A 50,069-nucleotide genomic window follows, 5' to 3' on the forward strand; every position below is an offset into this window, starting at 1 on the left:
TCGCGCCCGCGTGCGGCTCCGTCGCCGTGATCACCTTCTGGATGCAGTTCCACAACTCCGGCACCTCCGCCCTGCACGACCTCGCCCTGTTCTGCGGCTCCTTCACCGACGGCTCGGGCGCCGAGCTCGACTACGACGAGGCCCCGGTCACCGTGGTCGGCCGGCCCGAGCGGGTCGCCCCGGGAGCGGGATTCGTGGCCGTCGCGCACTACACGATCGCGCCGCTGAGGGCGCCCCGGACGCTCCGCCACTCCATCGTGCTGCGGGGCCGCACGAGCGACGACCGGCCGTTCACCGACGTCGCCGCGCTCGAGGTCCACGTCGATCCGAGGCGCACCCCGGAGGTCAGGTTCCGTCCCCCGATGGCGGGATCCGACACCTTGCGGTGGAGGTGAGCGACGATGCGATCGCATGAAGACTTCTCACCACCGGGCCGGATCGGCCAGGGTAGAGGGATCGCGTCGTACGGAGGACGCGCCAGAGGAAAGGACTCCGCCGTGAGGGGAATCGCAGAAGGCAGCCGACCGATCGTCGATCGCGGGGTGTCCCGCCGGGACACGGCGGCGGCCGCGTGGCTGGCGCAGAGCGGCGTCGACGTCCGCGCGAACGGCGCGTTCCGCATCGTGGCCGACACCCTCTGCAGCGACGGCGTCGACGTGCTCCGGATCTGGCACTCGCCGGCCCGCCTGCACCGCACCTCCGCCGCCGGCCCGGGCGTCCGCCTGATCATCCCGCTCGAGGGCGCGCTCGTGATCCAGCCGGACGATCCGGCGGCGCTCGAGGTCCGCGTCGCGCCGGGTGACATCGCCTTCCTCCACTGCGACTCCCCGTTCACGATCGTGACCGACACCCCGAGCGCCCGCACCGAGATCGCCCTCGACCGCCCGCTGCTGGGCCTGGTCGACTCGGCCGACCGTGGCGCCGTCGTCACCGAGGCCGACGCGGCCAGCCGCGGAATCCTGCTCTCGACCGTCAACGCGACCTTCGGCTCCACCCTCGACGCCGACTCCCCCGCCTTCCCCCTGGTGCGGGCCGCCGTCGAGCAGCTGGCGGGCGCTGTGCTGGCGACCTCGCTGCCGCGCGAGAGCAGCGAGGACGTCTACACGCGCGCCCTCGCCCTGATCGCCGCGATGTCCACCGACCCCCGCCTCTCGGTCCAGGAGATCTGCGAGCGCCTCGGCGTCCCGAAGCGGACGCTGCAGCGCACCTTCGCGCGGAACGGCACCACCGTGTTCGACGAGATCCGCCGCGCACGCCTCACGACCGCGCGCGCCCTCCTCGGCGGGAGCGACTCCCCGCCCTCGCCCGAGCACGTGCTGAGCAGCTACGTCCGCTCGCAGCGCCTGCGCCGCGACCTGCTCCATCTCGAGACGGTGCCCGCCTCGAAGCTGGGCTGACCCCGGGGCCGCAGCGCTCGCAGGGTCGGTGGGCACGGTCGGCGACGGAGGTCACCTCGTTTGCGCGCCTCCGGTCCGGACGCTCCGGCTCGGAGGCACCGTCTCCGCAGCCGCGCTCAGCCCGGGTACGGCACCGCCGCCGCCGGCCACCCCGACGCCGCGAGCTCCGCGCGCAGACGGTGGTGGTGCTGCACGGCGCCGAGGGAGTCGGTGCGGAAGGCGATCGCGAGGGCCGCGTCGGCCCAGTAGGCGTCCCAGCCGGAGTAGCGCTCGAAGACGCGGTCGCCGACCGCGGCCAGCAGCTCCCAGGCGCGCGCCGCCGGGAGGTAGCCGGCGACGTAGGCGTAGCGGATCGCGCCGATCGTGCGCTCGGCGTCGCCCGCGAGCAGGAGCAGCGGCGGACGCCCGTCGACCGCCTGGGCGAGCTCGAGGAGGTGGAACTCGCTGCCGCCGGTGAGCGCGGCGACCCGGGAGCGCATCCGCTCGGCGTCGGCGGAGGCCGAGACCTCGGCGAAGCGGGTCGAGAGCGGCCCGCGGGTGAGCACGTCGGCGACCAGCAGCTCCACGTCGTCGGCCGAGGCGATGCGGAAGTCGCGGTCGAGCGCGACCCGGTGCTCGACGAGCGGATGCAGCGGCAGCTGCTGCCAGGGCGCTCCTTTCGCTCCGTCGGCGTAGCGGCGCCGCAGCTCCTCCGGGAGCTCGGCCCAGGAGGGCTGGAACGCGAGGGAGGAGTTCCAGCCGGCGAACGAGAAGTCGCTGACCGCGTCGAGCGCGAGCAGCTGCTGCTGGCGGAGGGACGGGGTCGGCGAGTCGGCCGCGCCGAGGTAGGCGAGCTGCTCGCGGCGCGGCGCGCGCGCATCCCACTGCTGGAAGCCGACCGTGGCGGCGAGCAGCCCGAAGGCCAGTGCGAACGCGAACGCCGTGAACGCGACGACGCTCTCGCCGCCGCCGAGCGCGAGCCCCCATGCGAAGCCGACCAGGCCCACCGGAGCCGCGAAGGCGGTCACCAGGAGCGCGCGGCGTCCGGCGCCCTGACCGCGCCGGTGCGCATCGGCCGCCCGCGCGTAGCGCAGCCGGGGTCGGACGGGGAACTCGACGTCTCCGGGATGGTTCTGCAGCGGCACGGTCGCAGCCTAGGGGCGCGGGTCGCGCCGATGTGTGCTTGCCTGGTCGCATGACTCTCGCCGAAGCACTCCTCGAGCGGGCCGACCTGCAGAAGCGGATCGAGGCCCTCCAGTCGCGGATCGTCGCGAACGCCTCCTACCAGGAGGGGGAGGAGCCGACCGAGGACCCGGCCGAGCTGCTCGCCGACTGCACGCGCGCACTGGGCGAGCTCGAGCGGCTGGTCACGGCGATCAACCTCACCAACGCGACGGCCACCACTCCCACCGGAGAGGTGCTGACCGCGGCGCTCGCCCGGCGCGAGGCCCTGCGCGCCCGGCACAGCCTCCTGACCCGCGCGGCCGACGCGGCCGCCGGCGAGCGCGGCTACCGCCAGCTCCGGAGCGAGCTGCGCCGCCTGCCCGCGCTGCCGGTGCGGGAGCTGCGCGAGCAGGCCGACGCCGTGGCGCGCGAGCTGCGCGGGCTCGACGCCGACGTCCAGAGGACGAACTGGGGGGTCGAGCTGCAGAGCTGACACGAGACGCGGTGAGTCGGTAGGCGCATCGGAGCGAGCACGCACCGTCGGGCCGGCGGTTCATCCGGCCCTCTGTCACGCGGTGGGCAGCGTCCCGGCTCCGGCCGTCACTCACAGCCCAGCACCGAGGACCGGTGACCGCGCAGACAGGACACCTCATCACCATGTGCTGGCCGGTGCGCCGAGGGCGGGTTCGGGGACCTCACCGCGTCTCGGGCGTGCGCGGACGCACGTAGGGTCGGGGCGGGATCTGCTCGAACGCGCACGTGGACGCAGGCCGGACTCGGGGCTGCGGCTTCTCGAACGGGCGCGCGGACGCCTGCCGGGTCCGGGCCGGCGTCCGGCCGCCCCGCCCGGCCGCGCCCGCCCTCCCCGCCGCTCAGTACTCGATGCGCCCGCGCCGGTCGTGGAACTCGCCCGTCGGCCCGTCGGAGCCGAGCAGGGCGAGCGCGACGGTCGCGTCCGTGCCCTCGGTGACGGTCTGGTGCCCGCCGTGTCCGTTGAAGTCGGTCGCGGTGTAGCCGGGGTCGCTCGCGTTGATCCGCATCGCCGGCAGGTTCTTCGCGTACTGCACGGTGAGCGCGACGACCGCCGCCTTCGACGCCGCGTAGGGGATCGCGGTGACGGGGAACTCGTCGTGGCCCTCGGTGCTCAGCCAGCGCGGCCAGCCGACTCCGGACGCCACGTTCACGACGACCGGGGCCGCGGAGGCCCGCAGCAGCGGGAGCGCGGCCTGCGTGACGCGCAGGATTCCGATGACGTTCGTCTCGAGGACGCCCGCCATCGCCTCCGGGGTGAGGTCGTCGACGCCGAACGATGTGCCGAGCACGCCGGCGTTGTTGACGAGCACGTCGAGCCCGGGCAGGGAGGCGATCGCGGAGTCGACGCTCGCCTGATCGGTGACGTCGAGGCGGACGGGGCGGGCGCCGAGCGCGCGGGCGGCGTCGCCGTCGGCGGTGTCGCGCATGCCGGCGTAGACGGTGTGGCCCGCCTCGAGGAGTCGGCGGGCGGTCTCGAGGCCGAGGGAGCGGTTCGCTCCGGTGATGAGTGTCGTGGTCATGCTCCCATCCTGCGCGGGTGGTCGGGCCTCGACCACGCCGCGCTCGACGGGGGGACCGGCAGTACCTGGCTCGGCGACGGCGGGCGGAGGAGGATGGGCGGCATGGAGGAGTTCGCCACGGTGCTGCGCTCGTGGCGCGACCGCATCCGTCCCGCCGACGTCGGCCTGCCCGCGGGCTCGGGCCGCCGCGCCACGGGCCTGCGCCGCGAGGAGCTGGCGGCGCTCGCGGGCGTGAGCGTCGACTACCTCGTGCGGCTCGAGCAGGGACGCGCACGGAACCCGTCGCCGTCGATGCTCCGCTCTCTCGCGGTGGCGCTCCGGCTCACGGACAGCGAGCGCGACCACCTCTACCGGGTCGCCGGCGCCGCCGTCCCCTCGCCGGGCGTCGTGCCGCAGCACGTGAGCCCGGGCGTGCAGCGGATCGTCGACCGCCTGGGCGACGTGCCGCTCGCGGTGTTCACGGCGGCCCACGACATCCTGCTGTGGAACCCGCTCTGGGCCGCCCTCAACGGCGACCCCTCGGTGTTCACCGGGCTGGAGCGGAACCTCGTCTGGCGGCACTTCACCTCGGGCCACGCGGGCACCGAGTTCGACGCGCAGCACGAGGAGGACTTCGCGAGCGACCTCGCGGCCGACCTGCGCGCGGCGACCGGGCGCTACCCGCGCGATCCGGCGCTCGCCGCCCTCGTCGCCCGGCTGCGCGAGGAGTCGCCCGAGTTCGAGCGGCGCTGGGCGGAGGCGCGCATCGCCGAGCACCGCGCGAGCCGGAAGACGGTGACGCGGACGCCCGTCGGACCGATCACGATCGACTGCGACGTGCTCACGGCTCCGGGCACCGACCTGCGGATCGTCGTCTACACGGTGGCGCCGGGCAGCGAGGACGAGGCGCGGCTCGACCTGCTGCGGGTGACGGGGCTGCAGGCGCTGAGCACGGCGCCGGCGTGAAGCGGGCAGGCGCGGCTGGGGCGCGCACAGCGGAGCGGGGCGCTGGCTGAACCGGGCTGAGCTGAGTCGAGCGGGCCGGGCTGAGCCGAGCCGCCGGGCGGGGTAGGCCGGGCTCGTCCCACGACGGGCGGGACTCGGCGCGGCCGACGGCGCAACCTGCCGATGCGAGCGAGCGGCGGCGAGCGACGGCCGAGGTGCACGGCGAGGCGCGTCTGCGGGGACGTCCGCACCCCCGGCCCCCCGCCTCCCTGCTCAGGACGCGCAGTACGCGGTGATGAACGCGTAGAGCTCGCCCTTCTGCTCGGGGGTCGCGGCGACGACGACGGTGCCCTGCCGGCCCGCGGTCTCGACGGTCATCGGCAGGCGGGTGCCGACCTTGTCCTCGGCGAGCGCGTGGGTGTCGCAGCGGGTGGGGACGGCGTCCAGGACCACGGAGTCGAGGGTTCCGGCGGGCACGGAGCGGTCGAGGGTCCAGGCGTCGGCGGCGTCGGGCGGCTGCAGCAGGATCGTGGCGTCGACGCTGCGGAGCACGAGGGGGGTGCCCCGGACGTCGGCGGTGATGGTGAGGCGCGCCGGCTCGTGCGCGGCGCCTCCGGACGTGTCGATCCGCAGGGCGAGGTCGGCGTCGACGGTGCGGGCGAAGCATCCGGACCGGGCGAGAGCGTCGACGAACGAGAACGGGTCGTCGGCGGGGTACGCGTGCTCGCCGTGGCCGTCGATGGCGAGGACGACCTCGAGCGCGGCGGGCACCTCCGCGGCAGGGCAGGCGGGCTCGGGCACGTCGACGCGGAGGTCGCGCGAGGTCCCGTCGGGGACGCCCGTGCCGCCGGTCCAGGTGAGCGGGACGGCGAGGCGCGGGTCCACGAGGCGGGCCGCGGTGACCTCGATCAGGGCGCCGCTGCCGTTGTGGACCTCGAAGGCCATGGTGCCGCCGGCGATGTCGGAGCGGTTCTGCTGGACGGAGACGGTGACCCCGGGAGCCGGGGCGGACGGGGCGGAGGAGCGGGCCGGGTCGGGGGCGGCCTGAGCCGGGGTGGCGGTGGTCGCAGCCGCGGTGGCCGCCGCGGTGCCGCTCGGGGCGCCTGTCGCGCCTGCCGGCGCGCAGGCCGCGAGGGCGGGCAGGAGGAGCAGCGCGGCGGCGAGGGCGCGGAGGCGTCGCATCGTGCCTCCCTCCGCTCGCCGTCATTCTGGCGCCCCGGCCCCCTCTCCGCGAGCGGGCGCTCCGCCTCCCCAGCTCGATCGATGCGTCACGAACGGTCGCCACGGCGGGCGGATGACGACCGTTCGTGACGCATCGCCGGAGCGACAGGGGGTGAGGACGCGGGGACGCGCACCCATCCGGGTGTGCGTCCGCTCCGAAGAAGGTCGGGGACTTCAGGAGGAGACAGATGGCACGCGGCAGATGGCACGTCGGCACGATCGTCGCGCGAGTGCGCGCATCCGCAGCGATCGGGGCCTCCGGGCTCGACGCGGTGGAGCGGGCGGAGCGCCGGGCCGAGGTCCTGCGCATCGCCGGAGGAGTCGACTCCGGCCGTCTCGGCGACGACCAGGCGATCTCGGCGTTCGGCCGGATCGTCGACGGCCTGCAGAGCGACCTGCCCGGCTCGGCGCTCGGCGTCTAGCCCGCGAGGCCGGCGTCCCGGTACCCGCCCGGAGCGGACACCCGCCGGGCCGACATCCCGAGCCTCCGCGGCGCTGAGACCCGCCGGGCGAGCGTGCCGACGGCCCACTGGGCGCGGAGACCCGGCACCCCGAGCACCCGCGCGCCGCGGAGCCCCGCTACCCCAGCGTCCCGAGCGCGATCCGCGGCAGCAGCCGCTGGATCGCGACGGCCGCCGCGCCGCGCGCCCACTCCACGAGCCCGCCGTCGTCGACGAGCAGCGCCAGGGGCGGAGCGTCCGGGTCGCGCGTGGCCGCGATCGCGGCGTCCACCACCGCGGCCTGCTCCGTGTAGAGGGCGACGCCCTCCCCGGCCAGGATCACCGTGCCGGACATCGAGAGGTTGCCGATCGCGGCGATCATCGTCCCGAGCGCCGTGCCGGAGTCGGCGAGGATGCGCTCGGCACCGGGGTCGCCCGCGCGAGCGGCGGCGAAGCCCTCGGCCAGGGTCAGCTCGCGGCCGGTGGCGACGAAGAGCTGGCGGAGGAGCGAGGGCAGGCTGAGCATCGCGGTCGAGCAGCCGCGGTGGCCGGCCTCGCAGACGGGGCCGGTGGGATCCAGCGGGTAGTGGCCGCCCAGGCCGAGCCCCGCCTCCGGGGGCGCGACCACCCGGTCGTGGACCACCAGTCCGTAGCCGACGCCCGCGCCGACCGTGAGCACCGCGAAGTGCGGGATGCCGCGGCCGCGCCCGAACCAGTGCTCGGCGCCCGTGAGCGCGACCACGTCGTTCTCGAGGGCGACCGGCAGCCCGAGGGCGGCGGAGAGCGGAGCGGCGAGGTCGACGTCGCGCCAGCCGAGGAACGGCGCGCGGCTCACCCGGCCGTCGGCGGCGATGCTCCCGCCGAGCGTCACGCCCAGGCCGGCGAAGGCGGAGGGGCCGCCGAGCTCGTCGACGACCGAGACGATCGCGGCGATCACGTCGGCGGGCTCCGTGCCCGGCAGCGGGCGGACCAGCTCCCGCTCGGTCCGCGCGCGCAGGTCGGTGCGGACGGCGAGGACCTCGGTGCCGGTGATCTTCACGCCCGCGAAGCTCAGCGCGTCGGCGCGGATGTCGAGCGGTCGGGCGGGGCGGCCGACTCCGGTGCTCTGCTCGGGGCCCTCGACGACCAGGCCGCCGTCGAGGAACGGGCGCGCGAGCCGGGTCAGGCTGGCGGGCGAGAGGCCGAGGCGGCGGCCGAGCTCGGCCCGCGAGACGGGACCGTGGATCAGGACCTCGCGCGCCAGGAGCTCGGAGGAGCTCCCGGAGGCGTCCTCGGCGACGATGGTGTCGGTCACGGGGCTCCTTCTTTCCGGCCTGGTAGAAAGCTACCGGCACTGCGCCGAACCAGGAACGGATCCGGCCACTCCTGCCGCTCTTGACACCCCTATTACTTCTGCTCTAGAAATAAGCCATGCACCGCAGCATCGCCCCCACGAACGACTCCGTGACCCTCTCCGGCCGGGAATCGCGCCTCTTCCACTTGCAGGACGGGGGCACCAGCGTCGTCGTCGACGCCCGCCTCGTCACCTTCCCCACTATCGTGCACTGGGGCGCCGCGCTCGGAGATCTTTCCGCCGCCGAACTATCCGCCCTGGCAGACGCCGCCCTCCCCCAGCGCGTCTCGGGCGGGCTCGACGCCTTCGCGCCGTTCGGCCTCGTCGCCGTCGAGGCCGACGGCTGGCAGCACGCCCCCACCTTCGAGGGCACCCACGAGCGCGCGGCCGCGTCGGAGCGGTTCGAGGTCGAGAGCATCGAGGCGCTCGGCTCCGCCCTCCGGACCGTCGCCACGGGCGCGGGCGTCCGGCTGACCGTGGACCTCGAGGTCGATGCGGCCGGCCTGCTCACCCAGCGCGCCCGGGTCGAGAACCTCGACGCCCGCCCGTTCCGCCTCGAGCGCTTCGAGCTCGGCTTCCCGCTCCCCGCGACCGCGCGCGAGATCCTCGACACCACCGGGCACCACCTCCGCGAGCGCCACCCGCAGCGCCGCCCGCTGACCATCGGCGAGCACACCCGCCGCACCCGCCGCGGCCGCCCCGGCGCCGACGCGACCCTCCTCCTCGCCGCGGGCACGCCCGGCTTCGGCTGGGAGCGCGGGCTTGTGCACGGCGTCCACCTGGGCTGGAGCGGCGACAGCTCGCTCCGCGCCGAGCGCACCGTCGAGGGCGTCTCGCTCCTCGCGGCCGGCGAGCTGCTGCGGCCCGCCGAGATCGAGCTCGCGCAGGGCGAGAGCTACGAGACCCCGGTCGCCTACGGCTCCTGGGGCGACGGGCTCAGCGCTCTGCAGGCCCGGTTCCACGCGTCGCTCCGCGCCCGCCCGCAGCACCCCGTCGCTCCGCGGCCCGTCACCCTCAACACCTGGGAGGCCGTCTACTTCGACCACGACCTCGCTCGCCTCACCGCCCTCGCCGAGCGGGCCGCGCGGATCGGGGTCGAGCGCTTCGTGCTCGACGACGGCTGGTTTCTCGGCCGCCGCGACGACACCGCGGCGCTCGGCGACTGGACCGTCGACCCTTCGGTCTGGCCGGAGGGCCTCACTCCGCTGACGGACGTCGTCACCGGCCTGGGCATGCAGTTCGGCCTCTGGGTGGAGCCCGAGATGATCAGCCCCGACTCCGACCTGGCTCGCGCGCACCCGGAGTGGATCCTCGGCCCGGCCGGCCACCTCCCGGCCTCGGGGCGGCAGCAGCAGGTCCTCGACCTCTCGCAGCGCGGCGCGTTCGAGCACGTGCTCGACGCCCTCGACGCGCTGCTGATCGAGTACCCGATCGCGTACCTCAAGTGGGACCACAACCGCGACGTCATCGAGGCGGTCTCGCCCGCCACCGGCCGCTCCGCCGTCCACGAGAACGTCCTCGCGCTCTACCGCCTGCTCGACGAGCTGCGGTCCCGGCATCCCGGCGTCGAGATCGAGTCGTGCGCCTCCGGGGGCGCCCGCGTCGACCTCGGGATCCTCGCCCGCACCGACCGCATCTGGACGAGCGACTGCATCGACCCGCTCGAGCGGCAGACCATCCAGCCCTTCACCCAGCTGGTGGTGCCGCCCGAGCTGATGGGGCAGCACATCGGAGGGCCGCGGTCGCACTCGACGCAGCGCACCCACTCGCTCGCCTTCCGCGCCGGCACCGCGCTGCCCGGCCACCTCGGCATCGAGTGGGACGTCTCGGATCTCGCCCCCGCCGTCGAGGAGGAGCTGACCGCCTGGGTCGCCTTCCACCGCGAGCACCGGGCGCTGCTGCACACCGGGACGGTCGTGCGCGCCGACCTCGCCGACGACGCCGCCTCGCTCTCCGGAGTCGTCGCCGCCGACCGCTCCGCCGCCCTCTTCACCTTCACCCAGCTGCGCACCGGCGAGACCTACCCGCCCGGACGGATCACGCTCCCGGGCCTGGACCCGGAGCGCACCTACTCCGTGGCGCTCGCCCCGGTCACGTCGCCGCTCGGCGGCCCCGGGCAGTCGCCGCTCGGCTGGGCCGAGCACGGGACCGCGCTCCGCGGCCGTGTGCTGGGCACCGTCGGGCTCCAGGCCCCCGTCCTCGATCCGGAGCAGCTCGTCGTGCTCGTGCTCATCGCCCTCTGACCCGCCCTCCCGGCTCCGGAGCCGACCCGCTCCACGGCCGCCGCACCTGCTCTCGCACCGCCCTCCGCGGTCGAGCGCGCCCTGAGACCTGTCCCCACGCGCAAGGAGGCGCCGCATGTCCGCTCATCCGCATCCCCCCGGGTTCTCCCGGCGGCTGTTCCTCTCGGTGCCGCTCGCCGCGGCGTCCGCCGCCGCCCTCGCCTCCTGCGCCTCCCCCGGCGCCGGCGACGGAGTGACCACGCTCGACTTCTTCCAGTTCAAGGCGGAGGCGGTGGAGGACTTCGCGCGGATCATCCGCGAGTTCGAGGCGGCCAACCCGGACATCCGGGTCATCGCCAACAACGTGCCCGACCCCGACACGGCCATCCGCACCCTGCTCGTCAAGGACAAGGTGCCGGACGTGCTGACCCTGAACGGCAGCGGCTACTACGCCGACCTCGCGAAGGCCGGCGTGTTCCACGACTTCACCGGCGACGAGCTGGTCGAGCGGGTGAACCCGGCGGCCCTCGACATCCTCGCCGCCCTCGGCAGCTTCGAGGGGAAGGAGGTGAACGCGCTCGCCTTCGCGAACAACGCGGACGGGATCCTCTACAACCGCACGATCTTCGCCGAGAACGGGATCGAGGTGCCGACCACCTGGGACGAGCTGATCGCCGTCTGCGAGACGCTCACCGCCGCCGGGATCACTCCCTTCTACGGCGCCCTGCTCGACAACTGGACCGGCGCCCCCGCCTTCAACGCGCTCGGCGGGCAGCTGCAGCCGGACGGCTTCTTCGACGCGATGCGCGAGGAGGGAGCGGCGCTCGGCCCCGACTCCCCCGTCTCGTTCTCGAAGGACTACGCGACGACGATGGAGCGGCTCGGGCAGCTCTTCTCGTACACGCAGGAGGGCTCGTTCGGCCGCGGCTACGACGACGGCAACCAGGCCTTCGCCGCGGGCGAGGCGGCCATGTACCCGCAGGGCATCTGGGCGATCAACCCGGTGCGCACGAACAACCCGGACATCGACCTCGGCGTCTTCCCCTACCCGGTGCTCGACGACCCGGCGGACACGCGGGTCACGTCGGGCGTCGACGTGGCCGTCGCCATCGGCCGCGGCACTCCGAAGCTCGACGCGGCCCGCCGCTTCGTCGACTTCCTGCTGACCCCCGGAGTCGTCGAGCCGTACGTCGCGAGCCAGGCCGCCTTCTCGCCGCTGGTCGGCGCCGCACCCAACTCGGACCCCACGCTGGCCGAGCTGCAGCCCTACTTCGAGCAGGGACGGCTGATCGGCTTCGTCGACCACCAGATCCCCGCGAGCATCCCGCTCAACCCCACGCTCCAGGCGTTCCTCGCCAGCGGGGACGCCGATGCGGCGCTCCGGACCCTCGACAGTGAGTGGCGCAAAGTCGCGGCACGCACGACCAGGAAGTGACCCCATGACCACGACCACGACGGCCGCCGCGCAGGCGGTGGCGACCACTCCTCCGCCGCCCGCGCGCCGCAAGCGCACCATCGGGCGCACCTCGAAGACCTTCTACTGGATGACGGTCCCCGCCGTCCTGCTCTTCTTCGTGCTCCACACGGTCCCGGTCCTCACCGGAATCTTCTTCAGCTTCACGGACTACGCGGGCTACGGCTCCTGGGACCTGATCGGCGCCTCGAACTACCTCGCGCTCCTCCAGGACGACCGCGTCTGGAAGGCCTACGGGTTCACCTTCGGCTTCGCGATCGTGGCGACCGTGCTGGTGAACGTGATCTCGCTCGCCATCGCCGTCGCCCTCAACGCGCGGATCAAGTTCCAGACGGCGTTCCGCGGGATCTACTTCATCCCCTACGTGCTCTCGACCCTGGTCATCGGCTACGTGTTCCAGTACCTCTTCGCGAACTCGCTGCCGCAGATCCTCGGCGCGATCCCGGTGATCGGCGAGAACATCCTCGCGAACGCCGACTGGGCGTGGGTGGCGATCGTGGTGCTGGCGGTCTGGCAGGCCTCGGCCTTCTCGATCATCATCTACCTCGCCGGACTCCAGACCATCCCGGGCGAGCTCTACGAGGCGACCTCGCTCGACGGAGCGGGGAGGTGGCGGCAGTTCACCTCGATCACGTTCCCGCTGATCGCCTCCTTCTTCACGATCAACATGGTCATCTCGATGAAGAACTTCCTCCAGGTGTTCGACCACATCATCGCCCTCACCAACGGCGGTCCCGGCACCTCGACGGAGTCGATCACGCTGCTGATCTACCGCGGCGGCTTCCAGGGCGGCGAGTACGCCTATCAGACGGCCAACGCCGTCCTCTACTTCCTCATCATCATCGTGGTCTCGCTGATCCAGTTCCGAGTCCTCAGCCGCAGAGAGGCGTCGTTCTGATGACATCGACCATCACCCCCACGACCGCGATCGCCCTCGGCGAGCCCGAGGGGCGGCGCCGGCCCTCCCGCGACACCTACCGGATCAACTGGTGGGCGACCTCGCTCATCGCGGTCTGCTCGCTGACGATCCTCCTGCCGCTCTACTTCGCCGTCGTGACCGCGCTGAAGACGCCCGACCAGCTCGGCGGCACAGGGTTCGAGCTGCCGACCTCGATCTCGTGGGGCAACTTCGCCGAGGCGTGGACGGCGACCCGCTTCCCCCAGGCCTTCGTGAACACCGCGCTGATCACGGTCGGAGCCGTCGTGCTGACGCTGTTCTCGAACTCGATGGTCGCCTACGCGGTCGCCCGGAACATGCACAGGCCGTTCTTCAAGGGCGTCTACTTCTACCTGCTCGCCGCGGTCTTCGTGCCGTTCCCGATCATCATGCTGCCGGTGGTGAAGGAGACGGCCCTGCTGGGCCTGGACAACCAGGCCGGGCTGATCCTGCTCTACGCCGTGTTCGGGCTCTCGATCAACACGTTCATCTACACGGCCTTCATCCGCTCGATCCCCATCGAGCTCGAGGAGGCGGCGCGCACCGACGGCGCCTCGACCTGGCGGACCTACTGGCAGGTGATCTTCCCGCTGCTCGGCCCGATGAACGCGACCGTCGGGATCCTGACCTGCGTGTGGGCGTGGAACGACTTCATCCTGCCGCTCGTGGTGCTCTCGGACCCGTCCGCCCGCACCCTGCCGCTGGCCGAGTACGTCTTCCAGGGGCAGTTCAACACGAACTACACCGTCGCCTTCGCGTCCTACCTGATGGCGATGGCGCCGCTGCTGATCGTGTACCTCTTCGCGCAGCGCTGGGTGGTCAGCGGAGTGATGCGCGGGTCGATCAAGTAGCGGTCGCGGCGAGCGCCGCCTCGAGCAGGTCCGTGAGCACGGTGCCTCGCGAGCCCGCGTCCTCCGGGTGCCACTGCACGCACCAGAGTGGCGCGGACTCGTGCTCGAGGGCCTCGACGGTGCCGTCGTCGGCGCGGCCGACCACGACGAGGCCCTCGCCGGGACGGTCGACGGCCTGGTGGTGGGAGCTGCGGACGTCGAGCTCGGCGGCGCCGAGGATGCGAGCGAGGGCGCTGCCCGGCTCGAGCGCCACGCGGTGGTCGACCATCCCGGACAGGTGCTCGCCGGGGACCGACCGGCCCACGTGACCGGCGCCGGGCAGGTGCTGCACGAGGTCGCCGCCGAGGGCGACGTTGACCAGCTGCATCCCGCGGCAGATCCCGACCAGCGGGGTCCGCGTCTCGACGGCACGGCGGACGAGCGCGATCTGCGCGCGGTCGGCCGCGGGGAAGGACTGGCCTCGGTGCGGGTCGTCGGACCGGCCGCCGTAGAGGGACGGGTCGACGTCCTCCCCTCCGGTGACCACGACGGCGTCGGCGGCGGCGAGCCGGCGCTCGAGCTCGGCGGCGCCGGCCTGCTCGGCAGGGACGCGGTCGACCACGAAGCCCGCGGCGGTGGCGGCCGAGACGACGCTCGCGGTCAGCAGCTGCAGCTCGATCTCGAACTCGGGATCCTCGCGGCCGCCGTCGGCGACGTCGACGACGAGCAGGACGGGGCGGTCGGAGGCCATGCGGACATCGTGCCACCCGGCCGGCTCCGGCAGAACGTCGGCGGAGAGCAGTGCCCCTCGGTCGAGAGGCGAGGAACCGCGCGTCCGGCCGGCGTTCTGCGCGAGCCCGCAGACCTCTCCCGGGGTCTGGTCAGGATCCGGTACCGCGATCTAGGATGTTCACTTTCACATCCCGTGCGAAGACGCACACCTCCGCGGCCCTGCGGATCGTGCCTCGACGCCGCACCCGATCACGAGGGCCTATCTGCATGAGACGATCACGATCGGCGGTGAGGACCGCTCTGGCGGTCGCGACCGTCGCCGCCACGGCGCTGCTCGGCGCCACGGTCCCCAGCTCCGCCTTCGGAGCCACCGAGACCCCGCTCCTCCACTACACGTTCGACACCGCCCCCACCGGCACCACGGTCGCCGACACCAGCGGCAACGGCTACAGCGCGACGCTGCGCGGCTCCGGGGCCCAGTTCCGCAACGGGCTCATCAGCCTCCCCGGCGGATCCGCCGCGGCCGCCCCCTACCTCGAGATCCCCACCGCCGGCCTCGTCGGCAAGAAGGACCTGACCTTCTCGACCTGGCTCGCCCACAAGGGCGGGACCGGCAACGTCGCCGCCGCGTTCGTCGGAGCGCCCGTCGCCTCCGGCGCCTCGTTCTCCTCCGGCTACTGGCTGCTCAACCCGAGCAACCTCTCCGGCTACACCAAGTCGGTCGTCACCAACTCGGTCAACGCGGGCGCTCCCTACAACACCGAGGTCGGCGCCGGGGCGACGGACACCCCGACCGTCGGCGCGCGCACCCCCTCGGGCCTCTCGCTCTACACGACCGTCATCGACGGCTCGACCGGCAAGCTCACCGTGTACGTCAACGGCGCGCAGATCTCGCAGAGCACGATCGCCCGCGACGTCTCCTCGTTCGGCCCGTCGCTCGTCGCGTACATCGCGCGCTCGACCTACAACGACCCGGGCTGGAACGGCGAGATGGACGACTTCGCCGTCTACGACAGCGCCCTCAGCAGCAGCTCCGTGCAGGCGCTCTACTCCTCGCAGGCCCTCGACCGCGCCGTCGCGTCGGTCACGGTGCCCACGGAGGCGACCGCCGGCTTCACGGTGCCCACCACCGCCAGCGGCGTCGGCATCACCTGGACGTCGAACAGCGCGGCCGTGGCCATCACCGGCGGCACCGCGACCGTCACGCGCCCCGCCGCGGGGCAGCCGGACGCCACCGCCACCCTCACCGCCACCTACAGGGTCGGCACCGAGACCCGCTCGGTCGACTACGCGGTGCGCGTCGCCGCGCAGCTGGACGACGCGACGAAGGTCCAGCGCGACCTCGCCGCGATCGCCATCCCGAACGTCGGCGACATCCGGACGAACGTCTCGGTGCCCACCACCGGCACGCTCGGCTCGAGCATCGCCTGGAGCGTCGTCAGCCCGAGCGGAGCGACCGTCCGCGACGGCAGCGCCGCCGGCACCCGCACCATCGACGTCGACCGCCCCGCGACCGGGAGCCCCGCGATCGACGTGGTCGTCCGCGCGACCGCGACCAGCGGATCCACCACCCGGACCCGCGACTTCACCCTCCGGGTGCAGCCGCTCCCCGCCGGCACCGACGACACCGAGGCGTACGTCTGGGCGTTCTTCACCGGAGAGGGCGACGGCGCCGAGCGCATCAGCCTCGCCGCCTCGAAGGGCAACGACGCGCTGAGCTGGAACACGCTGAACGGCGGCAAGCCGGTCTTCACCTCGAACCTGGGGACGATGGGCCTGCGCGACCCGTTCATCATCCGCTCGCACGAGGGCGACAAGTTCTTCATGCTCGCCACCGACCTGAAGATCGACGGGCTCCCCGGCGGCTTCGACACCGCGCAGAAGTCGGGCTCGAAGTACATCGAGGTCTGGGAGTCGACCGACCTGGTGAACTGGTCCGCCCAGCGCCACGTCAAGGTCTCCACCGACTTCGCCGGCAACACCTGGGCCCCCGAGGCGTACTGGGATGACGAGCTCCAGACCTACGTCGTCTTCTGGGCCTCGAACATGTACCCGACCACGAACACGGCCGATCGCGCCTCCGTCACCTACAACCAGATGATGTACGCGACGACCGAGGACTTCACCTCCTTCTCGGAGGCGAAGCCGTGGATCGACGTCAAGCGCGGCGCCGGCAAGGGCACCATCGACTCGACGGTCGCGAAGGACGGCGACACCTACTACCGCTTCACCAAGGACGAGGCGTCGATGACCCTCCGCGAGGAGAAGAGCACCGACCTGCTGGCCACCGTCTCGGGCTCGCTGCCCGGCACCGGCGGACCGGCGGACGAGTGGTCGCTGGTCAAGGAGAAGGTGGCCTCGGGCCTGCCCAACGGCGAGCCCGGCAAGACCTTCACCAGCGGTGAGGGCCCCAACGTCTTCCCCGCCAACGAGGGCGACGTGAACGGCCTCGACTGGTTCCTCTTCATCGACCAGCCGAACTACCACGACGGGCCGAACCACTACATCCCGTTCGGCACCGACGACCTCGCGAACGGCGACTCCTGGCAGCCGCTCGGAGCGAAGCTCCGCACGGGCCTGCCGCAGAACGCCGACGGCGGCAAGCCGCGCCACGGCACGGTCATCCCAGTGACGCGCTCCGAGTACCAGAAGGTGCTCGAGGGCTACGCCCCCGGCCTGGCCGTCGCCTCGGTCGCTCCGCTGACCGCGACGACCACGGTCGGCACCGCGCCGGCCCTGCCCCGCGCCACGATCACGACCGCCGCCGGCACCACCAGCACGGTCGACGTGGCCTGGGACGCCGTCGCGCCCGCCGCCTACGCCACGGCCGGGACCTTCACGGTCTCGGGCGTCGCGCAGGACGCGTCTCGCATGCCGGTGCAGGTCACGGTCACCGTGCAGTCCTCGCTGAAGGTGAGCGCGACCGCCACGTCGCGCTGCGTCGCCGGCAAGGTCGTGCTGACGGTCGTCGGCAAGAACGGCGACACGGTGCCGATGGACGTCTCGATCAGCACCCCGGAGGGCGTGAAGACGATCGCCGGAGTGAAGCCGGGCGCCTCCGGCTCCGCCGCGTTCACGGTGCGCTCGACGCAGCTCGCCGCGGGCGAGGCGACGGTCACCGGCACGGCCACGGTCGGCGGCAAGACCGTCACGGCCACGGCCACCGCGCCCTACAGCGCGCGCAGCTGCGGCTGACGCACGGCACTCCTCGGGAGCCCGTCGCACCTCACCGGTGCGGCGGGCTCCCGTCGTCGTGCGGGGGGAGCCGGGAAACCGCCCTGACGCCGAGACGCCGCCGCCTCGGCCGCGCTTCGACGGACGGCGCGGCGCCTCGTCACGCGGGCGGGCCCGGGGCGGCCCGCCCGGCGTCATCCGGCGACGGCTGCCGGTCCGGCTTCGAGCAGGTCGCGGACGCTGCGCGGCTCGCGTCCGAGGAGGCGCCCGAGCTCGGGGCCGGTGCCCGCGAAGAAGCCGCGCTCGGCCGCCCGGTGCATCCCGAGGGTGAAGCGCACGAGGAACTCGGGCTGACCCGCCGCGACGCGCGCGGCGACCCACTCGTCGTCGCCGAGGACACGCAGCTCGACGGGTCGCCCGCCGACCTCGGCCGCGATCCCGGCGATCTCCTCGAACGTCGGAGCCTCCGTCGCGGTCAGCATGATCGGCCCGTCCTGCGGGCTCCCCGAGAGGAGGAGCCGGGCGGCCGCCTCCGACTCGTCCTCGCGGGCCGTCCACGAGACGCGACCGTCCGAGGGGACCTCGATCACGCCGGTCTCCCGCCACGGTCCGAGGAACAGACCCAGGCTGTGCGCGTAGAAGCCGTTGCGGAGCGACGTCCAGGCGAGTCCGGACTCGGCGAGCAGGCGCTCGGTCGCCGCGTGGTCCCGGCCCGGGCCGAAGGGGGTGTCGGCGGCGGCGCCCTGGTGGCTCGTGTAGAGGACCCGTCCGACTCCGGCCGCGACGGCCGCCTCGACGGCGGTGCGGTGCAGGGCGACGGCGTCGGCCCTCGGATCGCTCGAGGAGACGAGGAGCAGCTGATCCGCTCCGTCGAAGGCGCCCGGGAGGGAGGCGGGGTCGGCGTAGTCGCCGACGCGCACCTCCACTCCGCGCTCCGCGAAGCGGGCGGCCTTCGAGGCGTCGCGGGCGACGACGGCGATTCCGGAGGCGGGGACGGAGTTGAGAAGGTGGTCGACGGTGGCGCCGTTCAGAGCGCCGGTGGCACCGGTCACGATGATCATGGGGAGAGCCTTCCGATGAGGGGTATCAGCGATACCACGACGAAGATAACCACGGAATTCCACTGATAGCAACCGTGCGCTACCGTCGATTCGTGATCAGCCCCACTCCCCCGACCGACACGCGCCTGCGCATCGTCGAGGCGGCCGCCGGCCTCCTCCGCGATGAGGGCCCCGCCGCCGTCACCACGCGAGCGGTCGCCCAGGCGGCCGGGCTGCAGGCCCCGGCGATCTACCGCCTCTTCGGCGACAAGGACGGCCTGCTCGAGGCGGTCGCGGAGCACGTGCTGGCCACCTGGGTCGACTCCAAGGCGCGGACGGTCGAGGCGGCCGTCGCCGGGGGCGTCGACCCGGTCGAGGACCTGCGCGCAGGCTGGGCCGCGCAGGTGGAGTTCGGCCTGGCCAACCCCGCGCTCTTCCGCCTCCTCAGCGATCCGGGCCGCGCCTCCGGATCGCCGGCCGCCCTCTCCGGGCGGCGGGTCCTCGCCGCGCGCGTGCAGCGAGTGGCCGCCGAGGGCCGCCTCCGCGTGCCGGAGGAGCGCGCCGTCGGCCTCATCCAGGCGGCGGGCACCGGCGTGGTCACCACCCTGCTCTCCACCCCCGCCGCCGACCGCGACCCCGGTCTCGCCGACGCCGCGCTCGACAGCGTGCTCGCGGGGATCCTCACCGACCCGCCCTCCCCCGGCGACGGCGGGCGGCTCACCGCCCTCGTCGGCGTCCGGGCCCTCGCACCGGAGCTCGCCGGCCTCACGCCCGCGGAGCGCCTGCTGCTCGCGGACTGGCTCGACCGTGCCCTCGCGGCGGCCGCGCAGGAGTGACGGGCACGCAGGAGTGACGGGCACGCAGGAGTGACGGCCGCGCTTCCACCACAGGAGTGACGGGCGCCGTCCCGCCGCGGGGACGACGGCGCCTCCGTCCCGCAGAGGCGCGGGCTTCGCGGCTAGGCGCGCCTGCCGTCGGGCGGGAGGATCGACGCCTGGATGAGCGGCACGGGGAAAGGAGGGCATGTTGAAGCTGTGGAGCGCATCGAACGCGTTCCTCTACCTCGGCAGCGTCAAGGAGAACGACTTCCTGCAGAACGTCTCCGAGCTCGTCGGGGACTACGACCGCGAAACGACCTCCGCCAGCTATAACAAGGGCGTCCGCTCAACCTCGACCGCCTTGAAGCGCGAACGGATCCTGACCGTGGACGAGCTCGGAGCGATGCCCGCGGCCGCGCCGTGATGCTCTCTACTGGCTCCCGCGCCGCGCTGCTGCGCACCGTGCCCTGGTACGAGGGCACGAAGGAGAAGGTCGCAGCGATCAAAGCCAGACGTGTTCTCGGGCGCGGACCGGCTCGTCGCTGACGAATGTGCTTGTGCTACGCGCTGCGGCGGGAGATGAGCGAGTGCTCGACGACGATCTCGCTCGGGTGCGCCGGAGGGCCGTTCCGGATGCGCTGAGCGAGGAGGTCGACGGCCGTCTTGGCGATCTGGCGGCTGCCGGGATCGATCGTGGTGAGGGCGGGTATCGCGTAGGCGGCGGCGGTGACGTTGTCGAAGCCGACGACGGCGATGTCCTCCGGTACGCGGATGCCGCGAACGTGCAGTGCGTGCAGTGCCCCGAAGGCCAGGGTGTCGTTGAAGCAGAAGACGGCGTCCAGAGGGACGCGGGAGTCGAGCAGCTGCGTCATCGCGACGGCGCCGTCGGCGTGGTGCCACTCGGTGGCGACCGCGACGAGGGCGGGGTCGAACGGGATCGCGTTCGCCTCGAGGGCACCGCGGTATCCGTCCAAGCGGAGTGCTGCGGCGCTGACGGATCCGCCGGCGGGGTTGCTGCCGATCGCGGCGATGCGCCGGTGTTGGCGGTCGATCAGGTACTGCGTGGCGGTGGCCGCGGCGGCTGTGTTCGCCATGGTCACGTGATCGACCGGGCCGTCGAAGATCCTGTCGCCCAGGAGAACGAGTGGGCGGTCCCCGACGAGTACTTTCTCGTCTCCGGGGCCGAGTGCGTGGGGCTGGAAGATCAGTCCGTCCGACAGCTGGCGGCTGGAGCCGGAGAGGACGGCGATCTCGGCGTCTCGGCGCGCTCCGGTCTGCTGGATGATCACGGTCCAGCTGTGCCGCTCGGCCTCCGACATGATGACCGTCGCGAGCTGGCCGAAGTACTCGATCGCGAGATCCGGGATCGCGAGGGTGATGAGCCCGGTCTGGCCGGTGCGCAGTCCGCGCGCGGAGACGTTGAGTTGGTATCCGAGATCGCGGACTGCCTTGAGGACGAGATCGCGGGTCTCGGGTCTGACGTTGGCGTTGCCGCTGAGCACGTTGGAGACCGTGCGAGCGGTGACGCCTGCAGCAGCGCCGACATCGGCCATGGTCACCGGGCGGGTTCGCGATCGCGGCATCGGCATCATCCCTCCCATGAGCGTTCCCCGATCATCCCAGGTCGACGGTCGGCGAGAGGCGCACGGTCACCCAGGCGATGGCGGGGATCCGGAGCGAGAGGACGCCGTCGGTCAGCGCTACGGCGAGGGGCCGCGGAGTGACGGTGTCGGGGAGCTCCGCCGAGTTCGTCGCGAAGGGGTCCTCGTGTCGGAGGATCAGTGCCTCTGTCACCGTGAGGGTGGGGAACGACGTGAGGTCGACCGTGGTGTCCGTGACGCCGTCGGTCGCGCGGTTGACGATCATCAGGTCGAGCGAGCCGTCGGCGTGCGCCGCTGCGGCGAAGGCGAGGACGGGAGCGGAGTCATCGCCCGCTCCCGTGCTGTCCGCCTCGACGACGGTCCGGAGCGCGGTGGCGCCGGCGGAGCGCCGTGCCTGGGCGAACGGCCAGAAGGTGCTCTGCCGCCAGGCGGGGCCGTCCGGCTCGGTCATGATCGGACCGATGACGTTCACCAGCTGAGCCATGCTCGCTGCCCGGACGATGTCGGCTCTGTTGATCATGCTGATGAGCATGTCGCCCACGACGACGGCGTCCGCTGCCGTGTAGCGGTCCTCGAGGAGTCGGGGCGCCTCCTCCCATTCGAGCCCTCCGGCGACTCGTTCATCGTGTGCGACGAAGTCCCACACGTTCCACTCGTCGAAGGAGATGGCGATCGGACGCTCTGATCGCCTCTGTGCTCGGACCTGTCCGATCGTGTCGGCGATGGCGGTGATGAAGCGGTCCATGGCGACGCCGGAGGCGAGGAACGCGGAGAGGTCGCCGTCGTAGCGGAAGTACTGGTGGCACGAGACGAAGTCGACGTGCTCGACCGTGTGCAGCAGCACCTCCTGCTCCCAGGCTCCGAAGGTGGCCATCCGGTCGTTCGAGCTGCCGCAGACGATCAGTTCGAGGTCGGGGTCGAGTGCGCGCATGGCGGCGGCGGTGCGGGCGGCGAGACGCCCGTACTCGCCGGCGCTGAGATGGCCGATCTGCCACGGCCCGTCCATCTCGTTGCCGATACACCAGAGCCGGATGTCGTGCGCCTCGTCGGCGCCGTTCGCGCGCCGCTCGTCCGAGAGCGTCGTGCCGCCGGGGTGGTTCGCGTACTCCAGCAGGTGCAGGGCCGAGCGGATTCCGTCGGTCCCGAGATTCAGCGCCATCATCGGCTCGACGCGCGCCGCCCGGCACCAGCGGACGAACTCGTCGATCCCGAAGCGATTCGGCTCGACGGTGTGCCAGGCAGGATCGAGCCGGACGGGACGGGCCTCGACCGGACCGATGCCGTCGCGCCAGTCGTACGCCGAGACGAAGTTGCCGCCCGGGTAGCGGACGGTCGTGACCCCGAGCTCCTCGACGAGCGCGAGGACGTCGGTGCGGAATCCGTCGGCGTCGGCGCTCTCGTGCGAAGGATCGAGCAGGCCGCCGTACACGCCTCGGCCCAGGTGCTCCACGAACGATCCGAAGAGCCGCGGATCGATCGTCCCGACCGTGAAGGCGGGGTGCACGATGCCGTGCGCTCGGTGGACGGGGTGCGAGGTCATGGCCATTCCGTTTCATCGATGAACTGGTCCGCACAGTATGCACGCCTCGACCAGCACACCGCGATCCGAAAGGGATGGTGTCGAATGTTGACGGGGTCGGCCCGGCGGCTCTACTATCGCCGACAGCGGTCCTCGATTTCATCGATGAAATGCCTGCACCAGGTGGCCGAGTCAATGAAGACAGTGAAAGCGAGGCACGTCGTGAGGCGTCACAGCACCCGGATCAGCATCGTCGCAGCGGTCACAGCCGCGACTGCGGCCCTTCTTCTCAGCGGCTGCACGCCGTCGTCCGCGGGAGGCGCCTCGGCCGGGAACGGCGGCGACACCTTGACCGTCTGGCACTACTACTCCGTCGACGGCCAGACCGCCGGACTCGAGGAGCTCGCGTCGGACTTCGAATCGACGCACGAGGGGGTCGCGGTCGAGAACGTCTACGTTCCGTTCGACCAGCTGACGAACAAGCTCGTGCAGGCCGCGGGAACGGGCACCGGCCCCGATGTGGTCGTCTACAACGCCGCCGATACCTTCACCCTCACCGAGGCGAAGGCCATCGAGCCGATGAACGAGTGGTGGGACCAGTACGCCGACGCCGGGCAGTTCCCCGACGCCGTCGTGCAGAAGGTCGGCGACGACGTCATGGGCGTGCAGGGCTTCGTGAACCTGATCGGCCTCTGGTACAACCAGGACATCCTCACCGAGCTGGGTGTCGAGGCTCCCAGCACGTTCGAGGAGCTCGAGGCGGATCTCGCCTCGGCCACGGCCGCCGGGAAGGACGGCATCACGCTGACCGGCAAGGCGAACTCCGAGGGCGAGTGGCAGGCGTTCCCGTGGCTCTCGCGTGCCGGGTGGGACTACGCCGCACCCGAGCAGCAGCCTCTGCAGGACGCGTTCGCGATGGTGCAGGACTGGACCGCGAAGGGCTACCTGACCAAGGAGGCGGCGACGTGGGACCAGACGGTCCCTTTCCAGCAGTTCGCCGCGGGGAACACGGCCTTCGCCGTCAACGGCAACTGGCAGATCACCTCGGCCGAGAAGGACGCCGCGTTCGAGTACGGGGTCGTGCCGATCCCCGTCGGTGAAGACGGCTCGGTCTACCTCGGCGGTGAGGTGCAGAACGTGGGCGCCTTCTCCGAGAACAAGGCGCTCGCGCAGGAGTACCTCGAGCAGGAGTTCTTCTCGAAGCAGGGGCAGCTGACGCTGCTCGACGCCTTCGGCTCGATCCCCGCCCGTGCCGATGCAGCTGCCGACGACAAGGTCGGCAGCGACCCGATCCTTTCCCAGTTCGCGGCGATCCTCCAGGACGACGGCCACACCTCGCCTGACCCGGCGATCCCGTCCGAGAACGTCGCGAAGGTGCTGCAGACCGTCGGTGAGTCCTGGAGCGCGGCGGTCGCCGGCAGCGGGACCCCCGAGCAGCTCTCGAGCGACCTGATGACGACCCTGACGCCGCTGCTCCAGCAGTAGCAGACCCCGACGAGAGAATGGAGCGACCGTGAGCAGCACCTCGACCACGACCCGGAGACGATCCGGCGTCGGCGGCGGCCGATTGGGCTTCGCCGCACCGGGAGGAGTGCTGCTCGCGGCGCTGTCGCTCTACCCCATCTACCTGCTGATGAGGATGAGCGTCAGCGAGGTCAGCTCCGGAACCCTCAACGGGGACTGGCCGTTCGTCGGAGTGCAGAACTTCCTCGCGCTGCTCCAGGGCTCCGACCTCGGCGGCGCCACGCTGCGCACCGGGGCCTTCGTGGTCCTGGTCACGGTCGTCGGGGTCGTCGGAGGACTCGGAGCGGCGATCGCCCTCCGTTCCTCCCGGCTGGGCAGTGCCTTCCTCCTGGGGATGATGGTGTTCATCTGGGCCATGCCGCCCGTGGTGAACGGCAGCATCTGGAAGTTCCTCCTCGCCGATCAGGGTCTGGTCAACACGCTCGTGCGGGCGACCGGCCTCTCGGCGGAGGGCGTCCCCTTCCTCTACGACGCGAGGTTCGCGCTGCTCTCGGTCGCGATCGTGAACGCCTGGGCCGTCATCCCCTTCAATGCGCTGGTCTTCCGGTCCGCTCTGCTGGGCATCGACCCCGAGATCCTCGAGGCGGCCTCGGTCGACGGCGCGAGCCGCTGGCAGGAGATCCGGAGCATCCTCATCCCCGCGGCGCGGCCGACCGCCGTCATCCTGGCGATCCTGACCGTCGTCTACGCCTTCCGCAGCTTCGACTTCATCTACGTGATGACCGCCGGCGGCCCCGGAGACGCGACGTCCACGCTGCCCTACCTCAGCTACTCCCAGGCCTTCGTCCAGCACGACTACGGACTTGGTTCCGCGACGGGCATCATCGCCCTCGCCATCGTGGCGGTCCTCGCCGTCGTCTACGTCCGATCGACCAGGAGCGAGTCCTGATGAGCACCCTCACCGCCCCCCTGACCCGCCTGCGAGGCGGCGCTGCGACCCGCGTCGCGCGACCGTCCCGCACCCGGGAGCCGGTCGCCTTCACCGTACGCGTGGTGCTCTACGTCCTGTACGGGCTGCCCCTTGTCTGGATCGTGCTCACCTCCCTCAAGCGCCAGGGCGACGTCGTCGGCGGAGCGATCCTCTCGGCGCCCTCCTTCGACGCCTATGCGGAGGCGCTCGCGAACCCCGCCCTCGCGACGGCGCTCGCCCAGTCGGCGCAGATCGCCCTCGGGACCACTGCACTGGTGCTCGCGCTCGGCGTCCCGTTCGCCTACGCGCTGCGCCGCGTCGACGGCGTCGTCGCCGGTCTCGTCCTCGGGCTGCTGATCTTCCTGCAGATGGTGCCGCAGACGGCGAGCATCATCCCTCTGTTCGCGATCTTCAGCAGGCTCGGTCTTCTGGACACCACCGCCGGTCTCGTCCTCGCCGATACGGCGATGTTGCTGCCGTGGGCCGTGCTGCTGCTGCGACCGTTCTTCGCCGCGGTGCCCGACGCCATCGAAGAGGCCGCCTCCATCGACGGGGCCGGTCGGCTGCGCACCTTCTTCGCCGTCGTCGTCCCGATCGTTCGAAACGGCATGGCGACGGTCGGCTCGCTGATCTTCCTCGTCGCCTGGGGTGAGTTCCTCTTCGCGATCAACCTCTTCCTCTCTCCGGTCAACTACCCGATCAGCGCTCTCATCGCGCAGCAGACGTCGGGGTACGGGATCGACTGGCCCGGGCTGATGGCTCTCGCGGTCATCTCCTCGCTGCCGCTGCTGGCCGTCTACGTGCTGTCGTTCCGGCTGCTGCGTGAGGGCCTCGCCGTCGGCAGCGTCAAGTAGCAGTCGTCCTTCCTCTCGTCCCGCGCCACTCGTGAAAGATCCCGTCATGACCTTCTCCCCAGCCCTGCCCGTCGACCCGGCCGCCGGGACTCTGACACCCCTCGCCATCGACCGGGTGCAGCTGGACCCGGAGGGGTTCTGGGGACGTCGGGTCGCCGTCAACGCGACCGCCACCTTCGAGCACAACCTCGGCTGGCTGGAGCGCGCCGGTTGGCTGCGCAATTTCGAGCTCGCCGTCGGGGGCGGACTCGCCGAAGGCCGTCGCGGACGCGAGTTCGCCGACTCCGAGGTCTACAAGACCCTCGAAGGGCTCTGCTGGCACACCGCCGGACGTGAGGACCCGGAGACCGAATCGATCATCCGCGCTCTCACCGCCCGCATCGTCAGTGCGCAGGAGAGCGACGGCTATCTCGGCACCCGCTTCGGCCGGCACGGTCAGGCTGAACGTTACAGCGACCTCGAGTGGGGCCATGAGCTGTACAACGCCGGACACCTCCTCCAGGCCGCGGTCGCGCGACTGCGCACCCACGGTGAGGACGGGTTCACGCAGGCCGCGCGCCGTCTCGCCGACCACATCTGCTCGGAGTTCGGGGCGGACGGCCGCCAGACGGTCTGCGGACATCCGGAGATCGAGGTCGCGCTCACGGAGTTCGCCCGCGCCACGGGGGAGGAGCGCTACCTCGAGCAAGCCCGCGTGTTCTTGGACCGCCGCGGTCACCAGAGCCTGGAAGACGTCGAGTTCGGTCGCGCCTACTTCCAGGACGACGTCCCGATCCGCGAGGCCAAGGTCCTCCGCGGACACGCGGTGCGCGCCCTCTACCTCACGTCCGCGGTGGTCGACGTCGCCGTGGACACTGATGACGCCGAGCTGCTCGCGATCGTCGAGCGGCAGTGGGAGGCCACAGTCGCACGCCGGACCTACATCACCGGTGGAATGGGCTCGCATCACCAGGACGAGGCGTTCGGCGCCGACTTCGAGCTACCCAACGACCGCGCGTACTGCGAGACCTGCGCCGGCGTGGGCTCGATCATGCTCTCGTGGAGGTTGCTGCTCGCCACCGGCCGCCCGCGCTACGCGGACCTGATCGAACGCACTCTGCACAACATCATCGCCACCGCCGTGTCCGAGGACGGCCGCTCCTTCTTCTACGCGAACACCCTCCACCGGCGCGAGCCGGGCGTCGCGTCCTCCCCGGAGGAGCAGTCCAAGCGCGCGGACTCCAGTCAGCGGGCGGCGTGGTTCGACGTCGCCTGCTGCCCCAACAACCTCGCCCGCACCTTCGCCTCGCTGTCCGGCTACCTCGCCACCACCGATGCGAAGGGTGTGCAGCTGCACCAGTACGCGTCCGCCACGATCTCCGCCGCTCTCCTCCAGGGAGACGTCTCGATGGAGGTCTCCAGCGACCTGCCGGAGCGGGGGCGAGTCGCCGTGACCATCACGCGCACACCCGTCGAGCCGTGGACTCTGACGCTGCGGATCCCGACCTGGGCGACGAACGCGGACGTCGTCGTCGTCTCCGCCGACGGGGATGCTGCCGAGACGCCGACCGGACCGTTCCACGGCACGCTCCACCTCGAACGGCGTTTCCGCGTCGGCGACCGGATCGAACTCGACCTCCCCTTCGAACCCGTCCTCGTGCAGCCCGACGAGAGGATCGATGCCACCCGCGGCACCGTCGCCGTCCAGCACGGACCGGACATCCTCTGCCTCGAGTCCGTCGACCTCCCCGCCGGCGCCCACGTCGACGACATCGCCCTGGACGCCGGAGCGGTCCCGATCGCACGAGAGGGGCGTGTGACGCTCGCCGGCAGCGTCGCCGAACGCGACGAGCACGAATGGCCCTTCTCCAGAATCCCTCGAACCCCGCACCGACGGCCGTTGACCGTGGCGCTCACCCCGTACCGGTCGTGGGGATCCCGAGGTCCCGTGTCGATGCGCATCTGGCTTCCCGTGAACCACTCCTGATTCCCGGGCGAGCTCCCACCGCCGGGCGGATCCTCGCTCCTCTGCGGCGGCCGCCGGTCACCGCATCCGCACTTCGACGAAGAAGGCAGGACATGTCCCTCCTCTCACGCAGAGCCTCTCGGCTGCTCGCGGCACTCACGATCGGCGTCATCGCCGCAGCAGGATCGGTGGTGGTCGGCCAGACCGCCGACGCCGCCACCAGCTACCCCTACACGCTCGCCTCCGACAAGATCCGCGCGAGCTTCGCCGCGGACGGGTCGATGCAGTCGCTCAAGATCGTCGGCGACCTACACGACACCGAATACCTGATGAACCCGGACAGCGCTCCGGAGCAGGCCCGCGAGACGAACAGCAAGTACCGCCAGTGGTTCGGGAACCTGATGTTCTCCTACGCGAACGGCACGGGAGCAGTGTCGACCACCGGTGTCGGCGCGAACCCCTGGAAGACCGCGTGGACCTCCCAGTCGGCCGACGGCCGCACCGTCTCGGCGACGTCGAGCAGTGTGACGGTCACCCACCAGAACTCCACCAACGCGGAAGGCGTGAAGGGCTTCACCGTCACCGAGACGTACTCTCTCGCCTCCGACGGCTCCCTGGTCTGGAAGCAGGACGTCAAGAACACCGCGGCCACGCAGCTCGTCATCGGCGACTGGGGTGTCCCCGTTCCCGGCAACGAGCTATGGAGGCAGGGCGACTCGATCTACGAGACCCGGGTCCTCACACACTCCTACTTGGGTAAGAACGGCTCCTACGTCACTCTCGAGCGTCCCAGCGGCCAGGGCCCGTTCATCGCCATGACCGCCGACACCGCATCCGGCTCCGGCTTCGAGTACCAGGACCGCTGGCGCACCGAGGAAGTCGGCAACACCTCCTGGGCCTGGAACTCGGCGAACGAGAGCTCGAACATCAAGGGCCTCAACATCTACTACCCGCACTCCACCGCGATCCAGAAGACCAACCGCGGCTACCTCAACTCCACCAGTGTCGCCATCGCGCCGGGCGCGACGAAGAGCTACACCTATCGCATCGGCAAGGTCGATGACGACGCAGCACTCAAGCAGACGATGTTCGATCGAGGGCTGCTCGACACCACGGTCGTCCCCGGACTCATCGTGCCCATCGACCGGCGCGCAGAGATGGCGTTCCGGATCAAGGGCACCATCACGTCAGTCATCGCGCGCAACCGCAACGACCTCAAGGGGTCAGCGCCCACGAACCCCGTCGTGACGTTCTCCCGGAGCAACGGCGACTACCGGATCTACGGGATGACCTTCGACCGCACGCAGCTGGGCGCCAACGACGTCACCGTCTCGTACACGGACCAGACCGGCGCCGCGCGGCAGTCCGTCCTCCAGTTCTCCGTGATCGACAGTGTCGCGGGACTCCTCGACACGCATGCGAAGTTCATGGTCGAGAAGACCCAGTGGAAGCCGTCCGACGGACTCTCCGCGAGCGACATCCGCAACTACACCTTCGACGACTGGATGATGAACGCCCCCGACGGCAGCCTCGCCACCACGACGAACGCCCCTCAGGGCCGCCGCAACGAGTACGCCGGCTACTACGGGCTCGGCGACGACTGGGGACTCCCGCACGGCCAGTTCCTCGCGGAGAAGCTCGTCGCCCTGCCCGACGCCACCCAGATCAAGGCCCTCGACGACTACCTCCAGAAGGCCGTCTGGGAGAACCTGATGGGGAACACGTCGCCCAGCGCCGCGCCGAAGTACACCGTCTACGACTTCTGGGAGCAGGGGAAGCCCGGCAGCCTGAACACCACGCCCGGCTACCGCGGCTACGCCTACCCGCACGTCTACAACACGTTCTTCGGCATGTACAACATCGCCAAGCAGAACCCCTCCGCGATCGCCTACGCCCACCCCGCTCAGTGGTACCTGACGACGGCCTACGGGATCTTCAAGGAGCTCTACGAGGGACCCGTCGCCTACAACTGGGAGACCGGACTCATGGGTGAGCTCTCGACACCCGATCTCATCGCCGCATTGCGCGCCGAGGGACTGGACACGCAGGCCAACGACATCGAAGCGAAGATGGCGATCAAGTACGCCAACTTCTCCTCCAACGCCTACCCCTACGGCTCCGAGTACAGCTACGACAACACGGGGGAGGAGGCGGTCTACACCCTCGCCAAGCTCAATGTGAACGACGACAAGACGAACGCCCTGCGCGTCATGCGCGACATCGTCGCCAAGACGGAGGCCGCCCGCGGACGCATGCCCGTCTGGTACTGGTACTCCGACCCCACCACCATCACGGGCGAGAACTGGTGGCAGTTCCAGTACAGCGCCTCCCTCGCCGGCTACACGATGGACGACTACATCAACCACACCGCAGCACTCGAGACCGGAACCACGGCCATCACCGCCGCGCGCCGCGCCGAGCTGCAGCGCCTGAACTACGCCGGCAAGGTCGCAGGACTCGCGACCATCAACTCCGGCCAGATCAGCAACGCGCCGGCCAACATCGGAGCCGCATCGTGGTCGTACCAGGCCGAGCGCGGCAACCTCGGCACCCTCGGGGTCGGCGGAGGCGCGAACGTCAAGCTGAACAACGGCTGGCGGGGCATGACCGGCGAGAGCGATCTCGGACTGTGGGGCACCCTGCAGACCCTCAGCGCCGACGTCGTCACCGATGACCCGATCTTCGGAGTCGTCGGATACGGAGCGGACGTCTCGCGGGACGCCTACTCCACCACCGTCATCCCGAAGGACGGCCTGCAGCGCCGCCTCAACCTGGTGACCCAGCAGCTGTCGGTCGACCTCGAGAACGACGCCTACTCGCAGGCGATCGTCGGCTCGAACAGCGCCGACCTGCGCCTGGACATGCTCAACCGCACCGGCACCGCACACTCCGGCATCGCGGAGGTCAGCGGCCTCGCGCAGGGCAGCTACGCGGTCATCGTGAACGGCGTGCGCCAGCGCACCGTCAACGTCTACCGGCCCGCCTCTCTCGCGGGAACGCTTCCCGCGCCGGTCCGCGTCCCGTTCGATGCGCCCGCCGGCAGCACGTACATCGTCCACCTGGTCTCGACCGCCCCGGGCGCGAATGCGGCGCCGACCGTCAACGCCGGACCCGACCAGGCCGGGCTGTCCCTCGGACTCGATCCGATCCAGCTCAGCGGATCCGCCTCCGACGACGGACTCGGCTCGCCGAACGGAACCCTGACGACGCAGTGGAGCGTGCAGTCTGCTCCTGCCGGTGCCACCGCGACCTTCGCGTCGCCGACTGCTCGCCGCACGTCTGCGTCGGTGAGTACCGCCGGCAGCTACGTGTTCGCACTCCGGGCAAGCGACGGCGTCCTTGCGACCACCGACACGGTGTCCGTGACCGTTCAAGCCCTGCAGCCGCTCCCGGCCGACTGGGTGACCTACACCTTCGACTCATCGTCGAACGGCACCGTCCCCGACGCCTCCGGCAACGGCAACGCGCTCGCGCTCAAGGGGACGGCGGCAACCGCCACCGACGGCACGGCGAGCGTGCTGCGGCTGAACGGAAGCGACGGGGCCTTCGCCCAGCTGCCGTCGGACATCCTGTCACGCTCGAAGGACCTGACCATCTCGATGAGGGTGAAGGTCGATTCGATCTCCACCTTCAGCCGGCTGTTCGACTTCGGCAGCAGCACCCAGAAGTACGTGTTCCTCACGCCGAAGTCGACTGACGGGAAGCTAGGGCTCGCCCTCACGACCTCCGGTAATGGAGCGGAGACACGGATCTCGACGAACTTCACGATGCCCGCTGGGCAGTGGACCGACATCAAGGTGACCTTCAAGGCGAATACGAACGGCACGACGACGGGAACGATCTTCGCCAACGGAGTGCAGGTCGGGCAGAACACCGCCATGCCGCTCGCTCCGAAGGACCTAGGCCGCACCAGCGGCAACTTCCTCGGCAAGTCACAGTTCCCCGACCCGTACCTCGCCGGCAGCTTCGACAGCTTCGAGATCGACGGAGTCGTGCGCTGACGACACCCGAAAGACCAGCGCTGAACCGCTCGTCGCCCCCTCCTCACGCGGCGACGAGCGGTTCAGCACCTCTTCCCGCGCACAACTTCTGCGCATCAGCCCTCGCCCGCTGGCGCCACCGAGGGGCGAGCTGGTTGAGGTTGCTCGAGACGTACCCGATCGTGCTGCGGATGTTCATCAGATCCGCGGCAACTGACTTGAACTCCGCGTCCGTGATGACCGCGTCCTCGGCCGTCGCGGACTCGAACGGGGAAGTGCGACGCCCGCAGCGGGTCGAGCAGGCTGTCGCCGGCGACTACTCGCCGTCCTTCGCCCTCGCGCTGGTGCAGAAGGACGCGGGGCTGATCCAGGCCTACGCGGACAGCGTCGGCGCACCCGTCCCCGGCGTCGCGACGGCCCGCCACTACATCGACGAGGCGATGGCCGCCGGCTTCGGCGGGGAGAACGCCTCGGCGCTGATCAAGGCGATCGCCGCGGAGGCCGACGTCGACCTGACCCGGCGCTGACCCTCCGCCCCGGGGTGCTCCTGCCCGGCCGTGACGGCCGCCGCAGGGGCTCCCCCGGCACCCTCCCCGTCCCGGCCGCGCCGCGTGCTTCACTGGAGGGATGACCACGCGTGACGACCACATCGCCGACTTCGCCGAGTTCCTGACCGCCTCCCCCTCCTCGTACCACGCGGCCGCCGAGGCGGCACGGCGCCTCGAGGGAGCCGGATTCACGGGGCTGGACGAGACGCAGGCGTGGCCCGCGGGGCCCGGCCGGTACTACGTCGTCCGCGACGGCGCGATCATCGCCTGGCACCTGCCCGAGGGCTCCGGGGCGACCACGCCCTTCCGCATCCTGGGCGCCCACACCGACTCCCCCGGCTTCATGCTCAAGCCCCGGCCGACGATCGGTTCGAAGGGCTGGCTGCAGGCCGGCGTCGAGATCTACGGCGGCCCGCTGCTCAACTCCTGGCTCGACCGCGAGCTCGAGCTGGCCGGGCGCGTGGTCACCCGCGACGGCTCGACGCGCCTGCTCCGGACCGGCCCGCTGCTGCGGATCCCGCAGCTCGCGATCCACCTCGACCGCACGGCGAACGAGGGCCTCACCCTCGACCGCCAGAAGCACACCGTCCCCGTGTTCGGCATCGGCGACGCCTCCGAGGTCGACCTGCTCCAGCTGCTCGCCGCGCACGCCGGGCTCGACGACGCCTCCGACATCGCCGGCTACGACCTGCTCACCGCCGACACGCAGGCGCCGCGCCGCTTCGGGATCGACGAGATGTTCCTCGCCGCCGGGCGGATGGACGACCTCAGCTCCGTGCACGCCGGCCTCGTCGCGCTCCTCGCGGCGAGCGCCGATCCCGCGGCGCCGCCCGCGCACATCAGCGTGCTCGCCGCCTTCGACCACGAGGAGCTCGGCTCGGCGAGCCGGTCCGGAGCGAGCGGGCCGTTCCTCGAGGACGTCCTCTCGCGCATCGGCACGGCCCTCGGCGCCGGCGTCGACGAGCGCGCCCGGGCGATCGCCGCCTCCTGGTGCCTCTCGGCCGACGCCGGCCACTCCGTGCACCCCAACTACTCCGAGAAGCACGACCCGGCGAACCAGCCGGTCGCCGGGAAGGGGCCGCTGCTCAAGATCAACGCGACGCAGCGCTACGCGACGGATGCGCGCGGTGCGGCGCTGTGGGCGGGCGTCTGCGAGCGCGCCGGCGTCGGGTACCAGGAGTTCGTCTCGAACAACTCGGTGCCGTGCGGATCCACGATCGGCCCGCTGACCGCGACCCGGCTCGGCATCTCCACGGTCGACGTGGGAGTGCCGCTGCTCTCGATGCACTCGGCGCGCGAGCTCGCCCACGTGGACGACCTGGTCGCCCTGACCGCGGCGATCGAGGCGTTCTTCACTCCCTGAGCGGGGTCCGGCGCGACCGGGGCCCGTGGCTCCGCGCAGCCTGTGGGCGGACCCTGCGACTCCGCGCAACCGCCAGGCGGGCCCCGCGGCTCCGCTCAGTCGCCGGGCGGCCGCCGGCGCTGCTGCTTCGTCTCGGAGCGCTGCTGCTTCGCGGCGAGCCGGCGGCGGGTGGAGCCGCGCGTGGGCCGGGTCGGGCGCCGCGGGGCGGAGGGCGGCGCGAGGGCCGCGGTGATGATCCCGCGGAGCATCTCGAGGGCCGTCTCGCGGTTGCGCAGCTGCGAGCGCTGCTGCGCCACCGTGACGGTGACCGCTCCGGAGACGAGCCGCCGCCCGAGGCGCTCGAGCAGACGCGAGCGCTGCTCGTCCGAGAGGGCCGTCGACTCCTCGACGTTCCAGGTGAGCTGAACGCGGCTGTCGGAGGTGTTCACGTGCTGCCCGCCGGGCCCGGAGGAGCGCGAGAACCGCCACTGCAGCTCCGATGCGGGGACGACGAGCCCCGGCCGCACCTCGAGATCCATGCGGCAAGCCTGGCACGCGCCCGCCTCCGAGCGGGAGCGCCGGCGATCCGCTCCCGGGTGCGGTGTCCTCTTGCGGACGTGTCCGCTACAGGCTCTTGTCCCCGCCGTGGTCACGTCCGGACACTGGAGAGGTGCCCGGGCGGGCGCATCGGCCGACTCCTCATTGCCACCCGAAGGCGTCGAGGGGTCGGCCGCACGGCTCGGTACCGCGGGGGCTCAATCGCGCGGCACCGTCTCGGCGAGGTCGATCTCGCCGTCGTCCAGCACTCCCGGCTCGAGCGCCTCCGGATCGTCGAGCACCGGCTCTCCGGCACCGGCGTCGCCGTCGCGGGTGCGCGAGTCCGCCGCCCACGCCGTGCCGAGCGCGAAGAGCGTCGCCACTCCGTAGTGCTCCATCGCGGCGGCCACGCGGCGGCGGCCGGTCCGAGGGTTCATGCCGAGCCGGTGCGACGCGGTCTCGAGCGTGACGCCCTGGCGCATCAGCCGGAGCAGCGGCAGCCAGCTCTGGTCGACGGCGCCGATCGGAGCGGCCTGCCGCCACAGCACCTCGAAGTACGACTCGACCAGCCCCGCCAGCGCCGCGTGGCGCACGCCGAGCACGCTGGTCGGCTTCGTCTCGCCCCACTCGAACGGGACGGCGAGGTGGTCGCCGTCGACCCAGAACCAGCTCGGCGGGCTCTCGAGGAGCCGGTACTCGACGCCCGCCGCCTGGTACGCCTCCACCCGGGCGAGCACCCGGGGGTCGCGCGCGCCGGCGGCCGGCATGATGACGCGCACCCGGTCCTTCGCCGCGAGCGCGTGCCCGAAGCGGATCGCCCGCTCCGTCGGCGGATCGAGGAACCGCTCCACGTTCGGGAGCACCGCCACGAGCGAGCCGGAGTCGCGGCGCACCAGGTCGAACCAGAGGTCCTCGGACGCGTGCGGCCCGTGGCGGAGGAGGGTCGGCACGGGATCCGACGTGTCCTCGCCGACCCGCCAGGCGCCGAGCAGCATCGGCAGGCCCGCGACGACGCGCTCGATCCCGTCCAGGGACTCCCTGCCCGCCCGCCGCGCCGACTCGGTGTGCCGGGCGATGGCCGCGGCCGCCCACTCCATCGGTGCCGGGAAGTCGAGCTGCTCGCCCTCGCCGCCCATGAGCCCCCGGCCGCGGAGCCGCTCGATCGCCGCAGCGACCTCGGCCTCGTCGATGTGGGTCAGCTCCGCCGCGTCGGCCAGCGTCGCCGGCCGTCCCCGCAGCAGCGCAGCCAGGAGTCCGTCGTCGTCCATGCGTCTCCTTCGCCGTGGGCCGTCACCCGAGGGTGCCGTCTCCGCGGTCGAGGAGCAAGGGACGCGCGGCGGACGGCGGGGAGCGGCCAGGCGGGGCGGCGGATGAACTCGTGACGAGCACGGACCTCGGCTCACCTGAGGAGACCAGCCGGAAGATCAGGGCCGTCCCTGGTTCTCCGTCTTGATGCCTCCCCAGGCCTACTGTTCTGCGACGTCCCGTACGCGACCGGACTCCGAGCCCTTGAGAGAGGAGACGTCTGGTCGACTTCAGACGCTCGGGCTCCCGTCGTCGAGGTCCTCGTGGTGGCGGTCGACGTATCCAGCCATGCCGGGGACCGTGAAGGCGATCTGGCCGTGCTCGGGTGAGTAGACCAGTCCTTTGCTGATGAGCGCGGCACGGTAGGGCCCGAGGCTGGTTGTCGGGATACCCATTCGCTGCGTGACGAGAGCGGTGGAGGAGGGTCCCTCACCGTCGGCTGCCATGGCGCGGAGCATTCGTCGCTCTGAGCGCGTGGCTCGCTGCCATCGTGAGCGGAAGAATCCGGCATCGAGCTGTTCGGTCCCGTACTGCACTGCTGCCGTGGCGTCGGCCAGAGTGACAAGACGACTGGAGAGGTTCCATGCGGCCTGCCCGTACTCCTGAATGAAGTACGGGTAGCCGCCTGCGGCTTCGAGGAGAATCTCGAGCGCATCGGGAGCGAACTCAGCGCCGAGCCGCTCCGCGGGCTCTCGGAGAGCGTGCGCCGCATCGTCGCGAGAGAAGGTGCCTATCTGTCGGTAGTTGAAGAGGCGCTCGGCGTACGAACGCGTCTCGGTGAGGACACGGGGGAGATTCGGGAGGCCGGCGGCGATGATGTAGAACGGCCACTCCCGCTGGTTCGCCGCATGCTGAGCGGCGATGAGCGCACCCATCGTCTCCGCATCGAGGTCCTGCATCTCATCGACGAACACACCGAAGGCACGACGACGCTCCCCCAGAGCGGTGGAAACGTCTTCGACGAGCTCGAGGAGGTCGACTTCAGCGTCGCCGGAGTCGGCACGTCCGTCGTTGAGTGCGACTCCGAGTTCGATCCCCGTTGCACCGACCTTCGCATTGAACGAGGAGATCGTGCCGAGTGCTTCTCGCATCAGCGCCGTCGGCTTCGAGCGGGTGAGCTTGCGAGCGGACACGACGAGCTCTCGAGCCAGGGCACGCCGTACGGCCCGCGCGCCGCCTTCATCCCGACGCGCCTCGAGGCGCACCGTGAGCCACTCGAACGACTCCGCCATGCGGTGCATCTCGTTCAACAGCACCGTCTTGCCGACGCCGCGGAGGCCCGTGAGGACGATGCCGCGATCGCTCATTCCATGCGTGACACGAGCGCGGATCGTGTCGAACGCTTCGAGCTCGCCAGTCCGACCAACGAGCTCGGGCGGCCGCCGACCGGATCCAGGGCTATAGGGGTTCTGCTCAGGCAACATCTAGCCGATGATAGTCACCTCTAGCCGAAACCTAATTCGTCGCTATCGACTGCAATCGTCCGCGCCGGCGCCACGTGGTGGCGACCATGCGATGCTGCGAACCCCCGTTCCAGCTTCCCTTCGAGTCGCCGCCGGGCAGCGCATCGGACCCTGCACGCTGAAGGGCGAGCGCGAGCCATGTCCGCTCCGACCGAGGATCGGCTCGCGCCGTCGATCCGGGTTCGGCCGGGCGCATGCTGCTGCGGTCACTCGGACAGCAGCGGGATCGAGCGGCCCACGCGCCTGCCGTACTCGGCGATGGCGCGGCCGACGGGGAGCCGCTCGGCCTCGTAGCGCTGGAGCGCCTCGTCGACCGGGTGCCGCGCGAGGGAGCCGGCGAGGGCCAGCGCGTCGCCCGCCGCCTTGGCCGCGCCCATGGCCGTGTGCGGCCGCACCGTCACGGCGGCGTCACCGAGGAGGGCGACCCGGCCGCGGACCGTCCGCGGCGGGACGTAGTCGACGATCGCCTGCAGGAAGGGCTGCGGCTCGGCCAGGACGGCGGCCGCGAAGGCCGGCGGCAGGCGGTCGAGCGCGTCCTCCTCGAGCCGGCGGCGGAGATCGGGAGCGAGGTCGCCGGGCGCGAGGGACACGCTCTCCGGTGGACGGCCGGACGCCGTCATCACTCCGCGGAGGGCGTCCTCGGAGAGGGGCCGGTACCAGACCCAGTTGTAGCGCCGTCGGCCGGGCTCCACCTCGCCGGCTGGTCCGGGGACGAGGTAGCCGAGCATGTGCTCGCCGGGCGCGGTGTAGAAGGCGAAGCGTCCGAGCAGAGTCGCCGCGGCCTCGGCGGAGAGCGCCGACTCCGGGATCAGCCCGCGCCAGGTCGAGTAGCCGGCGTAGCGGTTCCCCGGCGCCTCGGGCGCGACCGCCGCGCGCATGACGGATCCGAGGCCGTCGGCTCCGATGACGACGTCGAACTCCAGGCCGCTCCCGTCGCGCAGCTCGACGACGACCGGGTCCGTCCCGGTCGAGGGGCGCACCCCGGCGACGGCGTGACCGAGGAGGTAGCGGTCGGCGGGGAGCCGCGAGCGGAGCGTGTCGTCGAGGTGGTCCCACGACACCTGCGTCTGCGGGGAGGGGTCGCGGCCGATCACGCGCCCGGAGCGGTCGAGGGTGATCCGCTCGTGCGCGACGACGCCGACCCGCGCCTCGTCGTCGCGGCCGATCGCGTGCAGGAGGTCGATCAGGTCCTGCTGGGCCACCAGCCCGGCGCCTCCCGCGACAGGCCCGTCGCCGACCGCTCGAGGACCGTCACGCGGTGCCCGTCGCGGACGAGCAGGGCCGCGGCGAACAGTCCGCCGATCGAGCCGCCGACGATCCCGACGTCGAGCGGGCGCACCGCTCCTCCTGCTGCCATGAGCGCGACCGTACCGGCGAGCGCGCGGCGCCCGTTCCTACAGACGGCGGAACAGCGCGGCCTCAGGACGCATCAGCCCGGAGATCCGGAGAACCTTGGACAGCCGTGCCTCGCGAACTCAGCGACCATCACTGCACAGCTCTCTCACCTAGACGGATCAGAAGGGTCTTCGCATGGGCATTCATCGGTTCGGGTGAATCCGGCTCGTAGCGGAAGAGTGCGGTTCCCGACCGATCTGCAAACGCGAAAGCAGACCTGGTGAAGCCGGACTTGGAAACAATGACTGGTTTTTTCTGATCGATCATCGATGCGCCGCACAGATCTCGCACCGCGGGTTCGGAAATCGGTCGCGTCTGATACTTCACCTGCACGATGAGATCGACGGACTCGATATCGATCCCTCCGTCCCTGGATCCGCGTCCCAACCGGGCACGTGCAACGCCTTGGCGGATCAGCCAGCGCCAGACCTCCCGCTCAGCCTCTCTCCAAGGCCGGTCCTGGTTCGTGGATGCTGCCAGACTCCGCGGATAGCCGTAGTTGCCGCCGGGTCCTGAGTCCGGACCGCGGTGCCAGACCGGTCCATCCGACCTCGGCGGGGTCGTGGGTTCGACCAACGAGCCGAAGGCCAGTTTCTCCCCAGCGGACATGATCAAGAGCTTGGGCGGTCGCGGAACAACCTCGGCAGATCGCTCCTTCTCGCGGTGACGCTCCCCGAGGTGACTCCTCGCCTCGGAATCTGACATCCCCACGAAACTGAGCGGCGGCGGACCTTGACGCACCGGTTGCCGGAGCAACGACAGCGCCACTCGTCGACTGTTCGTCTTCCAGGACGCGACCGCCGCTTCCACCAGTACCCTCGCGCCGAGTTTCCGATGCGCGGCACGATCGCGAGGGGCGAGCTGTGACCAGAGTTCTTGAGCGGTCGACTGGATCTCAGCCCTGACGGCTTGCTCACTGGTGAGCCGCACCAGCGACGATCCGAGAGCCTCCACCCGCGCAAGAGCCTCACCCAGCTGCAGCTCGCGTCCCACGCCACGACTCTAGTGAGAGCAGCCGTCCCCAGGCGATCAGTATCGAACAAGCGGTCGAAGACGCCCGTGCGCCCACCGCATCCTTCGCGGGCAGGAAGCAGCGAGCGCGAGAGTGTCGGCGGACGGCTCGTTCGAGACGGTGACGAAGAGGGAGAGACCTTGGCGGTTCTCGCGTGCGCCGTTCAAGCGTTCTCCGCACTCAAGGGGGTGCTCCGAATGTCTCTGCTGACACCTGTGTCCTGGCTGATCATCGCCGCGAACGATCGGGAACACCAGAGCGCCCGCGAACACGCCGACAAAGATCCCGTACGCCGTATCGCCGGCCCCCTCAAGTGCGGTCGTCCGCGCGCAGCGACCGGATCATTCCGCGGAGCAGGCGCGCCGCCGCCTGCCGCTCCTCCTCCGCGAGCCCCTCCAGCATCCGCAGCTCCACCCCGCGGACGGCGGAGGAGGCCTCGGCGAGGCTGCGGCGTCCGCGCTCGGTGAGCCGGGCGGGGAGCGCCTTGCCGACCGGAGCCGCGTCGGGGCGGGTGACGACGCCGTCGCGCTCCAGAGTCTGCAGCAGGACGTTCATCGACTGCCGGGTGACGAAGGCGCCCCGCGCGAGCTCCGAGTTCGAGAGGCCCGGCCGCTGGGCGAGGAGCTCGAGGCAGGAGTAGTGGGTGACCGTCATCCCGAGCGGGCGGAGCACCGCCTCCATCGCCGCGCGCAGGGCGCTCGAGGCCTCCTTGAGGAGGTAGCCGAGCGAGGTCTCGAGGTCGATGCCGTCTTGACTCATGTCAGTATTCTGACATACGCTCCAATGTGTCAGAAAGCTGACACAACCGAGGAGGAACCCCATGCCCGTCACCGGCCCCGACTTCGTCTCACTCCAGGTCCGCGACCTCGCGGCGTCCCAGGCGTTCTACGAGCAGTACCTCGGCCTGGTCCGCTCGCCCGCCGGCCCGCCGCACGCCGTCGTCTTCGCGACGACTCCGATCGCCTTCGCCCTGCGCGACCTCGCGCCCGGCACCGACCTCGACTCCGCCTCCCGCCCCGGTATGGGCGCCGCGATCTGGCTGCACGCGACCGGCGTGCAGGAGATCCACGACGCGCTCGTCGCCGACGGGCACCCCGTCGTCGCGGCTCCCATCGACGGCCCGTTCGGGCGCACCTTCACCTTCGCCGACCCGGACGGCTACCACGTCACCCTGCACGACCGCGCCTGAGCGGGACGGTGCGGACCGCGCCTGAGCTGAGCGGGGCGGAGCGGACGGGACGAGGCCGGGCGCCTCAGCCCATCGCGCGCAGCTGAGCCGCGAAGAGATGCAGCGAGCGGTCGACCTCGGGCAGCGCCGGCGTCCGATTGAGGTGCCCGTGGGGCATGCCGGCGGCCAGGTGCCCGGTCACGGCGACGCCCGCCTCCGCGAGCTGGCGCAGGAGCAGCTCCGCTGACCCCCGCAGCTCGTCGTACTCGTTCACGAGGACCGTGACCGGAGGCAGACCCGCCAGCGGCGCGGAGCCGGGCAGCGCCTCGACGGGGAGGTCGGAGATCCGCCCGAGGTAGGTGCGCACCATGCCCTCGATGCTCGACGGAGGGAAGCGGAGGACCGGCGGCAGCTCGCGCAGCTCGGCCGCGATCGCGTCGTCGACGGCGGGGTTGGGGAAGTGGGCGAAGGGGTAGGCCAGGAGCACGTGCTCCGGCAGCCGCGCACCGGCGTCGCGCTCGCGGAGGACCGCACCGAGGGCCAGGGCCGCTCCCGCGCTCGCGCCGCCCATCGCGACGGGCGTGGATCCGGACTCCGTGCTGCGGAGGTGCCGCCAGGCGGCGTGCACGTCGTCCAGCGGGACGGGGTAGCGGACGTCGGGGCCGGCGAGCCGGTAGTCGACGGAGACGACCCGGGTCCCCGCCCGGTGGGCGAGCTCCGCCGCGACGACGTGCGACTCGCGCATGTCGATGCTCCCGGCGGCGAACCCTCCTCCGTGCACCCAGAGCAGAGCGCGCTCGGGCGCGGCGGGCGAGTACACGCGCAGCGGGACCGGTCCGTGCGGGCCGGACGCGGTCTCCGTGACGACGTCGATCCCCTCGGGCAGCGACCAGGGCCCCGGATCCTCCTCGAACGCGGCCATGCGGGCGGCCTGCTCGGCGTCGAGCGGATACGCGAGGCCGGCCAGGAGAGGCAGCCGGGCGGCGAGGTACGGATCGAGCGGCATCGGCGCCTCCTGCGGGGTCGGGGTCGCGGACCACGCTAGCCCGGCCGCGGTCCTCGAGCGGCGCCTGCTCAGCCGCGTCGCTGCAGGAGCATCACGCCGTCCAGGAGCACGGCTGCCGTGCCGTCGGGAGCGGTCACGGCGCGCTCCCTCGTCTCGACGAGCTCCGCGGTCCACTCGGCGGGGTCGAGGGCCAGCTCGGCGAGCTCCTCCTCGGGGCCGACGAGGTGCATCGCTCCGTGGCGGTGGTCGTCGCCGCTCGCCCACGGCGGGGGCGCGGCGTGCGAGACGACGGCGAGGCGGCCGCCGGGAGCGACGACGGAGGCCGCCCGCCGCAGCACGTCGATCCGCGGGAACTCGGCCATCGAGTGCAGGAAGCTCGCCGTCACCAGGTCGGACTCCCCCACGACCGGCCAGTCCTCGGCGAGGTCGGCCTGCACGAAGTCCACGTCGGCGCCCCGCTCGGCCGCGGCCGCGCGCGCCCGGCCCAGCGCCGTCTCGGAGAGGTCGAGCCCGGTCACGCGCCAGCCGAGCGACGCCAGCCACAGCGCGTCCGCCCCCTCGCCGGCGCCGAGGTCGAGGGCGCGGCCCGGCGGCAGCGAGCCGACCAGCCCGACCAGCGTCGCGTTCGGCCGGCCCGACCAGATCCGATCGGAGTCGGCGTAGCGCGCCTCCCACTGCTCGCGTGCGGTGCTCATGCTGCTCCTCGTCCCCGGGGCGCAGAGGCACCCGCGTCGAGGATGCCGCGCCGCCGCTCCGGCCGCCAGCCGTCGTGCCGAACCGGCACGGGCACCCGTCCCGCGGACGACACGGCCGGACGGAGCCGCGGCGCCGCGCGGACCCGCCGGACGCACTTCCCCGACACGCCCCGCGCCGATTAGCGTCGGTGCATGGCCCTCCGACTCGAAGAGATCATCGTCGACTGCACCGACTTCCGGACCCTCGGGCACTGGTGGCAGGAGGCCCTCGGCTGGGACGTCGTCGACGAGGACGAGGACGGCATCGAGCTGCTCGCCCCATCGGGCCGCGGGCCGAGCCTCCTCTTCCTCGACGTACCCGAGCGCAAGACCGTGAAGAACCGCCTGCACCTGGATTTCGTGCCGGACGACCAGGAGGCGGAGGTCGCGCGGCTGGTCGGCTTGGGGGCGACGCGGTCCGACGTCGGGCAGGGCGAGCAGTCCTGGGTCGTGCTCGCCGACCCGGAGGGCAACGAGTTCTGCATCCTCTCGGCGCGGGAGTGAGAGCGCTTCCACTTTCCAGGACGGTTGTCGGGAAAGCGCTTCCATGCGCACGCATCGAAAAAGATTCCGAGAAGTCAAGGGTAGAACGATCGTTCTCGACTCCCTAGCATCGCCTCCGACGCGTTTCCCGACCGGGAGCGCGCGGAGCCGAGGAGTCACCGTGACCACCTACGACAGACCCGTCGCCGCCGTCGGCATGACGCAGTCGCAGCAGCAGGGCGAGCTGCTCGCCGGCCGCGCCCTCGAGAACCGCGCCCTCGGCCTCTACGCGTACGCCTACCGCCTCACGCTGTCGGACTCCGCGGCGAGCGCCGCCCTCCGCCACGCGGCGGTCACCGTCCGCAGCGGACGGCCGCAGGGACTCGACGACACGGGCGCCCTCGACCTGATGCGCTCCGAGGTCGGACGCGCGAGCGTGCAGCGCGGCGGCTCCGCGATGGAGCGCGCCGAGCAGGCCCCGCCGGCGATCCGCGAGGACGACCTGCTGCGCTCGGGCTTCCACCGCCGCCTGCACGCCCTGCCGACGCTCGAGCGCCAGGCCTGGCTGCTCCGGCACACCGGCGGCCACGACGTCGACGCGATCGCGGCGATGCTGCAGGAGCCGGCGGAGCGCATCCGCTCGGCCCTCGCCTCGGCCGCCCGCACGCTGGTCGAGGGCGAGCTGGCCGAGAGCGAGTCCGCGGAGTAGCGCGGCACGAGGTGCCCGAGAGACGCCGGGTCCAGCCGGCGGCGCCCCTCAGGCGTCTGGGACCCGGCAGCGACACGGCGCGGCCGGGAGGACGGGGTCAGTCGAGGTAGTCGATGTCGTCCCACGGCTGGTGGACGTCACCGGTGTCGCGGTCGTCGTCCGGCACCTCGAGCTCCTCGAAGATCACCGGAACACCCGTCGAGATCAGGACGCTGACCTGGCGGTTGCCCACGATCACGAAGTCGACGAGGCCTCCTCCGGCCTGCGTCGCCTCGGTCGCCGACCGCTTCAGCTCGGCGACGTCGGTCCCCTGGGACAGCCCGTAGGTCTTGCCCTCGATGGTGACGGTGGTGCGAATCATGTGGCGCTGCTGCTCCTCGGCTCGAGGGGTTCAGCGTACGAATCGCGACAGAGCGCTGCCAGGCCTTGCGGTGGAGGCCCGCGGCTGCCACGGGTGAAGGGGCCGGCCGAGGCGAGCGGCGTCCGGAGCCGAGGCCGGAAGCAGCGTGACGGGCCGCTCGGGCGGATCCGCCGCTCCTGACCTCGGTTCCGGACACCGGGCGGCGGAGTCAACCGGGCGCGCTCCACGGAGCTCCCGCCGTAGCGTGGAACCTGTCCGCACGTTCCGCATCCAGCGACAAGGAGGATCCGATGACCGAGAAGAACACTCCCGAGGACCCGCAGACCACCGACCCCGAGCACGTCGACCCCGAGACGGCCACCGACCCCGAGGGCGACCCGGTCGAGAACCCGTCGGGCTGACGCCCGCACCGGAACGGCCCGCGGCCACCGGGACACCGCTGAGAAGGCGGAGTCCCGGGGGTCGCGGGCCGTTCCCGTGTCCGGCGCCGCCATACTGACGGAGTGCAGGCCGAGGACGACGAGCGCAGGGATCTCGAGCGGATCCTGTCGGCCCGACCCCGCGACGACGGCGCCGACCGGGACGAGCGGCGCGAGGCGCTGCGACGGCTCGGCGAGCTGGAGGCGGAGGACGCGCCTCCCGGAGTGACGCGGTCCGGCGCGCAGACCGGCGCCACGCCGTCCGTGGCACAGCCGGGCGCGGCGCATCCCTGGACGGCGACCGACTCGCTTCTCCCCTTGCCCGCGACCGCACTCCCGCTGTCGGCGACCGCCGGCTCCGGGACTCCGGAGTCGCCCGCCGAGCACCCCGACCGGCCGGCCCCGCGGACGCCGCACCCCCGCCGCCGCCGCCTCGTGCTCGCCGCCGCGATCGTCGGCGGAGCCGCGGTCGGCGCGATCGTCCCCACCGCGCTCCTCCTCCCTCCGCCCGCGGACCCCGTCGCCCCGCCGACCGCCTCCGCGGATCCCGCCGACCGCTTCGCCGCGCTCGTCGAGGGCTGGGAGCCGACCACCGACGTCCCGCCGGGCCTCGCCCTGCTCGCCGGGGAGGCCGTCGTCTACGGCTCCGGGTTCGACACCGCCGAGAACGACCGCCTGCTGATCACCGAGCCGAACGGCACCACGGTGTGCCTCGCCGTGCAGCGCCCGGACGCGTCCTTCTTCGCCGGCTGCACCGGCTCGGAGGCGTTCTTCGCCGGGGAGCCCCTCCGGGTCAGCGGTACGACGCTCCGCAGCGGCGCCCCGGTGTACACGCAGATCCTGCTCCGCCCGGACGGGACGATCGAGGGCGGCTACCAGCTGGTGCCGGAGTCGCCGCAGCCCGAGGCGGAGGAGTCCGGAACGGTGGAGTCCGGGTCGGCGGACCCCGCGACCAGCGAGCCCTGAACCGCCGAGCCCGCGACCAGCGAGCCGTGAGCCCGCGACCAGCGAGCCGTGAGCCCGCGACCAGCGAGCCGTGAGCCCGCGACCAGCGAGCCTCTAGGCGCGCGTCGCCTCCGCCGCGTCCGCGATCACCTCGGCCGCGGACGCCGTCCGCTCCCACACCGCGCGCTGCCGCTCGGCGCCCGTGCCCCGCGCCAGGACCCGCTCGACGCCGCACGCCGCGACCTCCTCGTCGCCCGACTCCGCCAGCGCCCGACCCGCGTGGTCGAGCAGGCGCGCCAGTACCGCGGAGGCGGGGGCCGGGCAGCCGTCGACCGGATCGATGAGGTCGCCGGTCGTGCCGTGGCGGCTCGCCAGCCACGAGGAGACGGCGATCACCGGAGTCGGCAGCGCCACGGGCGGGACCCCGGCGCCCGCGTCGCGCACGGCCGTCTCGGCGAGCGCCCGGATCAGGACGGCGATCAGCGCCGAGTCCTCGGCGTGCAGCGGGACGTCGGCGATGCGCACCTCGACGGTCGGGTGCGCACGGGAGAGACGGGCGTCGAAGTAGAGCATGCCCTCGTCCAGCAGCACGCCGCAGGAGGTGAGGGAGGCGACGACGCTCCGGTACTGCTCGACGTCGCCCCAGATGCCGACCGGGCCGGCGGTGGGCCAGCGCCCCCACGACTGGTAGCGCCAGCTGGCGAACCCGGTGTCGACACCGGCGCTCAGCGGGGAGTTGGTGCTCAGGGCGAGGAGGGCGGGCAGCCAGCCGCGCAGCCGGTCGAGGACCGCGATCCCCTCCTCCGGCGACCCGATCCCGACATGGACGTGCAGGCCGCAGGTGAACTGCTCGCGGGCGACGAGGCCGAAGCGCTCGGCCATCCGGTCGTAGCGCTCGTCGGCCGAGAGGTGCGGCTCGAACGCGGCGGGGCTGGTCGCGACCGCGACGGCGCGGGCACCGACCTCGCGGGCGGAGTCGTCGGCCAGGCGGCGGCCCTCGCGCAGCCCGGCCAGCAGCGCGTCGTGCGTGCGGGCGGGAGCGCCGACCGCCTCGATCTGCTCCGCCTTGAGCTCGGCGGCGAGGGCGACCGCCGCGGAGCCGCGGACGGAGCCGAGCAGCAGCGGCGCCGCGGGGGTCGGGAGGAACGCGCCGGCGTCGACGAGGAGGTACTCCTCCTCCACCCCGAAGGTGCGGGCGCTCATCGGAGCGCCTTCCGCTCGAGTCCCCCGCCGCAGCCCACCCGGTCATCCCACCGTGCCGGGCGCCCGCCGGGCAACCGTCCTCGGCCGATGTTCAGCGTCGGGACGCCCGCGACGCCGGTCCGCGGGCGGGCTGTCAAGGCCGGGTGCGGCGGGGCGCGGAGCGGCAGGATCGGAGCACACCCAGAACCGGAGGTCCCCGTGCCCGACAGCACTCCCGAGCAGGCCGAGTACGACGTCGCCATCATCGGCGCAGGACCCGCGGGGACGGCCGCCGCCCTCCGCGCCGCGGAGCTGGGAGCGCGCGTCGTCGTGCTCGAGGCCGCGCGCGTCGGCGGCACCTGCGTCAACACCGGATGCGTGCCCACCCGCGTCCTGGCGAAGACGGCGCGGATGATGCGCGAGACCCGCTCCGCCGGCGACTACGGGATCGAGATCGGCACTCCCGTCCTCGACTGGGCCGAGACCGTGCGCCACGTGCACGAGCGCGTCGACCTGGTGCGCTCGATCAAGCGCGAGGCGCAGCGGTTCGAGGAGGCGGGGGTCGACCTGATCCACGAGGGCCGCGCCCGCTTCGTCGACGAGAGCACCCTCGTGCTCGACAGCGGGCGGCGGATCCGCGCGCGCTCGATCATGGTCTGCGTCGGCGGGCACTCGCGGCGGCTGCCGATCCCGGGCGCCGAGCTCGCGACCGTGCCGGAGGACGTGCTCGGGCTGACCGAGCTGCCGCGCCGCGTCGCCGTGATCGGCGGCGGCAACACGGGCGCCCAGCTCGTCACCGTCTTCAACGCCTTCGGCTCCGAGGTGACGCTCCTCGATGTCGCCCCGCGGATCCTGATGACCTCCGACTCCAGCATCTCCGAGCACGTCGGCGCCGCCTTCGAGCGCCAGGGCGCCCGCGTCCGCACCGGGATCGAGACGGTGTCGGGCATCGAGCGGCAGGACGACGGCTCGCTCGCGATCGCGTGGCGCGAGGGCGGCGAGGACCGGACGGTCGAGGTCGACGTGGTGATCATGGCCACCGGCTGGCCCGCCGACGTCGAGGACCTCGGACTCGAGAACGCGGGCATCGAGGTCGTCCACTCGGCGATCCCCGCCGACCAGTACTTCCGCACCGTCGTGCCGCACATCTTCGCGGTCGGCGACGCGAACGGGCGCGACATGCTCGTCCAGGCGGCGCAGTTCGAGGCGGAGGCCTCCGCCGAGAACGCGGTGCTCGGCGCGAACCGGCGCACGCCCCAGTTCCTCCTGCCCGCGGGCGGATTCACGGACCCGGACTACGCGGGCGTCGGCTTCACGCAGGAGCAGGCCCGCGAGCGCGACCCGCAGTGCGTCGTCGTCTCGGTGCCGTTCTCGCACCTGGACCGCGCCGTCATCGACGACCGCGAGAACGGGTTCCTCACGCTGATCGCCGACCGGCGCCGCGAGCTGCTGCTCGGTGCGCACGCGGTCGGCGAGAACGCGATCGAGGTCGTGCAGTCGGTGACCACGGCGATGGCGGCCGGAGTCGACCTCGCGACCCTCGCGAACGTCCGCTTCGCCTACCCCACCTACAGCGCGGTGATCGGGATGGCGGCGCGCGCCCTGCTGGCCGAGCCGGCGCGCCCGACCGAGCTGGACTGACGCGCTACCCGATCCTCGGAGGCGGCGCCAGCCCCGAACCGGCGGCCCGCCGCCTCCGAACCACTGGAGACGGGCACTCCGCCCGCCCCGCCGAGAGGAACCCCTGTGCCGATCCCCGCTGTCGACTACAACCACGTCCGACTCACCGTCCGCGACATCGCCGTCTCGCGCCCCTTCTACGACTCCGTCTTCGGCTTCGACGTCGCCTTCGAGGCGCCGCCGGCCGACGCGTCGCCGGAGGAGAAGGAGCAGCTGGCGTTCGTGTTCGGCGGCGTGATCTACCAGTTCCCGGGTGGACTGCTCGGCCTGCGCCCCGTCGCGCCCGGCGACGACCGCTTCGACGAGGACCGGGTCGGGCTCGACCACGTCAGCTTCACCGTCCCCGACCTCGACGCGCTGAAGGCGGCCGCGGCCGTGCTCGACGACCTCGGCATCGCCCACGAGCCGATCAAGGACGCCGGCGGCATGAGCCTCCTCGAGTTCCGCGACCCCGACAACATCGCGCTCGAGATCACGTCCCCGAGCTGATCGGAGCAGCGCGCGCACGATCGGGCGGGTCTCACCAGGCCTCCACGCTGATCGAGTAGCGCGCGTATCGAGATCCCCCACGCTCGAAGGGGCGGGTCTCGATCCGCCGTTGCGCCGCTACTCGACCAGCAAGGGTCCCCGCCGTGCTGATCGAGTAGCGCGCTCAGCGCGCGTCTCGGGATCCCCGCAAACCCACGGAGCGCGGACTACGGACGACGTCGACGGTACGGAGTCGTCGTCGACACCCGGACCAGGCCCGCGCGCTCCAGGATGGGCCGCGAGTACTCGGTCGAGTCGCTGTGCACGAGGGTCTTCCCGAGTGCCTGTGCGGAGGCGGCGCGGGCGGCCGTGACCAGGCCGTAGAGCCCGCGTCCGCGGTACTCCGGCAGCGTCGCTCCGCCCCAGATGCCGGCGAAGGCGGTGCCCGGGACGGGCTCGAGCCTGCCGCCGGACGCCATCCGCCCGTCGACCTCGGCGACCCACAGCTCCATGCCGTCGCCGCGCGCCAGGCGGGTGACGAGCGAATCGGCGATCGACACGTCGACCTCCTCCTCGAAGGCGGCGTCGATCATGGCGCTGAACGCGCGGACGTCCGGCTCGTCGATGACGCGCCGCAGCACGACCCCCTCCGAGACCGGCCGGTCCGAGAGCAGCGCCTCGACCCGGCCGATCATGATCGACTCGGCCTCGTCCGGCGCGAAGCCGTTCGCGACGAGGGCGTCGTGCAGGCCGGGGGCCTCGTCGTGGCCGCGGGTCTTCCACTCGACGCGGGTGATGCCGGGATCGGCGTCGAAGTGCGCGCAGGCCGCGGCGACCAGGCGGGCGATCTCCGCGGAGGAGGCGCCGGCGAGGTCGCGGTAGGTGACGAAGCCGCGTCCGCCGGCGAAGGTCACCAGACGCAGAGGCCCCTCGCGCGTCACGGAGACGGCGCTCGGGGTCTCGGCGTCGGAGCGGAGCTGGTCGTCGTAGGCGCGGAGGTAGTCGGAGCTCATCGCCCCGACGCTACCCCCGGACCCGGGCGATCAGGTCCTGGATGAAGGGGATGACGTCCTTCGCCTGGTCGACGCTGGCGAATCCGGTCGCGACGAGCGGCCAGATCGAGCCGATGAGCGTCGCGATCACGGCGGCCACCGCGGCGACCCAGGCGAGGGCCGCGTTGCGGGAGAGGAACGCGACCGCGAGGCAGGCCAGGCCGACCGCGTAGCTGAGGACGATCGAGAGGACGATCGCGCCGACCGGGACGTCGAGCGCCCCGGCCGTGGTGCCGTCCGCCGCGCCGATCAACCCGAGGACGGGCAGCAGCACGGCGACGACGACCACGAACGAGAGCACGACGCCCGTGCCGAGCGCGATCCAGGCCGCACGCGGCTTGCGTCGCGCGCCGTACGAGCGGGTGCGCACGGGACTACTCCCGACCGGCGGCGGACGATGCGCGGTCGTCCTCGGAGCGGTGGGCGTCGTCGGACGCGGCGTCGCGATCGGCCGCGGCCTCGTCGCGCTCGACGTGCTCGGACTCCTCCGCCGGAGCGACCTCGACGGTCGCGGTGCGGGGGTCGCCGTCGTCGTCCACCGGCTCGACCTGGACGCGGACCACGAACTCCGCGGTCTCGACGACGGCCGGAGCCGCGTGCGTCTCGACGCGGGGGTCGTCCTCGTCGCGCTCGGCGGCGCGCTCGTCGTCGGCCGTCTTCTGGGCGGCTGCGCGCTCGTCGCGCTCGTC

The 50,069-nt window shown here is 72.2% G+C and carries 46 protein-coding genes and 1 pseudogene; 25 read left to right on the forward strand and 22 right to left on the reverse strand.

The window, feature by feature from the left end; all coding sequences use genetic code 11:
* Together C5C74_RS17430 and C5C74_RS09590 are read left to right on the forward strand one after the other, a co-directional pair.
* Positions 1 to 395 (forward strand): hypothetical protein (locus C5C74_RS17430; protein ID WP_181134680.1); only part of this gene is annotated, 395 nt, incomplete at its 5' end.
* A gap of 147 nt (positions 396 to 542) precedes the next feature.
* The gene (locus C5C74_RS09590) at positions 543 to 1,397 is read left to right on the forward strand and encodes a helix-turn-helix domain-containing protein (RefSeq protein WP_181027279.1); all 855 of its coding nucleotides are present in this window, start codon (positions 543 to 545) and stop codon (positions 1,395 to 1,397) included.
* Positions 1,398 to 1,513: 116 nt separating this feature from the next.
* On the opposite strand, the gene C5C74_RS09595 is transcribed toward C5C74_RS09590, so the two are convergent.
* The gene (locus C5C74_RS09595; protein ID WP_104248304.1) at positions 1,514 to 2,521 is read right to left on the reverse strand and encodes a DUF1266 domain-containing protein; all 1,008 of its coding nucleotides are present in this window, start codon (positions 2,519 to 2,521) and stop codon (positions 1,514 to 1,516) included.
* A 50-nt stretch (positions 2,522 to 2,571) separates the two neighbouring features.
* Between C5C74_RS09595 and C5C74_RS09600 the strand changes: the two genes are divergently transcribed.
* Positions 2,572 to 3,033: a DIP1984 family protein gene (locus C5C74_RS09600; RefSeq protein ID WP_104224023.1), complete on the forward strand. Its 462-nt coding sequence runs from the start codon at positions 2,572 to 2,574 to the stop codon at positions 3,031 to 3,033.
* A 379-nt stretch (positions 3,034 to 3,412) separates the two neighbouring features.
* Here the strand turns inward: C5C74_RS09600 and C5C74_RS09605 are convergent, their stop codons facing one another.
* Entirely contained in the window at positions 3,413 to 4,093 is a 681-nt protein-coding gene (locus C5C74_RS09605) for an SDR family NAD(P)-dependent oxidoreductase (protein ID WP_104267599.1), read from the reverse strand.
* Between the two features lie 102 nt (positions 4,094 to 4,195).
* Between C5C74_RS09605 and C5C74_RS09610 the strand changes: the two genes are divergently transcribed.
* Positions 4,196 to 5,038 carry a helix-turn-helix transcriptional regulator gene (locus C5C74_RS09610; RefSeq protein ID WP_104351427.1) on the forward strand — a complete coding sequence of 281 codons (843 nt, stop codon included), beginning with the start codon at positions 4,196 to 4,198 and terminating at the stop codon, positions 5,036 to 5,038.
* A 252-nt stretch (positions 5,039 to 5,290) separates the two neighbouring features.
* Here C5C74_RS09610 and C5C74_RS09615 read toward each other — a convergent pair whose 3' ends face one another.
* Positions 5,291 to 6,199: a hypothetical protein gene (locus C5C74_RS09615; RefSeq protein ID WP_104351428.1), complete on the reverse strand. Its 909-nt coding sequence runs from the start codon at positions 6,197 to 6,199 to the stop codon at positions 5,291 to 5,293.
* A 227-nt stretch (positions 6,200 to 6,426) separates the two neighbouring features.
* On the opposite strand from C5C74_RS09615, the gene C5C74_RS09620 reads away from it, so the two are divergent.
* Positions 6,427 to 6,660 (forward strand): hypothetical protein, encoded by a 234-nt coding sequence (locus C5C74_RS09620; protein WP_104351429.1) that lies wholly within the window; start codon positions 6,427 to 6,429, stop codon positions 6,658 to 6,660.
* A 157-nt stretch (positions 6,661 to 6,817) separates the two neighbouring features.
* On the opposite strand, the gene C5C74_RS09625 is transcribed toward C5C74_RS09620, so the two are convergent.
* The gene (locus C5C74_RS09625; RefSeq protein ID WP_104239577.1) at positions 6,818 to 7,972 is read right to left on the reverse strand and encodes an ROK family transcriptional regulator; all 1,155 of its coding nucleotides are present in this window, start codon (positions 7,970 to 7,972) and stop codon (positions 6,818 to 6,820) included.
* Positions 7,973 to 8,088: 116 nt separating this feature from the next.
* Between C5C74_RS09625 and C5C74_RS09630 the strand changes: the two genes are divergently transcribed.
* The 4 genes from C5C74_RS09630 (at position 8,089) to C5C74_RS09645 (ending at position 13,495) form a co-directional block, all read left to right on the forward strand.
* Positions 8,089 to 10,254, forward strand: coding sequence for an alpha-galactosidase (locus tag C5C74_RS09630; RefSeq protein ID WP_104351430.1), 2,166 nt, complete (start codon positions 8,089 to 8,091; stop codon positions 10,252 to 10,254).
* 115 nt (positions 10,255 to 10,369) lie between these two features.
* Positions 10,370 to 11,668, forward strand: a complete 1,299-nt coding sequence (locus tag C5C74_RS09635) for an ABC transporter substrate-binding protein (RefSeq protein WP_104224030.1) — start codon at positions 10,370 to 10,372, stop codon at positions 11,666 to 11,668.
* Between the two features lie 4 nt (positions 11,669 to 11,672).
* A complete protein-coding gene (locus C5C74_RS09640; protein WP_104225874.1) occupies positions 11,673 to 12,605 on the forward strand; it encodes a carbohydrate ABC transporter permease in 933 nt (310 codons plus the stop codon).
* On the forward strand, positions 12,605 to 13,495 hold the full coding sequence (locus C5C74_RS09645; protein ID WP_374953515.1) for a carbohydrate ABC transporter permease: 891 nt from the start codon (positions 12,605 to 12,607) through the stop codon (positions 13,493 to 13,495). Before C5C74_RS09640 ends, C5C74_RS09645 begins: the two co-directional genes overlap by 1 nt.
* Here the strand turns inward: C5C74_RS09645 and C5C74_RS09650 are convergent.
* Entirely contained in the window at positions 13,488 to 14,225 is a 738-nt protein-coding gene (locus tag C5C74_RS09650) for a gamma-glutamyl-gamma-aminobutyrate hydrolase family protein (RefSeq protein WP_104260516.1), read from the reverse strand. The genes C5C74_RS09645 and C5C74_RS09650 overlap by 8 nt on opposite strands.
* A gap of 269 nt (positions 14,226 to 14,494) precedes the next feature.
* Between C5C74_RS09650 and C5C74_RS09655 the strand changes: the two genes are divergently transcribed.
* Positions 14,495 to 17,401, forward strand: a complete 2,907-nt coding sequence (locus C5C74_RS09655; RefSeq protein WP_181134681.1) for an immunoglobulin-like domain-containing protein — start codon at positions 14,495 to 14,497, stop codon at positions 17,399 to 17,401.
* A 173-nt stretch (positions 17,402 to 17,574) separates the two neighbouring features.
* Here the strand turns inward: C5C74_RS09655 and C5C74_RS09660 are convergent, their stop codons facing one another.
* The gene (locus C5C74_RS09660) at positions 17,575 to 18,441 is read right to left on the reverse strand and encodes an NAD(P)H-binding protein (protein ID WP_104335354.1); all 867 of its coding nucleotides are present in this window, start codon (positions 18,439 to 18,441) and stop codon (positions 17,575 to 17,577) included.
* A gap of 92 nt (positions 18,442 to 18,533) precedes the next feature.
* Here C5C74_RS09660 and C5C74_RS09665 point away from each other — a divergent pair, with 92 nt between their 5' ends.
* Together C5C74_RS09665 and C5C74_RS09670 are read left to right on the forward strand one after the other, a co-directional pair.
* Complete coding sequence (locus C5C74_RS09665; RefSeq protein ID WP_104263251.1) at positions 18,534 to 19,256, forward strand: TetR/AcrR family transcriptional regulator; 723 nt, start codon at positions 18,534 to 18,536, stop codon at positions 19,254 to 19,256.
* 187 nt (positions 19,257 to 19,443) lie between these two features.
* The gene (locus C5C74_RS09670) at positions 19,444 to 19,662 is read left to right on the forward strand and encodes a TraM recognition domain-containing protein (protein ID WP_104351432.1); all 219 of its coding nucleotides are present in this window, start codon (positions 19,444 to 19,446) and stop codon (positions 19,660 to 19,662) included.
* Between the two features lie 136 nt (positions 19,663 to 19,798).
* Here C5C74_RS09670 and C5C74_RS09675 read toward each other — a convergent pair whose 3' ends face one another.
* Both C5C74_RS09675 and C5C74_RS09680 read right to left on the reverse strand, forming a co-directional pair.
* Positions 19,799 to 20,821, reverse strand: coding sequence for a LacI family DNA-binding transcriptional regulator (locus tag C5C74_RS09675; RefSeq protein WP_104257515.1), 1,023 nt, complete (start codon positions 20,819 to 20,821; stop codon positions 19,799 to 19,801).
* Positions 20,822 to 20,852: 31 nt separating this feature from the next.
* Positions 20,853 to 22,379, reverse strand: coding sequence for an alpha-N-arabinofuranosidase (locus tag C5C74_RS09680; protein WP_104351433.1), 1,527 nt, complete (start codon positions 22,377 to 22,379; stop codon positions 20,853 to 20,855).
* A gap of 201 nt (positions 22,380 to 22,580) precedes the next feature.
* Here C5C74_RS09680 and C5C74_RS09685 point away from each other — a divergent pair, with 201 nt between their 5' ends.
* The 7 genes from C5C74_RS09685 (at position 22,581) to C5C74_RS09715 (ending at position 33,482) form a co-directional block, all read left to right on the forward strand.
* Positions 22,581 to 23,843, forward strand: a complete 1,263-nt coding sequence (locus tag C5C74_RS09685) for an extracellular solute-binding protein (protein ID WP_181134682.1) — start codon at positions 22,581 to 22,583, stop codon at positions 23,841 to 23,843.
* Positions 23,844 to 23,871: 28 nt separating this feature from the next.
* Positions 23,872 to 24,771: a carbohydrate ABC transporter permease gene (locus C5C74_RS09690; protein WP_104247247.1), complete on the forward strand. Its 900-nt coding sequence runs from the start codon at positions 23,872 to 23,874 to the stop codon at positions 24,769 to 24,771.
* Positions 24,771 to 25,646, forward strand: coding sequence for a carbohydrate ABC transporter permease (locus C5C74_RS09695; protein ID WP_104224039.1), 876 nt, complete (start codon positions 24,771 to 24,773; stop codon positions 25,644 to 25,646). The genes C5C74_RS09690 and C5C74_RS09695 overlap by 1 nt, the downstream gene beginning before the upstream one ends.
* A gap of 46 nt (positions 25,647 to 25,692) precedes the next feature.
* Entirely contained in the window at positions 25,693 to 27,612 is a 1,920-nt protein-coding gene (locus tag C5C74_RS09700; RefSeq protein WP_104225865.1) for a glycoside hydrolase family 127 protein, read from the forward strand.
* A 92-nt stretch (positions 27,613 to 27,704) separates the two neighbouring features.
* Positions 27,705 to 31,592, forward strand: a complete 3,888-nt coding sequence (locus tag C5C74_RS09705; protein ID WP_104351435.1) for a DUF5695 domain-containing protein — start codon at positions 27,705 to 27,707, stop codon at positions 31,590 to 31,592.
* A 254-nt stretch (positions 31,593 to 31,846) separates the two neighbouring features.
* Positions 31,847 to 32,098 carry an NAD-binding protein gene (locus C5C74_RS09710; RefSeq protein WP_181134683.1) on the forward strand — a complete coding sequence of 84 codons (252 nt, stop codon included), beginning with the start codon at positions 31,847 to 31,849 and terminating at the stop codon, positions 32,096 to 32,098.
* Between the two features lie 100 nt (positions 32,099 to 32,198).
* Complete coding sequence (locus C5C74_RS09715; protein WP_104351437.1) at positions 32,199 to 33,482, forward strand: M18 family aminopeptidase; 1,284 nt, start codon at positions 32,199 to 32,201, stop codon at positions 33,480 to 33,482.
* Positions 33,483 to 33,577: 95 nt separating this feature from the next.
* Here C5C74_RS09715 and arfB read toward each other — a convergent pair whose 3' ends face one another.
* The 7 genes from arfB to C5C74_RS09745 form a co-directional block, all read right to left on the reverse strand.
* The gene (gene arfB, locus C5C74_RS09720) at positions 33,578 to 34,000 is read right to left on the reverse strand and encodes an alternative ribosome rescue aminoacyl-tRNA hydrolase ArfB (RefSeq protein WP_104266506.1); all 423 of its coding nucleotides are present in this window, start codon (positions 33,998 to 34,000) and stop codon (positions 33,578 to 33,580) included.
* Between the two features lie 216 nt (positions 34,001 to 34,216).
* A complete protein-coding gene (locus tag C5C74_RS09725; RefSeq protein WP_104263255.1) occupies positions 34,217 to 35,266 on the reverse strand; it encodes a hypothetical protein in 1,050 nt (349 codons plus the stop codon).
* A gap of 267 nt (positions 35,267 to 35,533) precedes the next feature.
* Positions 35,534 to 36,727 carry an ATP-binding protein gene (locus tag C5C74_RS09730; RefSeq protein WP_104225860.1) on the reverse strand — a complete coding sequence of 398 codons (1,194 nt, stop codon included), beginning with the start codon at positions 36,725 to 36,727 and terminating at the stop codon, positions 35,534 to 35,536.
* 245 nt (positions 36,728 to 36,972) lie between these two features.
* Positions 36,973 to 37,968: an FAD-dependent monooxygenase gene (locus C5C74_RS09735; protein ID WP_219813076.1), complete on the reverse strand. Its 996-nt coding sequence runs from the start codon at positions 37,966 to 37,968 to the stop codon at positions 36,973 to 36,975.
* Positions 37,950 to 38,123, reverse strand: a complete 174-nt coding sequence (locus C5C74_RS17710; RefSeq protein WP_219813077.1) for an NAD(P)-binding protein — start codon at positions 38,121 to 38,123, stop codon at positions 37,950 to 37,952. Before C5C74_RS17710 ends, C5C74_RS09735 begins: the two co-directional genes overlap by 19 nt.
* 128 nt (positions 38,124 to 38,251) lie before the next feature.
* The gene (locus tag C5C74_RS09740; RefSeq protein WP_146083054.1) at positions 38,252 to 39,154 is read right to left on the reverse strand and encodes a restriction endonuclease; all 903 of its coding nucleotides are present in this window, start codon (positions 39,152 to 39,154) and stop codon (positions 38,252 to 38,254) included.
* Positions 39,155 to 39,482: 328 nt separating this feature from the next.
* Positions 39,483 to 39,932, reverse strand: a complete 450-nt coding sequence (locus C5C74_RS09745) for a MarR family winged helix-turn-helix transcriptional regulator (RefSeq protein WP_104269566.1) — start codon at positions 39,930 to 39,932, stop codon at positions 39,483 to 39,485.
* A 61-nt stretch (positions 39,933 to 39,993) separates the two neighbouring features.
* Between C5C74_RS09745 and C5C74_RS09750 the strand changes: the two genes are divergently transcribed.
* Positions 39,994 to 40,362 carry a VOC family protein gene (locus C5C74_RS09750; RefSeq protein ID WP_104269567.1) on the forward strand — a complete coding sequence of 123 codons (369 nt, stop codon included), beginning with the start codon at positions 39,994 to 39,996 and terminating at the stop codon, positions 40,360 to 40,362.
* 64 nt (positions 40,363 to 40,426) lie between these two features.
* Here the strand turns inward: C5C74_RS09750 and C5C74_RS09755 are convergent, their stop codons facing one another.
* Both C5C74_RS09755 and C5C74_RS09760 read right to left on the reverse strand, forming a co-directional pair.
* The gene (locus C5C74_RS09755; protein ID WP_104351438.1) at positions 40,427 to 41,347 is read right to left on the reverse strand and encodes an alpha/beta hydrolase fold domain-containing protein; all 921 of its coding nucleotides are present in this window, start codon (positions 41,345 to 41,347) and stop codon (positions 40,427 to 40,429) included.
* A gap of 68 nt (positions 41,348 to 41,415) precedes the next feature.
* Complete coding sequence (locus C5C74_RS09760) at positions 41,416 to 42,042, reverse strand: class I SAM-dependent methyltransferase (RefSeq protein WP_104351439.1); 627 nt, start codon at positions 42,040 to 42,042, stop codon at positions 41,416 to 41,418.
* A gap of 192 nt (positions 42,043 to 42,234) precedes the next feature.
* Between C5C74_RS09760 and C5C74_RS09765 the strand changes: the two genes are divergently transcribed.
* Entirely contained in the window at positions 42,235 to 42,585 is a 351-nt protein-coding gene (locus tag C5C74_RS09765) for a VOC family protein (RefSeq protein WP_104224051.1), read from the forward strand.
* A 160-nt stretch (positions 42,586 to 42,745) separates the two neighbouring features.
* The gene (locus C5C74_RS09770) at positions 42,746 to 43,273 is read left to right on the forward strand and encodes a hypothetical protein (RefSeq protein WP_104224052.1); all 528 of its coding nucleotides are present in this window, start codon (positions 42,746 to 42,748) and stop codon (positions 43,271 to 43,273) included.
* Between the two features lie 97 nt (positions 43,274 to 43,370).
* Here C5C74_RS09770 and C5C74_RS09775 read toward each other — a convergent pair whose 3' ends face one another.
* Positions 43,371 to 43,634, reverse strand: a complete 264-nt coding sequence (locus C5C74_RS09775; protein ID WP_104224053.1) for a hypothetical protein — start codon at positions 43,632 to 43,634, stop codon at positions 43,371 to 43,373.
* A 503-nt stretch (positions 43,635 to 44,137) separates the two neighbouring features.
* Between C5C74_RS09775 and C5C74_RS09780 the strand changes: the two genes are divergently transcribed.
* On the forward strand, positions 44,138 to 45,019 hold the full coding sequence (locus C5C74_RS09780) for a hypothetical protein (protein ID WP_104351440.1): 882 nt from the start codon (positions 44,138 to 44,140) through the stop codon (positions 45,017 to 45,019).
* A gap of 93 nt (positions 45,020 to 45,112) precedes the next feature.
* Here C5C74_RS09780 and C5C74_RS09785 read toward each other — a convergent pair whose 3' ends face one another.
* Positions 45,113 to 46,201 (reverse strand): glutamate--cysteine ligase, encoded by a 1,089-nt coding sequence (locus C5C74_RS09785; RefSeq protein ID WP_104351441.1) that lies wholly within the window; start codon positions 46,199 to 46,201, stop codon positions 45,113 to 45,115.
* Between the two features lie 198 nt (positions 46,202 to 46,399).
* On the opposite strand from C5C74_RS09785, the gene C5C74_RS09790 reads away from it, so the two are divergent.
* On the forward strand, positions 46,400 to 47,821 hold the full coding sequence (locus C5C74_RS09790) for an NAD(P)/FAD-dependent oxidoreductase (protein ID WP_258064142.1): 1,422 nt from the start codon (positions 46,400 to 46,402) through the stop codon (positions 47,819 to 47,821).
* A 105-nt stretch (positions 47,822 to 47,926) separates the two neighbouring features.
* On the forward strand, positions 47,927 to 48,349 hold the full coding sequence (locus tag C5C74_RS09795) for a VOC family protein (RefSeq protein ID WP_104223996.1): 423 nt from the start codon (positions 47,927 to 47,929) through the stop codon (positions 48,347 to 48,349).
* A gap of 206 nt (positions 48,350 to 48,555) precedes the next feature.
* On the opposite strand, the gene C5C74_RS09800 is transcribed toward C5C74_RS09795, so the two are convergent.
* The 3 genes and pseudogenes from C5C74_RS09800 to C5C74_RS17435 all read right to left on the reverse strand — a co-directional run.
* Entirely contained in the window at positions 48,556 to 49,341 is a 786-nt protein-coding gene (locus C5C74_RS09800) for a GNAT family N-acetyltransferase (protein WP_104351443.1), read from the reverse strand.
* A 10-nt stretch (positions 49,342 to 49,351) separates the two neighbouring features.
* Positions 49,352 to 49,750 carry a hypothetical protein gene (locus tag C5C74_RS09805; RefSeq protein WP_104223994.1) on the reverse strand — a complete coding sequence of 133 codons (399 nt, stop codon included), beginning with the start codon at positions 49,748 to 49,750 and terminating at the stop codon, positions 49,352 to 49,354.
* A 4-nt stretch (positions 49,751 to 49,754) separates the two neighbouring features.
* A pseudogene (locus C5C74_RS17435) lies at positions 49,755 to 50,069 on the reverse strand (hypothetical protein); the annotation flags it as partial.

The sequence above is a fragment of the Rathayibacter sp. AY1E8 genome (genome assembly GCF_002931415.1).
In the GTDB taxonomy this organism is placed as follows: Bacteria; Actinomycetota; Actinomycetes; order Actinomycetales; family Microbacteriaceae; genus Rathayibacter.

Coding starts and splice junctions, on each gene's coding strand:
- C5C74_RS09600 (WP_104224023.1), top strand. CDS start 2,572: ATGACTCTCGCCGAAGCACTCCTCGAGCGGGCCGACCTGCAGAAGCGG.
- C5C74_RS09605 (WP_104267599.1), bottom strand. CDS start 4,093: ATGACCACGACACTCATCACCGGAGCGAACCGCTCCCTCGGCCTCGAG.
- C5C74_RS09610 (WP_104351427.1), top strand. CDS start 4,196: ATGGAGGAGTTCGCCACGGTGCTGCGCTCGTGGCGCGACCGCATCCGT.
- C5C74_RS09615 (WP_104351428.1), bottom strand. CDS start 6,199: ATGCGACGCCTCCGCGCCCTCGCCGCCGCGCTGCTCCTCCTGCCCGCC.
- C5C74_RS09620 (WP_104351429.1), top strand. CDS start 6,427: ATGGCACGCGGCAGATGGCACGTCGGCACGATCGTCGCGCGAGTGCGC.
- C5C74_RS09630 (WP_104351430.1), top strand. CDS start 8,089: ATGCACCGCAGCATCGCCCCCACGAACGACTCCGTGACCCTCTCCGGC.
- C5C74_RS09635 (WP_104224030.1), top strand. CDS start 10,370: ATGTCCGCTCATCCGCATCCCCCCGGGTTCTCCCGGCGGCTGTTCCTC.
- C5C74_RS09640 (WP_104225874.1), top strand. CDS start 11,673: ATGACCACGACCACGACGGCCGCCGCGCAGGCGGTGGCGACCACTCCT.
- C5C74_RS09645 (WP_374953515.1), top strand. CDS start 12,605: ATGACATCGACCATCACCCCCACGACCGCGATCGCCCTCGGCGAGCCC.
- C5C74_RS09650 (WP_104260516.1), bottom strand. CDS start 14,225: ATGGCCTCCGACCGCCCCGTCCTGCTCGTCGTCGACGTCGCCGACGGC.
- C5C74_RS09660 (WP_104335354.1), bottom strand. CDS start 18,441: ATGATCATCGTGACCGGTGCCACCGGCGCTCTGAACGGCGCCACCGTC.
- C5C74_RS09670 (WP_104351432.1), top strand. CDS start 19,444: ATGTTGAAGCTGTGGAGCGCATCGAACGCGTTCCTCTACCTCGGCAGC.
- C5C74_RS09675 (WP_104257515.1), bottom strand. CDS start 20,821: ATGCCGCGATCGCGAACCCGCCCGGTGACCATGGCCGATGTCGGCGCT.
- C5C74_RS09680 (WP_104351433.1), bottom strand. CDS start 22,379: ATGACCTCGCACCCCGTCCACCGAGCGCACGGCATCGTGCACCCCGCC.
- C5C74_RS09695 (WP_104224039.1), top strand. CDS start 24,771: ATGAGCACCCTCACCGCCCCCCTGACCCGCCTGCGAGGCGGCGCTGCG.
- C5C74_RS09700 (WP_104225865.1), top strand. CDS start 25,693: ATGACCTTCTCCCCAGCCCTGCCCGTCGACCCGGCCGCCGGGACTCTG.
- C5C74_RS09705 (WP_104351435.1), top strand. CDS start 27,705: ATGTCCCTCCTCTCACGCAGAGCCTCTCGGCTGCTCGCGGCACTCACG.
- C5C74_RS09715 (WP_104351437.1), top strand. CDS start 32,199: ATGACCACGCGTGACGACCACATCGCCGACTTCGCCGAGTTCCTGACC.
- arfB (WP_104266506.1), bottom strand. CDS start 34,000: ATGGATCTCGAGGTGCGGCCGGGGCTCGTCGTCCCCGCATCGGAGCTG.
- C5C74_RS09725 (WP_104263255.1), bottom strand. CDS start 35,266: ATGGACGACGACGGACTCCTGGCTGCGCTGCTGCGGGGACGGCCGGCG.
- C5C74_RS09730 (WP_104225860.1), bottom strand. CDS start 36,727: ATGTTGCCTGAGCAGAACCCCTATAGCCCTGGATCCGGTCGGCGGCCG.
- C5C74_RS17710 (WP_219813077.1), bottom strand. CDS start 38,123: ATGGCAGCAGGAGGAGCGGTGCGCCCGCTCGACGTCGGGATCGTCGGC.
- C5C74_RS09745 (WP_104269566.1), bottom strand. CDS start 39,932: ATGAGTCAAGACGGCATCGACCTCGAGACCTCGCTCGGCTACCTCCTC.
- C5C74_RS09750 (WP_104269567.1), top strand. CDS start 39,994: ATGCCCGTCACCGGCCCCGACTTCGTCTCACTCCAGGTCCGCGACCTC.
- C5C74_RS09755 (WP_104351438.1), bottom strand. CDS start 41,347: ATGCCGCTCGATCCGTACCTCGCCGCCCGGCTGCCTCTCCTGGCCGGC.
- C5C74_RS09760 (WP_104351439.1), bottom strand. CDS start 42,042: ATGAGCACCGCACGCGAGCAGTGGGAGGCGCGCTACGCCGACTCCGAT.
- C5C74_RS09765 (WP_104224051.1), top strand. CDS start 42,235: ATGGCCCTCCGACTCGAAGAGATCATCGTCGACTGCACCGACTTCCGG.
- C5C74_RS09775 (WP_104224053.1), bottom strand. CDS start 43,634: ATGATTCGCACCACCGTCACCATCGAGGGCAAGACCTACGGGCTGTCC.
- C5C74_RS09785 (WP_104351441.1), bottom strand. CDS start 46,201: ATGAGCGCCCGCACCTTCGGGGTGGAGGAGGAGTACCTCCTCGTCGAC.
- C5C74_RS09800 (WP_104351443.1), bottom strand. CDS start 49,341: ATGAGCTCCGACTACCTCCGCGCCTACGACGACCAGCTCCGCTCCGAC.